The 57,671-nt window shown below is 58.1% G+C and carries 52 protein-coding genes (1 of these 52 running past the window's edge); 21 read left to right on the forward strand and 31 right to left on the reverse strand.

The window, feature by feature from the left end:
* Positions 1 to 81: 81 nt before the first annotated feature.
* Together yidZ and A9G06_RS03320 are read right to left on the reverse strand one after the other, a co-directional pair.
* Entirely contained in the window at positions 82 to 1,044 is a 963-nt protein-coding gene (gene yidZ, locus A9G06_RS03315; RefSeq protein WP_069554266.1) for an HTH-type transcriptional regulator YidZ, read from the reverse strand.
* An 18-nt stretch (positions 1,045 to 1,062) separates the two neighbouring features.
* Positions 1,063 to 2,235: an MFS transporter gene (locus A9G06_RS03320; RefSeq protein WP_069554267.1), complete on the reverse strand. Its 1,173-nt coding sequence runs from the start codon at positions 2,233 to 2,235 to the stop codon at positions 1,063 to 1,065.
* Between the two features lie 366 nt (positions 2,236 to 2,601).
* Here A9G06_RS03320 and A9G06_RS03325 point away from each other — a divergent pair, with 366 nt between their 5' ends.
* Genes A9G06_RS03325 through A9G06_RS03335 form a run of 3 tightly spaced genes read left to right on the forward strand, consistent with a single transcriptional unit; the run spans position 2,602 to position 6,519 of the window.
* A complete protein-coding gene (locus A9G06_RS03325; protein ID WP_069554387.1) occupies positions 2,602 to 3,522 on the forward strand; it encodes a MoxR family ATPase in 921 nt (306 codons plus the stop codon).
* Positions 3,522 to 4,517, forward strand: a complete 996-nt coding sequence (locus tag A9G06_RS03330; protein WP_069554268.1) for a DUF58 domain-containing protein — start codon at positions 3,522 to 3,524, stop codon at positions 4,515 to 4,517. The genes A9G06_RS03325 and A9G06_RS03330 overlap by 1 nt, the downstream gene beginning before the upstream one ends.
* Positions 4,504 to 6,519 (forward strand): DUF3488 and transglutaminase-like domain-containing protein, encoded by a 2,016-nt coding sequence (locus A9G06_RS03335; protein WP_069554269.1) that lies wholly within the window; start codon positions 4,504 to 4,506, stop codon positions 6,517 to 6,519. The genes A9G06_RS03330 and A9G06_RS03335 overlap by 14 nt, the downstream gene beginning before the upstream one ends.
* Positions 6,520 to 6,581: 62 nt before the next feature.
* Here the strand turns inward: A9G06_RS03335 and A9G06_RS03340 are convergent, their stop codons facing one another.
* A complete protein-coding gene (locus A9G06_RS03340; RefSeq protein WP_013724018.1) occupies positions 6,582 to 8,012 on the reverse strand; it encodes a sodium:alanine symporter family protein in 1,431 nt (476 codons plus the stop codon).
* 701 nt (positions 8,013 to 8,713) lie between these two features.
* Here A9G06_RS03340 and tal point away from each other — a divergent pair.
* Positions 8,714 to 9,664 carry a transaldolase gene (tal, locus tag A9G06_RS03345; protein WP_069554270.1) on the forward strand — a complete coding sequence of 317 codons (951 nt, stop codon included), beginning with the start codon at positions 8,714 to 8,716 and terminating at the stop codon, positions 9,662 to 9,664.
* Positions 9,665 to 9,824: 160 nt separating this feature from the next.
* Entirely contained in the window at positions 9,825 to 10,007 is a 183-nt protein-coding gene (locus tag A9G06_RS03350; protein WP_005338547.1) for a DUF3545 family protein, read from the forward strand.
* Positions 10,008 to 10,306: 299 nt separating this feature from the next.
* On the opposite strand, the gene accA is transcribed toward A9G06_RS03350, so the two are convergent.
* The 17 genes from accA to rpsB form a co-directional block, all read right to left on the reverse strand.
* A complete protein-coding gene (gene accA, locus A9G06_RS03355; RefSeq protein WP_005338549.1) occupies positions 10,307 to 11,257 on the reverse strand; it encodes an acetyl-CoA carboxylase carboxyl transferase subunit alpha in 951 nt (316 codons plus the stop codon).
* Between the two features lie 15 nt (positions 11,258 to 11,272).
* Positions 11,273 to 14,752, reverse strand: a complete 3,480-nt coding sequence (dnaE, locus tag A9G06_RS03360; RefSeq protein WP_069554271.1) for a DNA polymerase III subunit alpha — start codon at positions 14,750 to 14,752, stop codon at positions 11,273 to 11,275.
* A gap of 38 nt (positions 14,753 to 14,790) precedes the next feature.
* Positions 14,791 to 15,381, reverse strand: coding sequence for a ribonuclease HII (rnhB, locus tag A9G06_RS03365; protein WP_069554272.1), 591 nt, complete (start codon positions 15,379 to 15,381; stop codon positions 14,791 to 14,793).
* A gap of 153 nt (positions 15,382 to 15,534) precedes the next feature.
* The gene (lpxB, locus tag A9G06_RS03370; RefSeq protein ID WP_069554273.1) at positions 15,535 to 16,674 is read right to left on the reverse strand and encodes a lipid-A-disaccharide synthase; all 1,140 of its coding nucleotides are present in this window, start codon (positions 16,672 to 16,674) and stop codon (positions 15,535 to 15,537) included.
* Positions 16,667 to 17,458 (reverse strand): acyl-ACP--UDP-N-acetylglucosamine O-acyltransferase, encoded by a 792-nt coding sequence (lpxA, locus tag A9G06_RS03375; protein WP_041208083.1) that lies wholly within the window; start codon positions 17,456 to 17,458, stop codon positions 16,667 to 16,669. Before lpxA ends, lpxB begins: the two co-directional genes overlap by 8 nt.
* A 5-nt stretch (positions 17,459 to 17,463) precedes the next feature.
* Positions 17,464 to 17,925 (reverse strand): 3-hydroxyacyl-ACP dehydratase FabZ, encoded by a 462-nt coding sequence (gene fabZ, locus A9G06_RS03380; RefSeq protein ID WP_005338559.1) that lies wholly within the window; start codon positions 17,923 to 17,925, stop codon positions 17,464 to 17,466.
* Between the two features lie 24 nt (positions 17,926 to 17,949).
* Positions 17,950 to 18,969, reverse strand: coding sequence for a UDP-3-O-(3-hydroxymyristoyl)glucosamine N-acyltransferase (gene lpxD / locus A9G06_RS03385; protein ID WP_069554388.1), 1,020 nt, complete (start codon positions 18,967 to 18,969; stop codon positions 17,950 to 17,952).
* 3 nt (positions 18,970 to 18,972) lie between these two features.
* Positions 18,973 to 19,485 carry an OmpH family outer membrane protein gene (locus tag A9G06_RS03390; RefSeq protein ID WP_005338563.1) on the reverse strand — a complete coding sequence of 171 codons (513 nt, stop codon included), beginning with the start codon at positions 19,483 to 19,485 and terminating at the stop codon, positions 18,973 to 18,975.
* 149 nt (positions 19,486 to 19,634) lie between these two features.
* Positions 19,635 to 22,166, reverse strand: a complete 2,532-nt coding sequence (bamA, locus tag A9G06_RS03395; protein WP_069554274.1) for an outer membrane protein assembly factor BamA — start codon at positions 22,164 to 22,166, stop codon at positions 19,635 to 19,637.
* 34 nt (positions 22,167 to 22,200) lie between these two features.
* The gene (rseP, locus tag A9G06_RS03400) at positions 22,201 to 23,553 is read right to left on the reverse strand and encodes a sigma E protease regulator RseP (protein ID WP_069554275.1); all 1,353 of its coding nucleotides are present in this window, start codon (positions 23,551 to 23,553) and stop codon (positions 22,201 to 22,203) included.
* Positions 23,553 to 24,749 carry a 1-deoxy-D-xylulose-5-phosphate reductoisomerase gene (gene ispC, locus A9G06_RS03405; RefSeq protein WP_069554276.1) on the reverse strand — a complete coding sequence of 399 codons (1,197 nt, stop codon included), beginning with the start codon at positions 24,747 to 24,749 and terminating at the stop codon, positions 23,553 to 23,555. The genes rseP and ispC overlap by 1 nt, the downstream gene beginning before the upstream one ends.
* Positions 24,749 to 25,606 (reverse strand): phosphatidate cytidylyltransferase, encoded by an 858-nt coding sequence (locus A9G06_RS03410; protein WP_026034918.1) that lies wholly within the window; start codon positions 25,604 to 25,606, stop codon positions 24,749 to 24,751. The genes ispC and A9G06_RS03410 overlap by 1 nt, the downstream gene beginning before the upstream one ends.
* 27 nt (positions 25,607 to 25,633) lie before the next feature.
* Complete coding sequence (uppS, locus tag A9G06_RS03415) at positions 25,634 to 26,410, reverse strand: polyprenyl diphosphate synthase (RefSeq protein WP_005338574.1); 777 nt, start codon at positions 26,408 to 26,410, stop codon at positions 25,634 to 25,636.
* Between the two features lie 72 nt (positions 26,411 to 26,482).
* Complete coding sequence (gene frr, locus A9G06_RS03420; RefSeq protein WP_005338576.1) at positions 26,483 to 27,040, reverse strand: ribosome recycling factor; 558 nt, start codon at positions 27,038 to 27,040, stop codon at positions 26,483 to 26,485.
* Between the two features lie 101 nt (positions 27,041 to 27,141).
* The gene (gene pyrH, locus A9G06_RS03425) at positions 27,142 to 27,876 is read right to left on the reverse strand and encodes a UMP kinase (protein ID WP_005338577.1); all 735 of its coding nucleotides are present in this window, start codon (positions 27,874 to 27,876) and stop codon (positions 27,142 to 27,144) included.
* A gap of 71 nt (positions 27,877 to 27,947) precedes the next feature.
* Positions 27,948 to 28,829 (reverse strand): translation elongation factor Ts, encoded by an 882-nt coding sequence (gene tsf / locus A9G06_RS03430; RefSeq protein ID WP_005338578.1) that lies wholly within the window; start codon positions 28,827 to 28,829, stop codon positions 27,948 to 27,950.
* 104 nt (positions 28,830 to 28,933) lie between these two features.
* The gene (gene rpsB / locus A9G06_RS03435) at positions 28,934 to 29,662 is read right to left on the reverse strand and encodes a 30S ribosomal protein S2 (RefSeq protein ID WP_005303470.1); all 729 of its coding nucleotides are present in this window, start codon (positions 29,660 to 29,662) and stop codon (positions 28,934 to 28,936) included.
* A 371-nt stretch (positions 29,663 to 30,033) separates the two neighbouring features.
* Between rpsB and map the strand changes: the two genes are divergently transcribed.
* From map to A9G06_RS03455, 4 genes are all read left to right on the forward strand, one after another.
* On the forward strand, positions 30,034 to 30,822 hold the full coding sequence (map, locus tag A9G06_RS03440; protein WP_005338579.1) for a type I methionyl aminopeptidase: 789 nt from the start codon (positions 30,034 to 30,036) through the stop codon (positions 30,820 to 30,822).
* An 86-nt stretch (positions 30,823 to 30,908) separates the two neighbouring features.
* A complete protein-coding gene (gene glnD / locus A9G06_RS03445; protein WP_069554277.1) occupies positions 30,909 to 33,557 on the forward strand; it encodes a bifunctional uridylyltransferase/uridylyl-removing protein GlnD in 2,649 nt (882 codons plus the stop codon).
* A gap of 174 nt (positions 33,558 to 33,731) precedes the next feature.
* Positions 33,732 to 34,559 carry a 2,3,4,5-tetrahydropyridine-2,6-dicarboxylate N-succinyltransferase gene (gene dapD, locus A9G06_RS03450; RefSeq protein WP_069554278.1) on the forward strand — a complete coding sequence of 276 codons (828 nt, stop codon included), beginning with the start codon at positions 33,732 to 33,734 and terminating at the stop codon, positions 34,557 to 34,559.
* A 126-nt stretch (positions 34,560 to 34,685) separates the two neighbouring features.
* Entirely contained in the window at positions 34,686 to 35,069 is a 384-nt protein-coding gene (locus A9G06_RS03455; protein WP_005338583.1) for a DUF3461 family protein, read from the forward strand.
* 474 nt (positions 35,070 to 35,543) lie between these two features.
* Here A9G06_RS03455 and ptsG read toward each other — a convergent pair whose 3' ends face one another.
* The 6 genes from ptsG to A9G06_RS03485 form a co-directional block, all read right to left on the reverse strand.
* Positions 35,544 to 36,974, reverse strand: coding sequence for a PTS glucose transporter subunit IIBC (gene ptsG, locus A9G06_RS03460; protein WP_005338586.1), 1,431 nt, complete (start codon positions 36,972 to 36,974; stop codon positions 35,544 to 35,546).
* 423 nt (positions 36,975 to 37,397) lie between these two features.
* Positions 37,398 to 38,369, reverse strand: coding sequence for a MalM family protein (locus A9G06_RS03465; protein WP_069554279.1), 972 nt, complete (start codon positions 38,367 to 38,369; stop codon positions 37,398 to 37,400).
* A gap of 91 nt (positions 38,370 to 38,460) precedes the next feature.
* Entirely contained in the window at positions 38,461 to 39,774 is a 1,314-nt protein-coding gene (locus A9G06_RS03470) for a maltoporin (protein WP_005349751.1), read from the reverse strand.
* A 542-nt stretch (positions 39,775 to 40,316) separates the two neighbouring features.
* Positions 40,317 to 40,757 carry a flavodoxin gene (locus tag A9G06_RS03475; RefSeq protein WP_069554280.1) on the reverse strand — a complete coding sequence of 147 codons (441 nt, stop codon included), beginning with the start codon at positions 40,755 to 40,757 and terminating at the stop codon, positions 40,317 to 40,319.
* Positions 40,758 to 40,846: 89 nt separating this feature from the next.
* On the reverse strand, positions 40,847 to 41,620 hold the full coding sequence (gene truC / locus A9G06_RS03480) for a tRNA pseudouridine(65) synthase TruC (RefSeq protein WP_041202291.1): 774 nt from the start codon (positions 41,618 to 41,620) through the stop codon (positions 40,847 to 40,849).
* Positions 41,617 to 41,952: a YqcC family protein gene (locus A9G06_RS03485; RefSeq protein WP_005338596.1), complete on the reverse strand. Its 336-nt coding sequence runs from the start codon at positions 41,950 to 41,952 to the stop codon at positions 41,617 to 41,619. The genes truC and A9G06_RS03485 overlap by 4 nt, the downstream gene beginning before the upstream one ends.
* A gap of 276 nt (positions 41,953 to 42,228) precedes the next feature.
* Here A9G06_RS03485 and A9G06_RS03490 point away from each other — a divergent pair, with 276 nt between their 5' ends.
* The 5 genes from A9G06_RS03490 (at position 42,229) to A9G06_RS03510 (ending at position 45,160) form a co-directional block, all read left to right on the forward strand.
* Positions 42,229 to 43,269, forward strand: coding sequence for a DUF3549 family protein (locus tag A9G06_RS03490; protein WP_069554281.1), 1,041 nt, complete (start codon positions 42,229 to 42,231; stop codon positions 43,267 to 43,269).
* A 111-nt stretch (positions 43,270 to 43,380) separates the two neighbouring features.
* Positions 43,381 to 43,680: a DUF3301 domain-containing protein gene (locus A9G06_RS03495; RefSeq protein WP_047435589.1), complete on the forward strand. Its 300-nt coding sequence runs from the start codon at positions 43,381 to 43,383 to the stop codon at positions 43,678 to 43,680.
* A 74-nt stretch (positions 43,681 to 43,754) separates the two neighbouring features.
* On the forward strand, positions 43,755 to 43,991 hold the full coding sequence (locus A9G06_RS03500) for a DUF2789 family protein (RefSeq protein WP_005338602.1): 237 nt from the start codon (positions 43,755 to 43,757) through the stop codon (positions 43,989 to 43,991).
* A gap of 83 nt (positions 43,992 to 44,074) precedes the next feature.
* Positions 44,075 to 44,371: a DNA-binding protein gene (locus A9G06_RS03505; RefSeq protein WP_069554282.1), complete on the forward strand. Its 297-nt coding sequence runs from the start codon at positions 44,075 to 44,077 to the stop codon at positions 44,369 to 44,371.
* Between the two features lie 3 nt (positions 44,372 to 44,374).
* Positions 44,375 to 45,160: a Zn-ribbon-containing protein gene (locus A9G06_RS03510; RefSeq protein ID WP_069554283.1), complete on the forward strand. Its 786-nt coding sequence runs from the start codon at positions 44,375 to 44,377 to the stop codon at positions 45,158 to 45,160.
* Between the two features lie 92 nt (positions 45,161 to 45,252).
* Here the strand turns inward: A9G06_RS03510 and syd are convergent, their stop codons facing one another.
* A complete protein-coding gene (gene syd / locus A9G06_RS03515) occupies positions 45,253 to 45,801 on the reverse strand; it encodes a SecY-interacting protein (protein WP_069554284.1) in 549 nt (182 codons plus the stop codon).
* Between the two features lie 204 nt (positions 45,802 to 46,005).
* On the opposite strand from syd, the gene queF reads away from it, so the two are divergent.
* The 7 genes from queF (at position 46,006) to A9G06_RS03550 (ending at position 55,230) form a co-directional block, all read left to right on the forward strand.
* A complete protein-coding gene (gene queF, locus A9G06_RS03520; RefSeq protein ID WP_069554389.1) occupies positions 46,006 to 46,854 on the forward strand; it encodes an NADPH-dependent 7-cyano-7-deazaguanine reductase QueF in 849 nt (282 codons plus the stop codon).
* Between the two features lie 210 nt (positions 46,855 to 47,064).
* Positions 47,065 to 49,347 carry a hypothetical protein gene (locus A9G06_RS03525; protein ID WP_042081124.1) on the forward strand — a complete coding sequence of 761 codons (2,283 nt, stop codon included), beginning with the start codon at positions 47,065 to 47,067 and terminating at the stop codon, positions 49,345 to 49,347.
* An 83-nt stretch (positions 49,348 to 49,430) separates the two neighbouring features.
* Positions 49,431 to 51,047 carry a diguanylate cyclase gene (locus tag A9G06_RS03530; protein WP_069554285.1) on the forward strand — a complete coding sequence of 539 codons (1,617 nt, stop codon included), beginning with the start codon at positions 49,431 to 49,433 and terminating at the stop codon, positions 51,045 to 51,047.
* A 148-nt stretch (positions 51,048 to 51,195) separates the two neighbouring features.
* Positions 51,196 to 52,551: a nucleotide 5'-monophosphate nucleosidase PpnN gene (ppnN, locus tag A9G06_RS03535; RefSeq protein WP_005338611.1), complete on the forward strand. Its 1,356-nt coding sequence runs from the start codon at positions 51,196 to 51,198 to the stop codon at positions 52,549 to 52,551.
* 135 nt (positions 52,552 to 52,686) lie between these two features.
* A complete protein-coding gene (gene xni, locus A9G06_RS03540; protein ID WP_069554286.1) occupies positions 52,687 to 53,487 on the forward strand; it encodes a flap endonuclease Xni in 801 nt (266 codons plus the stop codon).
* Positions 53,488 to 53,646: 159 nt separating this feature from the next.
* Positions 53,647 to 54,654 carry an isocitrate dehydrogenase gene (locus tag A9G06_RS03545; protein WP_005349723.1) on the forward strand — a complete coding sequence of 336 codons (1,008 nt, stop codon included), beginning with the start codon at positions 53,647 to 53,649 and terminating at the stop codon, positions 54,652 to 54,654.
* A gap of 117 nt (positions 54,655 to 54,771) precedes the next feature.
* Complete coding sequence (locus tag A9G06_RS03550; RefSeq protein WP_005358627.1) at positions 54,772 to 55,230, forward strand: hypothetical protein; 459 nt, start codon at positions 54,772 to 54,774, stop codon at positions 55,228 to 55,230.
* Between the two features lie 82 nt (positions 55,231 to 55,312).
* Here the strand turns inward: A9G06_RS03550 and rlmM are convergent, their stop codons facing one another.
* The 4 genes in view from rlmM to A9G06_RS03570 are tightly spaced (at most 51 nt apart) and all read right to left on the reverse strand, a layout consistent with a single transcriptional unit that may run on beyond the window.
* The gene (gene rlmM, locus A9G06_RS03555; protein ID WP_005338617.1) at positions 55,313 to 56,407 is read right to left on the reverse strand and encodes a 23S rRNA (cytidine(2498)-2'-O)-methyltransferase RlmM; all 1,095 of its coding nucleotides are present in this window, start codon (positions 56,405 to 56,407) and stop codon (positions 55,313 to 55,315) included.
* Complete coding sequence (locus tag A9G06_RS03560; RefSeq protein WP_069554287.1) at positions 56,400 to 56,786, reverse strand: DUF423 domain-containing protein; 387 nt, start codon at positions 56,784 to 56,786, stop codon at positions 56,400 to 56,402. Before A9G06_RS03560 ends, rlmM begins: the two co-directional genes overlap by 8 nt.
* 51 nt (positions 56,787 to 56,837) lie before the next feature.
* Complete coding sequence (locus A9G06_RS03565) at positions 56,838 to 57,467, reverse strand: alpha/beta family hydrolase (RefSeq protein WP_069554288.1); 630 nt, start codon at positions 57,465 to 57,467, stop codon at positions 56,838 to 56,840.
* Positions 57,460 to 57,671 carry the final stretch of a transcriptional regulator GcvA gene (locus A9G06_RS03570; protein WP_005338622.1) on the reverse strand. It continues 709 nt past the right edge of the window, so the window shows 212 of its 921 coding nt (coding positions 710–921); its start codon lies beyond the right edge, outside the window; its stop codon occupies positions 57,460 to 57,462. Before A9G06_RS03570 ends, A9G06_RS03565 begins: the two co-directional genes overlap by 8 nt.

The raw sequence follows: 57,671 nt of genomic DNA on the forward strand, positions 1-57,671 counted from the left end.
AACGCCCACCGCCGGTTAAATAATCAATAACAAGCCGAAACAGCTGGCTCCGGCTGATCGATGGGCACCGTCACGACCACATTAGCGTGGCAATTCGTCATTGTAGAGTCGCCGGATCTCGTTGCGCAGCCACATCACCTTGGCATCCTGATTGTGTCGTTTGTGCCACAACAGGATGAAGGCGATCTCCAGCTGGGCGTAGAGCTTCTCGGGGAGCGGCAGCGGCATGGCGATCAGATTGCCATGATGCCGACTGGCATAACCACCGCAGTAGGAAGGAGCCACCGCAATCAGTTCGTGGCTCGACTGGGAGGCGATATGCAGTGCCTGCTCGAAGCTGGAGACCATAATGGGCACCTCCCGCTTTAGCCCCTCGTCCTCCAGCAGACTGTCGAGGGCCCAGGTATCGTTCGCTTCCCACACCATGCTGATCTGGGGGCTGGCCAGAAAATTCTCCAGCGACCACTTCTGCTGGAGCAAGGGGTGATCCTTGCGCAGAAAAACCACCGGGCGATCGGTGAACAGCACCTCGTGATCGATGTAGTAGGGCAACCGATTGACCTTGGCCTGAGAGCGGCCATGGGTCTCGCGGGCGCAGAAGCCGAGATCTGCATCGCCATTGACGATGTCGTTGAGGGAGTGGTGATCCCACCCCAGCATCCTGACCACCGAGTTGGGGTACTTCTGGTAGATGGTCATGGGCAAATCGCTCAGGAAGCTGATGTAGAAGGGGGACTCCATCACCAGCGTGAAACGGGCACCGTCGGGGATCGCCTCGCTATTGAGCGAGGTGATGCTGTCGGTGAGCTGGAACCAGACCTTCAGCTCCTCCTCCAGGGTCAGGGAGAGGTTGGTGGGCTGCAACCCCTGCCGCACCCGCACAAACAGGGGATCGTCAAACCACTCCCGCAATTTGGCCAAAGACTTGCTTACCGCCGACGGAGTGACACAGAGCTTTTTGGCCGCCCCTGCCACACTGCGCTCCTGCATCAGGTACTTGAAGACCACCAGCAGGTTCAAATCGAGTTCACCCAGATTGCGCATATCCCCTCTCATCTTCCATCAGCCCTGCGACCGCGCTTCACGAAGCGCGAGCCATGGTAACAGCCCTTTGACAGCCAGGTAACTGAGCAGTGCCAGCAGCAGGGCGCAGATCAGCATCTCGGTCGGAGTAAAGCCAAGTTGACCCAGCAGCCAGATATAGAGGGCGGAGAGGCTGATCTGCATGATGCAGAGCACGGCGCTGGCAAAGGCCACGTTATGCTGACAACCATCGAGCGCCTCCCCCATCGCCACCCCGACCCCACAGGAGAAGCCGACACAGACCAGCGCAAACCCCGGCAGCAACAGATGGATATCGCCCCCCGCCTGCCAGCTGCCGATCAGTGAGCACGCAGCCAGCAGATAGGAGAGATGAGACACCGCCAGCACTTTCTGTTTGCCCAACCAGCGCAACAGCAGGGGCGTCAGGAAGGAGGTGGACATACTCACGCCGGCCATCACCATCATCACGATGGAGTACTGCTCGGTGGTGAAGCCAAACTCCTTCATCAGGATCAGCGGCGAGACGCTGACATAGACCAAAATAGAGGTCACGCTGACACTGGTCAGCAGGGAGAGCAGCATAAAGCGCGGCGAGCGCAGTAGGGCAAAGGGCAGCGCCGCGCTACTCCCCGGTTGCCGTGCTGGGCGGGTCTCCTTGAGCAGCAACAAGTTCACCAGACCACTGATGGCCGCCACCAGCGCCATCGCCACGAAGATCCCGCGCCAGTCAAAATGGGACAGGATAAGGTAACCGAGCACCGGCGCCAGTACCGGGATCACGCAGATGACCCCGTTAATCATTGAAAGTGCCATCGCCAGCCGCTCCTGACTCAGCACATCCCGCAGCACGGTAAAGGTCATGATATAGAGCGCCCCCGCCCCGACCCCCTGCCAGAAACGGCCGAAATAGAACTGACTTATCCCCTCTGCACTGCCTGCCACCAGCGAGGCGAGGACAAAAATCAGCGCGCCCCCGAGCACCACCCAGCGCCGCCCGTAGCGATCGGCAATCATCCCGCCCAGCAACACGGTGGCCGCCATGCCAAACAGATAGATGGAGAAGGCGGTATGGATCTGCGCCTCGCTCGCCTGCAGGGCATCGGCAATCTGGGGCACGGCGACCAGATAGAGATCGATCCCGACCGGATAGAGAATGATCATCAGAAAAGTGCACAACAGGAAAACAGGCATGGATGCTCCATAACAGATTGGCGTGCAGATGCCTGCCAGATCACAGCGACAGGCGAACAGTGGCGGGGCCAAAATGGCCACAAAGGCAGCAACGCAGCGCGTCGCAATGGGGGCAACTATATGGGCGCCAACCGCTCTCACCTAGTGAAGAGATGGCGATCGGTACATTCCAATCAGGAAATATTGTATTGAGCTACGTGCCTGGGCGGCCATATTTAATCGACCAGAGGCCGTAAGAAACCGGGTCACCTCCCGCTCATAGCCATCCCTGCGCAGCACTTTTACCGCCCGTCTGTTATCTGCCTTGGCCCTTGCTGGCGTATAAGCTGTAGGTGCGACGCAATACAGGGAATGTGTATGAAGGGAATGAAGAGAGAAGAGCAGATTGCCGGGCTGCTGGCAGCACTGGAGCAAGTCATTCTGGGCAAGCCGCTGCAACTGAAAATCGCGCTGGTGACCCTGCTGGCGCGCGGTCATCTGCTGATCGAGGATCTGCCCGGCATGGGTAAAACCACCCTGGCCCACGCGCTGGCACAGGTACTGGGGCTGGCATGCAGGCGGATGCAGTTCACCGCCGATCTGCTCCCCGCCGACCTGCTGGGGCTTCAGATTTTTGACCCCCAGCAGCAAACATTTCGCTTTCACCCCGGCCCCATCTTCACCCAGGTACTGCTGGCGGACGAGATCAACCGTGCCAGCCCCAAGGTGCAGAGCGCCCTGCTGGAGGCGATGGCCGAGGGCAAGGTGAGCATCGAGGGCCACACGCACCCACTCCCCATTCCATTTTTCGTCATCGCCACCCAGAATCCGGCGGATCAGGCGGGCACCTATCCACTGCCGGAGTCCCAACTCGACCGCTTCGCCGTGCGACTCTCGCTGGGTTTTCCACCGCGAGAGGCGGAGCGCCAGCTACTGCGGGGCAACCAGCCGACTGACCCGTTGCCCGCCATGCTGAATGACGCCGAGCTGGCTGCCCTGCAAGCGGAAGGTGATGCTATCCATGTTTCCGATGCCACCCTCGACTACCTGCTGGCGCTGGTGCACCAGAGCCGCTTTGATGGGGATCTGCCACAGCCCCTCTCCCCCCGTGCAGCCCAGACCTTGCTGGCGGTGAGCCGGGCCTGGGCGCTGGTGGCGGGGCGGCATTTTGTCACGGTAGAGGATGTGCAGGCAGTCTTCCCCTATGTGGCCGAGCATCGGCTGCGGGGCAGCTTTGACGTGCAGCACGGCGAAGCCTGTCCCCTGAGCCAGCGGCTGCTGGCCAGAGTCGATCCGGACAATCCCTGATGAGCAAATTGCTTGACCGCTGGCAGCAGTGGCGAGCCCGCTGGCAACGACGCTGGCTCGCGCGCCGCATTCCCCCGGCCCGCCAGATCACGCTGGGTACCCGCAGCCTCTTTATCCTCCCCACCCGCATGGGGCTGCTCTATCTGCTGGTGCTGCTCGCCATCTATCTGCTAGGCACCAACTACCAGAACAATCTGGTACTGCTGGTGGCCTACTGCCTCGGCAGCCTGTTTATGGCAGCCATGTGGCTCACCCACCGCAACCTGCTGGGGCTGGAGCTGCTGGGGGGCCCGCTGGTGCTGGGGGAAGCGGGTAGCCAGCTACCTATCCGTATCTTGGCGCAGAGCCCTCGCCCGGTGCTGGCGCTCCGGTTTAGCCTCAACGAAGGCACCCTCTGGCTGGCACAGGCCGACGCTGTGCCCAGCTCAGTTATCCTGCCAGTATCGGGCTCGCGCCGTGGGCCACTGCCCCTTGGTCGATTGCGGGTCGAGAGCCGCTACCCTCTCGGCCTGTTTCGCTGCTGGTCCCTGCTGGACTTGCAATTGGAGGGCTGGATCTCTCCCAAACCAGCATTCGGCGCGTTAAGAGGGGAACATGCGACCGAAAGCGAGGGTTATCAGGGCCAACCCGCTCCAGCCACTCTCGGTGACTTTGATACCCTGCGGACACATCAGGCCGGTGAGCCACTGGGCCGGGTCGCCTGGAAACAACTTGCCCAGGGGCGCGGCCTGCTGACCAAGCAGTTTCATGAACCGCAGCAGGATGACACTCACCTCACCTTGCAGCGGGTCGCGGGTGGGGATCTGGAGCAGCGGCTGGCGGTACTGGCCTGGTGGTGCGCCGATTACGGCAAGCGGGGCATCCCCTTTACCCTGATGCTGGCAAACCAGACGCTGGGGCCCGATAGTGGTGCCGCCTTTGTGCAGCGCTGCCTGCTGGCACTGGCCCAGTTCGATGCCACACCACCGAAGAGCACGCCAGATGCTGCTCGATAACCGCCGCCTGCTGCCATTCATCGCCCTGCAACAGCTGCTGCTGGTCGCGGCGCTCTGGCCCCAGTTGCAACTCTGGGTAGTAACAGTGGGCGCCATCACCCTCGGCGTCCGGGCCATGATGCTGTGGCGCGGCTGGCCGCCCCTGCCTGCCCGCGGGTTGGCGCTGCTGGCCATCACTACTGTGCTGTTGCTGGGACTACAGTGGCGTGGCTTGGGCACCCTGCCTGCCCTTATCAATCTGCTCTGGCTCGGCTATAGCCTCAAGATGATCGAGGTACGGCGCGATCGGGATATCGAGCTGGTGCTGCTGCTCGCCTTCTTTCTTATCGCGCTGGCGCTGGTGCAGCGACAGAGCATCGGCTGGACGGCCGGAATGACAGTAGCGCTCTGGCTGGCAGTAACCGCGCTGGTGGCCGCCATCGCTCCCGAGCAGAAACGGCCTTGGCGCAGCGCGGGCGGTGCCCTGCTGCTGGCGCTTCCCCTGCTCATCACTCTGTTTCTGCTGCTGCCGAGGCTGCCGCCCCTCTGGCAGATGCCCACCACCAGCCGTGCCCTGTCGGGGCTTTCGGAAGAGCTGGCCCCCGGCGATATCAGCGAACTGGTCAACTCCTCCGAACTGGCGTTTCGGGTCACTTTTGCCGATGACCCGCCCCCTGTCCGCGAGCGCTATTTTCCGGTGATGCGCCAAGAAGTTTTCGATGGTCAGCGCTGGTTGCTGAGCCCTGAGGTCAAAGCATGGCAGCAGACAGTGCCGGTGCAGACCGGGCTGACCCTTCTGGCATCATCTTCACAGGCCAACACTCAACTGGCAGATAGTCCGTTACCCGCCGGGAGCTACGAGGTAATCGCCGAGCCCCAGCGCCACCGCTGGGCCTTTGCCCTGAGCGAACCGCGCCTGCTGGCGGGACCGGTAATGCTCACGCCTCTCGACACCCTCTATCGGCAGGGGAGCGGCGAGGTGGCAATCCGCTATCGCATTGGCCGCGGCGAAGCGCTGCCCGAGGATGACCACCAAGCCGCCCAGCGCAACCTGCAACTGCCAGCCGGGGGCAACCCGAGAGCGCGCGCTCACGGCCAAGGGCTGGCTGTGCGCTATCCAGAACGCGCAGCGCTGGTCGCCGCCCTGCTTGCGCAGTTTCGCAGCCAATCCTATTACTACACCCTGACCCCGCCACGACTTGGCAGTGACGGGGTAGATACATTTCTGTTCGATACCAGACAGGGCTTTTGCGGCCACTACGCCATGGCGACCACTTTCGTACTGCGCGCTGCCGGTATTCCAGCACGGCTGGTCACCGGTTATCTCGGCGGCGAGTGGAATCCCACCGGCAACTATCTGGCGGTACACCAATTCGATGCTCACGCCTGGGTGGAGTATCTCGATGAAGAGGGATCATGGCGGCGAATCGACCCCACTGCGGCAGTGGCACCGGAGCGTATTGAAGGCGGCGTGAGGGAAGCGCTGAGCGACGAGTTTACCGCTGCCACCCCCCTCGCTTTGCAGCGTTATCGCAACTGGGCCCTGCTCAATCAACTGCGCTGGTGGGGCAACAATATCGACTACCAGTGGAGTCGCTGGGTGATTGGTTACGATGCGGGTCAGCTCTGGCAACAAATCGGCCTGCGTTGGCCCGCACAGGCGGGACACACTCCCTGGTTGATCCTCGCCAGCCTGATGCTGGTCGCCCTGCTGGTGAGCCTGCCCCTGCTGTTGCCCGCCCGCCTGCCGCCAGAGCGGCGTATCTGGCAACCCCTGCTCAAACGGGGCAAACGCAGCGGCTATTCCCCAGAGCCTGCCGAAAGCATGGGAGCATGGTGCGAGCGGCTGGCGCGGCTGCGCCCCGACCTTGCCCCCCCCCTGCTAAAGAGTGCGTGGCTCTATCGTCGCTGGCGTTATGCCCCCCTCAGCGAACGGCAACAAGGGCGCTGCTGGCGCCAGTTACGACGACGTATCAGACAGCTCGTTCGGCGCTGGGATCAACAGCCAACGAGTGCGCCATAAAAGAAGGGGGAGCCACCGGCTCCCCCTTCAGGTTTTAATCAAGAGGTTTGACTCACCGCTTGTTATTTTTTGGTCGGATTGTCCCAGATCCCCTCTTCCAGCTGGGAGCGGATCTCGGGGTACTTGTTAGCATCGAAGGTGGGCACCTTGCCCAGCCGGAGCTGGTCGTTGTAATCCTTGGCCAGCTTGATGGCGACGCTGGAGAGCAGCAGGATCGCCACCAGGTTGACGATGGCCATCAGTCCCATGGAGACATCCGCCATAGCCCACACGATCGGCAACTCACCCACGGCACCGAACATAACCATCCCCAGCACGAACACCCGGAACAGCATCAGACCGCCCTTGTGGTTGTGCTCGAGGAACACCAGATTGGTCTCGGCATAGGAGTAGTTCGCCACGATAGAGGTGAAGGCGAAGAAGAAGATGGCTGCCGCAATGAAGATGTTGCCACCGCTGCCAATCTGGGAGGAGAGCGCCCGCTGGGTCAGCTCGACACCGGTCACGCCGGAGCCCGGCTCAAACTGACCTGACATCAGGATGATGGCGGCGGTACAGCTGCAGATGACGATGGTGTCCATAAAGACCCCCAGCATCTGCACATAACCCTGAGAGGCCGGGTGCGGCGGATAGGGAGTGGCGGTCGCTGCAGCGTTGGGCGCAGAGCCCATGCCCGCTTCGTTGGAGAAGAGACCGCGCTTGATGCCGTTGATCATCGCCTGGGAGATGGCATAACCGAGCGCACCCGAGCCTGCCTGCTCAATCCCGAAGGCAGACTTGATGATCAGCATGAAGACATGGGGCAACTCGGTGATGTTCATCGCCACGATCACCAGCGCCAGCAGGATATAAGCCAGTGCCATAAAGGGCACTACCAGCTCGGCAAAACGGGCAATGCCACGAATGCCGCCGAAGATAATCAGGCCGGAGAGCGCCACCAGCGCCAGACCGCTGACCCAGTCAGGAATGCCAAACGCCACCTTCATCGCCAGACTGATGGAGTTGGCCTGCACCGCGTTGAACACCAGACCAAATGCCAGGATCAGGCAGAGCGAAAACACCACCCCCATCCAGCGCATGCCAAGGCCTTTCTCCATGTAGTAGGCCGGGCCACCACGGTAGTTGCCATCCTCATCCTTGACCTTGTAGAGCTGGGCCAGGGTGCTTTCAACGAAGGCGGTCGCCATGCCGATAAAGGCAATCAGCCACATCCAGAAGATGGCGCCGGGGCCACCCAGATAGATGGCGACTGCCACACCGGCCAGGTTGCCGGTGCCGACACGGGCGGCAAGGCTGGTACAGAGGGCCTGGAAAGAGGAGATGCCTGCGTTGTCCGATTTACGGCTGTTTTTCAGCACGGAAAACATGTGGCCAAAGTGACGGATCTGGATAAAACCCAGGCGGAAGGTGAAAAAGATACCGACCCCGATGAGCAGGTAGATGAGCACGGCTCCCCACATCAGGTCGTTTAGCATCGCAATCAAGGTGTCCATAATTCTCTCGTTGTTATTCACATCCATGGTCAGTCTGCGCTGACCGTTTTCTGTCTGTCGTTTAATTAGCGTTTCGCTAAAGGGGCGGAATCTAGCACAGCGGGAGAGCCCAGAATAGTGATCCCGGTCACGCGAGACACAAAAAACGAACGGTAAAAGCCCATAAAGCTCCATTTAAATCGCAAACTTTCAACAAACTCAATAATTCAATCAGACAGGCCACCATTAAGCCCCATAAGAGAACCATTTTGATATATCCCTGATGAGCTATCCGAAAACGCAAACGCTTGCATGAAATGGCTTTCAAACGGCGATATTTCGCCAAACGTTTTCGCTGTAATTAAATTTCAAGTACGTAGCGAGATAATTTATGTGATCGACGACACAAATATGGATATTGGCTAAAAAAGTTCAGCTGAAAGCAAACCGGAGCGAGGTCGAAGGGAAATGTAAAAAACCTTACTAATCATATAGTTTCAAGCCATAAAACGGGATAACTCAACAGCCTGAATGTTTAACAACCAAGCGCCCCTATTGCAGGATGCAGCACATCAGTATTAATTAGGCAGGCAATGACGATGGGCCGCCCCCATCGCGCTTTTCTGAGCCTGAGGCACCAAGATCCTGTAATTTTATTTCAGAACCACCGTCTCAAGCCCGCAACCCAGGGATTACTCCCTCATTAAGAGATGATATTCGCTATGGCCGATAAATTAACCCAGCTGAAAGCCCTGACCACTGTTGTTGCCGACACCGGTGATATCGAAGCCATCAAACGCTATCAGCCCATCGATGCCACCACCAACCCCTCTCTGGTTCTGAAGGCCTCCGAGATCCCCGAGTACGCTCCGCTGATCGAAGACGCCATCAAGTGGGCCAAAGCCCAGAGCCAGGACAAGGCACAGCAAATCATCGACGCGGGCGACAAGCTGGCCGTCAACATCGGTCTGGAAGTGCTGAAGATCGTTCCGGGCCGCATCTCTACCGAAGTTGATGCCCGCCTCTCCTTCGATACCGAAGCCAGCATCGCCAAGGCCCGCAAGCTGATCCGTCTTTACAACGAAGCGGGTATCAGCAACGACCGCATTCTGATCAAGCTGGCCTCCACCTGGGAAGGGATCCGTGCCGCCGAGGTTCTGGAGAAAGAGGGTATCCAGTGCAACCTGACCCTGCTGTTCTCCTTCGCCCAGGCCCGTGCCTGTGCCGAAGCCGGTGCCTTCCTGATCTCCCCGTTCGTGGGTCGCATCCTCGACTGGTACAAGGCTAAAAATGGCTGTGATTACACCGCCAGCGAAGATCCGGGCGTGGTCTCCGTCACCTCCATCTACAACTACTACAAGCAGCACGACTACCCGACCGTCGTGATGGGCGCCAGTTTCCGCAATACCGGCGAGATCCTGGAACTGGCCGGTTGCGACCGCCTGACCATTGGCCCGGCCCTGCTGGAAGAGCTGAGCAAGACCGAAGGCGCCGTGGTACGCAAACTGGACTACACCGGTGAGCGCAAGGCCAAACCGACCCCGATGACCGAAGCCGAATTCCGCTGGGAACTGAACCAGGATGCCATGGCTCACGAGAAGCTGGGCGAAGGCATCCGCATGTTTGCCATCGACCAGGGCAAGCTGGAAACCATGTTGGCAAGCCGCCTGTAATCGGTTCTTTTTTCTGATAAAAACCGGGCCCCCACCAAGGGGCCCGGTTTTTTTTCATGGGCTTTTTTAGCGCTGTCATAGAGTCGTCACGAAAACGTTTTAATTTCAGATTCGTTATGTTATACGGGTGGTGAAAACGATAAAAACCAAGGAGGGAGCCATGGAAATGTTCAACTTCGATTATGACGAGGTGGTTGAACTCGGTTCGCGTAGCCGCGGGACAACGGGAAAAAAACGTAAATGGCGTGAAATCGAGGCGTTGAAAGACAAACATCGCCTGCAGAAGGAGCTGCAATCCATCGATATCGCCTATGAAGGTCTTACAGACGAGATTGAACTGTAATACTGCCAGACACCTGTAAAAGCGCTCCGCACGGTCGGGGCGCTTTTTTATGCCGCAATCGGATGATCAAGTGGCAGGTCATGGCATCGCTAGTGATGCCACAGGATGCAGCGGTCAGACGAAAGACAACACGTTGCCGCACTCCCTGACAGCCCGCATACCAACCTGCCCCTCACCCTAGAAGACTGACCTGCGCCGTTTCAGGGCGTGTGGGGGCACTAACCTGAATGGCAGATCAACCGCAATAAAAAACCCCCATCGATGACGGGGGCCTGAATACTCGGGGCTGTCGGCTGCGCTTAGCAGTAGCCGTAGCCCAGCAGACGCTGGTAACGCTGCTCCAGCAGTTGCTCGGTATCGAGCGGACGCAGTGCGTCCAAATCCTGCTTGATGCGAGCCTTGAGGTTTTTGGCCATCTTCTCCACATCGCGGTGGGCACCGCCGAGGGGTTCGTCGATCACATGGTCGATCAGCTTGAGCTCTTTCAGACGCTGGGCAGTGATCCCCATCGCTTCGGCAGCCACAGAGGCCTTGTCGGCACTCTTCCACAGGATGGAGGCACACCCTTCCGGCGAGATGACGGAGTAGGTGGAGTACTGCAGCATGTTGACGCGGTCACCCACGCCAATGGCCAGCGCACCACCTGAACCGCCCTCACCGATCACGGTGCAGACCACCGGCACGGTCAGACCGGCCATCACTTTCAGGTTGCGGGCAATCGCTTCGGACTGACCACGCTCTTCGGCACCGACGCCGGGGTAAGCACCCGGGGTGTCAATAAAGGTGATGATCGGCATCTTGAAGCGCTCGGCCATCTCCATCAGACGCAGGGCCTTGCGGTACCCTTCCGGACGCGGCATGCCGAAGTTGCGCTTGATCTTCTCTTTGGTCTCGCGACCCTTCTGGTGACCAATCACCATCACCGGCTCACCGTCGAGACGGGCGATGCCGCCGACGATAGCCTTGTCATCGGCATAGGCGCGATCGCCAGCCAACTCGTCGAAATCGGTGAAGATATGCTCGATATAGTCAAAGGTGTAGGGGCGCTGGGGATGACGCGCCATCTGGGATACCTGCCAGGCACCCAGATCACCGAAGATCTTCTTGGTCAGCTCTTCGTTTTTCTTCTCCAGCCGGCGGATCTCGTCTTTCAGATCCACGGCGTGATTGCCTTCACTCACATGTTTGAGTTCATCAATCTGCGCCTGCAACTCGGCAATCGGCTGTTCAAAATCCAGAAAAAGACTCATAGGGCCTTAGAACCTCTAATCAAAAACCAATTCAACCCGCTCTCGTCCAAGCAGGACTCGCAAGTCATCTATCAGTTGATCGGTGGGCGTCACCCGCCACTCGGTACCGAGCGTCAATCGCACCCGGGAGCCGGGGCGACGATAGTTTACCTGAACCGGACAGACTCCGGCACGGGCGGGCTCCAAAATCTCGCACAAACGCGGGAAAAAGCGATCATCAATCCGCTGTTCATCGAGGGAGATGCGGATTGCTCTGGCAAAACGCTCCCTCGCATCGTTGATATCCAGTAATTCTCGAGCCGACATTTTAAGGCCACCGGAGAAGTCATCAAAGCTGACCTGTCCAGAAACCACCAAAATGCGGTCTTTTTGCATCAATTCTTCATATTTTTCCAGCGCTTCGCTGAAAAGTGTCACATCGAGGCGACCGGAACGGTCGTCCAGGGTGAAGATCCCCATCTTGTTGCCACGCTTGGTCACCATGCTGCGGGCCGCAATCACCAGCCCCGCCGCCGTGGTTACGGTATCGCGGGAGGTGGGATGCAGATCGCACAGGCGACCCGAGGTATAACGACGCAATTCGCTGCTGTACTGGTTGATGGGGTGGCCGGTGAGATAGAGCCCGAGAGTCTCGCGCTCCCCTTCCAGCCACACCTTGTCAGGCCAGTGCGGCACGTTGGCAAACGCCTTCTTGACGTCGTCAATCTCTTCGGTGAGCACGCCGAACATGTCGACCTGCCCCACCGCCTGCGCCTTGGCGTGCTGCTCGGCGGCGCGCATCGCCTCTTCCAGGGTCGCCATCAGGGCGGCGCGGTGGGGGCCGAGCCGATCCATGGCGCCGGAGAGAATGAGCTTCTCCATCACCCGCTTGTTGAGCTTCTTGATGTCGACCCGGTTACAGAAGTCGAACAGATCGCGGAACGGGCCGTCCTGATCCCGGGCGCTCAAGATCGCATCGATGGGGCCTTCACCGACCCCTTTCACCGCCCCGATCCCGTAGACGATATGACCATCTTCGTTGACCGAGAAGCGATAGCGGCCGGTGTTCACATCCGGCGGGATCACGGTGAGCCCCATCCGCTGGCACTCGTCCACCAGGGTCACTATCTTGTCGGTGTTGTCCATATCGGCGGTCATCACCGCCGCCATGAACTCGGCCGGGAAGTGGGTCTTGAGCCAGAGGGTCTGGTAGGAGACCAGCGCATAGGCGGCGGAGTGGGATTTGTTGAAGCCGTAGCCCGCAAACTTCTCCACCAGATCGAAGATCTTCATCGCCAATTCGCCGTCGACGCCATTCTTGACGGCACCCTCCTCGAAACCGGCTCGCTGCTTGGCCATCTCCTCGGGCTTTTTCTTACCCATCGCCCGGCGCAGCATGTCCGCGCCACCCAGGGTATAACCCGCCAGGGTCTGGGCGATCTGCATCACCTGCTCCTGATAGAGGATGATGCCGTAGGTCGGTTCCAGAATCGGTTTCAGGCTCTCGTGCTGCCACTTCTCGTCCGGATAGGAGATCGCTTCATTACCGTGTTTGCGGTCGATGAAGTTATCCACCATGCCTGACTGGAGCGGGCCCGGTCGGAACAGGGCCACCAGTGCGATCATGTCTTCAAAGCAGTCGGGGCGCAGCCGCTTGATGAGATCCTTCATGCCGCGGGATTCCAGCTGGAATACCGCCGTGGTCTCGTAGCGCTGCAGCAGGTCGAACGACTTCTTGTCATCGATGGGGATGGCGGCGATGTCCACCGGCGGCTTGCCCTCTTTGGCAAGACGCGGGTTTATCATGCCGAGCGCCCAGTCGATGATGGTCAGGGTCCGCAAACCCAGGAAGTCGAACTTCACCAGACCGGCGTACTCCACGTCGTTCTTGTCGAACTGGGTAACCGGGTGATGGCCCTCATCATCGCAGTAGAGCGGCGCAAAGTCGGTGATCTTGGTGGGCGCGATCACCACGCCACCGGCGTGTTTACCAGCGTTGCGCACCACCCCTTCCAGGCGGCGAGCCATGTCGATGAGGTCTTTGACCTCCTCATCCTGCTCGTAGAGCTCGGGCAGCTTGGGCTCGGCCTCGAATGCCTTGGCAAGCGTCATGCCCGGATCCGGCGGGATCAGCTTGGAGATACGATCCACAAAGCCGTAAGCGTGGCCCAGCACCCGGCCCACGTCCCGCACCACCGCCTTGGCCGCCATGCTACCGAAGGTGATGATCTGGGAGACCGCATCCCGGCCGTACATGTCGGAGACGTGCTCGATCACCTCGTCGCGCCGGTCCATGCAGAAGTCGACGTCGAAGTCGGGCATGGATACCCGCTCGGGGTTCAGGAAACGTTCGAACAGCAGGTCAAATTCCAGCGGGTCGAGGTCGGTGATCTTGAGGGCGTAAGCCACCAGAGAGCCCGCCCCCGAGCCCCGGCCCGGACCAACGGGGATGCCGTTGTCCTTGGACCACTGAATAAACTCCATCACGATGAGGAAGTAACCCGGGAAGCCCATCTGGTTGATCACTTTCAGCTCGACATCGAGGCGCTCGTCATACTCGGGACGGCGCTCGGCCCGCACCGCCGGATCCGGGAACAGAAACTCGAGACGCTCCTCCAGACCCTCTTTCGATTTGGCCACCAGAAAATCTTCGGTGGTCATGTCGCCGGTCGGGAAGTTGGGCAGGAAGTACTCGCCGAGACGCACCGTCACGTTGCAGCGCTTGGCGATCTCCACCGTGTTTTCCAGCGCTTCGGGGATATCGGCAAACAGCTCCGCCATCTCCTCCTGACTGCGCAGGTACTGCTGGGGGCTGTAGCGACGGGGACGGCGTTTGTCCATCAGGGTATAGCCATCGTGGATGGCAACCCGGATCTCGTGGGCATCGAAGTCATCGGCGTTGAGGAACACCACCTCGTTGGTGGCGACCACTGGCAGCTCGAACTCGGTGGCGATGGCCACCGCCATGTGCAAGTAGACCTCTTCGTCAGGTCGACCGGTACGCAGCAGTTCGAGGTAGTAGGCATCGGGGAAGTGGGTCTGATAGAAGGCGACGCACTGCTCGGTCATCTGCCGGTTGCCCTTGAGCAGGAACTTGCCCACATCCCCCTCGCGCCCGCCGGAGAGGACGATCACCCCCTTGGCATGCTCGGCGAGCCAGCTCTTGTCGATAACCGGACGCCCCTGCACGTGGCCGCGCTGGTAACCGCGGGAAATAAGCAGGGTGATGTTCTGGTAGCCGTCGTTATCCATGGCGAGCAGGGTGAGACGGAACTGCTCGTCGCCGAGCTCATCGCTCTGCACCCAGAAGTCGGCACCGACGATGGGTTTGATCCCCTTGCCGTGGGCTGCGCCATAGAAGCGCACCAGACCACACATGTTCATCTGATCGGTCAGCGCCAGCGCCGGCATGTTGTTGGCCGCCGCCGCACCGACGATGGGGTTGATCTTCTGCAGGCCATCGACCATGGAGAAGTCGGAGTGGACTCGCAGGTGGATAAAACGGGGGTCAGCCATCGTCATCTCCTCTCGCTGCTCAAACTAAATGGCATGGTCTACTCGATCCCCAATGCGCGGCGCACCGGTTTGAAGCTCTTGCGATACTCCGGCAACGGGCCGCGCTCGGCCAGAATGGCGAGATGCTCCGCAGTCGGATAGCCCTTGTGGCGGGCAAAACCATATTCGGGATGACGGCTGTCCAGCTCGGTCATCTCCGCATCGCGGGTCACCTTGGCGAGGATCGAGGCGGCGCTGATGGCGGCCACCAGGCTATCGCCCTTGACCACGGCACGCGCCTCCATCGGCAAACTTGGGCAGCGGTTGCCATCGATGAAGACCAGCTCGGGGGTGACCTTCAATCCCGCCACGGCGCGCTGCATCGCCAGCATGGTGGCATGCAGGATGTTGAGCTCGTCGATCTCCTCCGGAGTGGCGCGACCGATGGCCCAGGCGAGCGCTTTCTCTTTGATCTCGTCAAACAGCGCCAGCCGCTTCTTCTCGGAGAGCTTCTTGGAGTCGTTGAGCCCCGCGATTGGCTTGGCGGGATCGAGAATGACCGCAGCGGTGACCACGTCACCCACCAGGGGGCCACGACCCACTTCGTCCACACCGGCAACCAGCTTGTCGTCAGGAATATCGATCATCATCTTGTAGCCTTGAATCAAAACAAGGAAGGTAGGTTCGAATAGCGAAGCGTATTCGAACGTTCCCTGGGCATCTATTAGTTAGGTGAGCGTTCGGCGACACAGTGACGCGATCGTCCGATTACGCCGCAGCGCGGCTAATCGAACCTACCGCAGCTACCTGCCGAGCAGCTCGGCTACCGCCTCGGCAGCCTGCAGATCGGCGTTGCAGCGAATGAGTTGATGGAGCTCGGTGAAGGTGTTGACCAGCGCACTGTTGTCGTGCTCGAAGTACTTGCTCACCTCTTCCACCAGATTCTCCGGGGTACACTCGTGCTGGATGAGTTCCGGCACCAGCATGCGACCGGCGAGCAGGTTGGGCAGCGAGACAAATTCGGTCTTCACCAGTCGCTGGGCCAGCCAGTAGCTGAAGGGCTTGAGCTTGTAGCCCACCACCATCGGCTTTTTCACCAGCATGGCTTCGAGCGCCGCAGTGCCGGAGGCCAACATCACCACGTCGGCGGCGATCATCGCCTCGCGGCCCTGCCCTTCCAGCAGCACCATGTCGAGACCCGGCGCTACCTCGGCCTTGATGGCCATAAACTGCTCGCGCCGTTTCTGGTTGACCAGCGGCACGATGAAGCCGAGATCCGGATAGCGCACCGTCAGGTGTTTGCACGCTTCGAGAAACAGGGGGGACATAAAGCCTACTTCCGCCGTGCGGCTGCCCGGCAGTACCGCCAGCCAGCGGCGGTTGGCATCGATGCCCAGCTTGCGACGCACGGCAGCCTGATCCGGCACCAGCGGAATGTCATCCGCCATGGTGTGGCCGACAAAACGGCAAGGGGCCTCGAAACGGTCGTAGAAAGCTTTCTCGAACGGCAGGAAGGCAAGCACCATGTCGGTGGCGGCCTTGATCTTGTGAATGCGGTTCTGACGCCATGCCCACACCGAGGGGCTGACATAGTGAACCGTCTTGATACCGGCGCGGCGCAGTTTCAGCTCCACCCCGATATTGAAATCCGGTGCATCCACACCGATGAAGATATCGGGTGGATTGACGATGAAGTGGCGCAGCAGTTCGCGACGAACCTTGAGGATACGCGGCAGACGGCCCAGTACCTCGGTGATCCCCATGACGGAGAGCTCTTCCATCTCGAACAGGGCCTTGACGCCCAGAGCCTGCATGCGCGGCCCGGCGATCCCTTCAAACTGCGCGTCCGGGTAACGGACTTGCAGCTCGCGCACCAGACCGGCAGCCAGAATGTCGCCGGAGACCTCTCCGGCGACGATACCGATACGAACCGGATCAGGCACGGATGATCCCGCGCTCGTTATCTTTGAGGAAGTCCACATAGAGCTGGACGGCCGGTTCGGCTTGCGCCATCTCGATCAGCACAGGCAGCACCTCTTCGATGGTCTTGCCGGAGCGGAAGATCTCTTTGTAGGCACGCTTGACGGCAGAGATGGCCTCCGCACTGAAACCGCGGCGACGCAGACCTTCGGAGTTGACCCCGAACGGCTTGGCGTAGTTGCCGGCAGCCATCACGTAAGGCGGTACGTCCTTGTTCAGGGCGGCGCAGCCACCGACGAAGGCGTGGGAACCGACACGGCCAAACTGGTGAATGGCAGAGAGACCACCGAAGATCACGAAATCGCCGATCACCACGTGGCCCGCCAGGGTCGCGTTGTTGGCGAAAATGCAGTTATCACCGATGATGCAGTCGTGGGCAACGTGAACGTTGACCATGAACAGGTTGCCGCTACCGACCTTGGTCAGGCTCTGGTCCTGAATGGTGCCACGGTGCACGGTGCAGTTCTCGCGAAAGACGTTGTTGTCGCCAATCTCGAGGAAAGTGCGCTCGCCGGCGTACTTCTTGTCCTGGCAATCCTCACCGATGGAGGTGTGCTGGAAGATCTTGTTGCCGCAACCAATCTTGGTCGGGCCCTTGATCACCACGTGGGAGCCCACCCAGGTGTTGTCGCCGATTTCTACCTCGGCGCCGATGACAGAAAAGGGGCCGATTTCAACCCCTTTACCGATCACGGCAGACTCATGGACGATAGCAGTATCGTGAATGGTGGCAGTCTGGTCGATCACGTGTGTTAAACCTCGCGTTTGGCGCACATCAGCTCGGCGGTACAGACCACTTCACCGTCGACGGTGGCGACACCGGTGAACTTGGCAATACCGCGACGCTCTTTCAGGAACTCCACGTCGAGCACCAGCTGGTCACCGGGGCCGACCGGACGCTTGAAGCGAGCGTTGTCGATTGAGGCAAAGTAATAGAGTTCATTGGGGGACGGCTTGCCCACCATGGTAAAGGCCAGGATACCGGTGGCCTGCGCCATCGCTTCCAGGATCAGTACGCCCGGGAACACCGGCTTGGCCGGGAAGTGTCCCTGGAAGATCGGCTCGTTGAAGGAGACGTTCTTGATGGCGCGCAGGGTTTTGCGCTCATCGCTGATCTCGTAGTCGTCTACACGATCCACCATCAGGAACGGATAACGGTGGGGCAGCAGATCCATGATTTCCTGGATGCCCAGGCTCTTCTTTTCAGTAGTCAAAACAGTACCCTATACCAATCGTGATTATTCTTGATCCAGCTTCTTCTCAAGCTTGCTTAACCGCTTGTGCATCTCTTCGATACGCATCACCCGGGCGGCGGTCTTGCGCCACTCTTTATTGGTTTGCAGAGGGATGCCGGAAGAGTAGACACCGGGCTCGGTAATGGGTCGCATCACCATGGCCATACCGGTAACGGTGGCCTGATCGCAGATCTCCATATGCCCGTTAAAGACGGAAGCGCCGCCAATGATACAGTATTTGCCGACCTTGAGACTACCTGCCATCACGGTGGAACCCGCCACGGCAGTGCCGTAGCCGATCTCCACGTTGTGGGCGATCTGGCACTGGTTGTCGATGATGACGTTGTCAGCGATGCGGGTATCTTCCAGCGCACCGCGGTCGATGGTGGTGCAGGCACCGATCTCGACCCGGTTGCCAATGGTCACGCCGCCGAGCTGGGGGATCTTGATCCACTCGCCACGCTCGTTGGCATAACCGAAACCATCGGCGCCGATCACTGTGCCGGATTGAACCAGACAGTCGGTGCCCATGGTCACATTGTGATAGAGGGTGACGTTGGCCCACAGCCGGGAGCGCGCTCCCAGCCGGGTATTCTTGCCAACAAAACAGCCCGGGCCAATGCGTACATCGTCACCCAGCACGACGCCGGATTCGATCACTGCATTGGCGCCGATGGCCACTCTCTCGCCCAGTTGCACGTCAGCCGCGATAATGGCGCTCGGATGGATATCCGTGGCCGGCTGCGGGGTGGTGTCCAGCAGTTGGGCTACCCGGGCAAAGCCCACATAGGGGTCTTTGAGCACCAGGGCATTGGTGGGACAAAATGGCAGATCCGCTTCTGTAATGAGCACGGCGGTCGCCTTGCTCTGCTCCAGATAGTGCCGGTACTTCTTGTTGGACAGGAAGGTGATATCCCCCTCCCCGGCCTTTTCCAGTGTCGCTACCTTGCGGATTTCCAGGGTTCCGTCGCCATGGACCTGGGCCCCCAGTTGCTGGGCCAGCTGTGCGAGAGTGAATGCCATCAATTAGTTACTCTTGCTTACCTGAGAAATAACCTGGCCGGAGATGTCCAGCTTGCTGGCGGCATACGGGGCGGCATTGCGCTCCAGCACCAGATCGTAACCATTGCTCTTGGCGATGGAATCGATGGCAGCCTGCACCTTGGTCAGGATCTTGTTACGCTCTTCGGACTGACGGCGACCGTTGTCCTGCTCAAAGGCTTGACGCTTCTGGTTGAACTCCATCTGCAGCTTGGCCAGCTTCTCCTGGTTCTGCTTCTTCTGCTCGGCGCTCATGAAGGCTTCATCCTTGCGGAACTTCTCGACCAGCTTCTGGCCTTCCTGTTCCAACTTCTGCAGCTCACGCATGCGCGGCTCGAATTCACCTTTCAGCTTGGCTGCAACGGCTTCACGCTGGGGCAGCTTTTGGAAGACTTCGCCCATATCCACCACGGCGATCTTGGTCTCAGCGAAGGCAGAACCCATGCCGGCAGCCATCAGTGCAAAGCTCAAACCAGCTACTTTCAACGCTTTATTCACACTTACTCCTTGTTCCCTCATGGCGAGGGCTACCTGATTTACCCGATTATGCAAGCGGCGTTAGGACCGTCTTGTTACCTGGTGAGGCACGCATACCGCGCGTCCCATCATTGAAGACCCCCACCGCATGGGTGGGGGCAAAACTCTGCTTAGAAAGTACGACCGATGTTGAAGGAGAAGACTTCGGTGCGATCCCCTTCATATTTCTTGATCGGCTTGGCCAAGGCAAACACCAGCGGGCCCATCGGCGAGAGCCACTGCAGGGAGACACCGGCAGAGACCCGGATATTGCCCGGGTTGGAGTAGTCCTGGCTCAGATAGTTGCAATCAGAACCGGCGGCGCAAGGATATGCTCCGTTGGCAAAATCGGTGCTCCAGACGGTACCAGCGTCCATAAAGACGGTGGAACGGATCTGCGGACGATAAGTCTCGGAGACGAACGGGGTCGGGAAGACCAACTCCAGTGAGGCGACAGCCAGAGCGTTCCCCCCCACCGAGGTGTCGGAACCTTCGTAGTAGCCAGTTTCACACGGCTGAGAACCCGTGCAACTGCCAGCGCCCGGCTTGTTGTAGGTCTTGTAGATTGCCTTGGGACCAATGGTATTGCTCTTGAAGCCACGTACCGTATCGAAACCACCGGCATAGTAGTTCTCGAAGAACGGCAGCATGGAGTCATCGCCATAGCCGTTACCGTAGGAGACACGACCCTTGCCGATCATTACCCAACTGTGATCCGCATCGAGCGGGAAGTAGTGGGCATCTTCGGCAGAGAGCTTGTAGTACTGCAGCTCCATGCCCGGTACGGTCACCTTGGCGTTGATACGCTGACGATCGCCAGAAGTCGGGAACATCCCCTTGTTCAGGGTAGAGCGGGTCCAGCCAGCGGTGACATCGACTGTCACAAAGTCGAGGTTGGAACCATCCTGTGAGTAAGCATTCCAGAACTGATCCATCTGTACCGACTGGCGGTTATCATTCCACTGATCCCAGCAGTAGGTATTGCCATCAGTATCCGGATTGTCCTTCAGACACTCCTGATAGTTCTGGGCATTGAATGACGGACGGCTCAGCTTGGTGCTCTCGATACCGGTACTGAAGTCGAGACGGTTGAACTCATTGACCGGGAAGCCGCTGGAGAGACGGAAACCGATGGTTTCGTTCTCGTAATCAACGATATCGGCATCATCGGCGCGGAACTGGTTGTAGTAGACCCGACCACCCAGGCTGACACCATCCACGGTGAAGTAGGGGTCGTTGTAGCTCAGGTCAACGTTCTTGGAGTAGTCGTTGGTGCTGGCGTTGATGGAGACCTTTTTACCGGTACCCATAAAGTTGTCCTGGGAGATCCCCGCCTGCAGGCTCAGACCCGATTCGGTACCGTAACCGATACCTGCGTTGATAGAGCCTGCTGGCTGCTCCTTGACCTTGAAATCGAGGTCAACCAGGTCATCGTTGCCCGGCACCCGTTTGGTGTCCACTTCGACGCTCTCAAAGTAGCCAAGGCGGTTGAGACGGCTCTTGGACTGCTCGATGTTGTCGGAGGAGAGCCAGGTGCCTTCCATCTGGCGCATCTCGCGACGCAGCACCTGGTCTTCGGTGGTGGCGTTACCGCTGAAGTTGATGTTACGCACATAGACACGGGGGCCCGGCTCAACGTTGACGATCAGCTCCACTTCCTTGGTCTTGTCATTGATCTGCGGGAAGGTGACCACTTTCGGATAGGCGTAACCGTAACGGCCGAGGAACTTGGAGAGCACCTCTTCGGTATGAGTCACCTGACTGGCAGAGTAAGTGCTGCCGGCAGCGATCGGGATCAATCCCTTCATCTCGCCACCGCGATCGATCAGGTCACCCTTGAGCTGGACACCGGAGACCTTGTACTGATCCCCTTCCTTGACGTTGAGGGTGACATAGACGCCCTTCTTGTCGGGGGTCATGGAGACCTGGGTAGACTCCTGCTGGAAGCGGATATAGCCGCGGTCCATGTAGTAGGAGCGCAGGGTCTCGATATCACCGGCCAGTTTCTGCTTCTGATAGCGCTGGTCGGCGGTAAAGTTCCACCAGGGCACTTCGTCGCGCAGGGAGAGCTGGGCAATCAGCTTCTCTTCAGGGAAGACGCTGTTGCCGACGATGTTGATCTGCTGGATCTTGGCCGCTTCCCCTTCCACGAAGGTGAACTTGAGGTCGACCCGGTTGCGCGGCAACGGGGTGACGATTGCCTTGACCTTGGCGGAGTATTTACCCACGCCATAGTAGAAATCTTCCAGTCCCTTCTCGAGGGAGGTGAGTACGGTGCGATCCAGCGGATCGCCCACACGGATACCGGAGGACTCCAGACTCTGGGTCAGTTGCTCCTCCTTGATATCCTTGTTGCCGGCAAACTCGATGCTGGAGATAGTCGGACGCTCCTTGACCATCACCTGCAGCACCTGGCCGTCACGGTAAACCTTCACATCCTCGAAGTTACCCGAGGCATAGAGCTTTTTGATGGCGCTGGCCAGAGCCACGGAGTCGACGGTATCACCGACCCGGATCGGCAGGTTCAACAGTGCGGCACCCAGGGTCACCCGTTGCAGACCTTCGACCTGGATATCTTGCACCACAAAAGAGGCAGGGGCCGCCTGGGCCAGGAAACTGGCACCCAGCAGGCAACTCAACACCAATGCTTTTTTAACAGCCATTTTGTTCTTATGTGTCCTTGTTGATGCTCTGGCCTCAGAGGCGAGCGAAATCGTTAAACAGCGCAATTCCCATCAATAACATCAGAATGGCGGCGCCGATCCTGAAACCCACTTCCTGTATTTTCTCTGATACCGGCTTGCCGGTGACCGCTTCGATCAGGAAATAGACCAGATGGCCACCATCGAGCACCGGCAGGGGGAACAGATTGATAATCCCCAGGTTGACGCTGATCAGCGCCAGAAAACTCAAGAAATAGACCAGACCATAGTCGGCACTGCTGCCGGCGCCCTTGGCAATGGAGATGGGGCCGCTCAGGTTGTCCAGCGACACGATGCCACCGATCAGCTTGCCAATCATGTCGAAGGTGAGCGAGATCAGGCTCCAGGTCTTGTCCGCGCCATGCCACAGCGCCTGCAAAGGCCCATACTGTAACAGAATTCGATATTCATCCGGTAATGGAACCAGTTGCGGCGAGAGACCGACGAATCCTACCAGCTTGCTCTGCACCTTGCGGCTATCCGGGGTCAGGGTCACGTTGAGATCACTGTTGTTGCGCTCAACCACCACTTGCAGGGGTTCGCCCGGTGCCTGCTGCACCAGCTCGACAAACTGGGCCCACGCGGTAATAGGCTGATCGCCGACCTGTTTGATACGGTCACCGACCTGCAGCCCCGCCTTTTCACTGGCACTCTTGGCCACCACGGCAGCCACAACTGGCAGCACTTTGCCACTCAGGGGGACAATTCCCAAGCTGCCGATGGGCGACTCTTTATCCGGATCGAAGGTCCAGCCGGTCAGCGACAAGGTTTTATCGGTGGCATAGCTGGTATTGGGTGCCTGCACCTTGAGAGTCACAGCATCGTCACCCAGATGGCTGATAAGGGCGTAAGTGACGCTCTCCCAGTCACCGGTCTGCTCATCGCCGACCCCGACAATCTCCATCCCTGGCAGCACACCCGCCTCGGCCACGATGGATGCCGGACGCACTTCACCGATCACCGGCTTGACGCTCGGCACCCCGATGATAAACATCAGCCAGAGTGCAAACAGGGCAAAGACGAAGTTGGCCATAGGACCTGCGGCAACAATCGCCATCCGCGCCCAGACACTCTTGTGGTTGAAGGCATACTGCTCGTCACCGGGCTTGAGTTCATCGACCCGGCCATCGAGCATCTTGACGTAACCACCGAGCGGGATCAGCGCCAGCACATATTCGGTGCCATCTTTACCCATCCGGCGCCAGATCGCCTTGCCAAAACCGATGGAGAAGCGCTCAACCTTGACGCCACAACGACGGGCCACCCAGAAGTGACCAAACTCGTGCACCGCGACCAGCAGGCCCAGCGCAACAACAAAGGCACCGATATTCCACAACACACCGCCCATCAGCCAAGCTCCTCAATCAAAGTGTGAGCACGGGCTCTTGCCGCACCGTCCAGGGCAAACAGATCATCGAGCGAGCCGACGGCGCTGCTCTCCTGCGCCAGCATCACGGCCTCGTTGATCCGGGCAATATCCATAAAGCCGATGCGCCCGGCCAGGAAGGCGGCAACCGCCTCCTCGTTGGCCGCATTGAGCGCAGTAGTCGCCGCTTGTCCCTTCTGGCAGGCATTGATGGCCAGCGCCAGACAGGGGTAGCGATCATAATCAGGCCGGATAAAGCTGAACTCTCCGACACTGAAGAAATCCAAAGGTTCCACACTGGAGGGGATGCGATTGGGGTAAGCCAGCGCATGGGCGATGGGGGTACACATATCCGGATTGCCAAGCTGGGCCAGCACGGAGCCATCCTTGTACTGCACCATGGAGTGGATCACCGACTGCGGGTGGATCACCACCTGGATCTGCTCGGGCGCCGCATTGAACAACCAGCGCGCCTCGATGTACTCCAGCCCCTTGTTGATCATGGTGGCGGAGTCGACCGAAATCTTGGCCCCCATCGACCAGTTGGGATGCGCGATGGCCTGCGCCGGTGTCACCTTCGCCAGCTCGCCGATCTCGGTGTAACGGAACGGGCCGCCAGAACCGGTCAGCAAAATCTTGCTGATCCCCGCCGCCGCCAGATCGCAAAAACCGGGCTGGCGCTGCACGGTGGTCGGCAGACACTGGAAGATGGCATTGTGTTCGCTGTCTATGGGCAGCAGCTCGGCGCCATGTTCGCGCACGGCTTCCATGAAGAAAGCACCGGACATCACCAGCGCCTCCTTGTTGGCCAGCAAAATACGCTTGCCGGCACGTACCGCGGCCATGGTCGGGGCCAGACCGGCCGCGCCGACGATGGCGGCCATCACGCTATGGGCATCGGGATGGGCGGCCACCTCGCAGAGGGCTGCTGCACCAGACATGACCCGGGTTGCACTGCCGTGAGCTTTCAGACGGGCAGCCAGTTCACGGGCGGCATCCTCATCGACCATCACGGCAAAACGGGGGGAGAATTCGAGGCAGTCCCGCAACATGGCATCCACGTTGCGGGCGGCGGTCAACGCCAATACTTGCCAACTGCCCGGGTTATGGCGCAGCACTTTCAAGGTACTCTGACCGATGGAGCCGGAGGCCCCCAGAATAACCAGTGACTTGTGCATCAAAACTCCTGACTGAGTAGCAGATAACTGAGCAGAAACACCGGCAGGGCGGCGGTCAGGCTGTCGATCCGGTCGAGAATGCCGCCATGACCCGGCAACAGGGTGCCGGAGTCCTTGATGCCCGCCTCGCGCTTGAACATGCTCTCGGTCAGATCACCGAGCACGGAAGCAAGCACCGCCAGCAGGGAGCAAAACAGCACGGTGATCATCTTGGCAGGCACAAATCCCATCGACCAGGTAACGCCGATAGCCAGCAGGCTGGCAGTAAAGAGACCACCGCACATCCCTTCGATGGTTTTGCCCGGACTCACAGCCGGTGCCAGCTTGTGCTTACCGAACGCCTTGCCGAAAAAATACGCGCCAGAATCTGCCGCCCAGACCAGTCCCATCACGAACAACAGGATCCAGGCGCCCATCATGGGGTCATGGTAAAAGTTGTAACCACGGATGGCCACCAGCGACCAGAAGAAGGGTACCAGAGTCACCAGACCAAACAGCGACTTGAGCCAGATAGACTCTTTCCACAGCTTGGCGCTTTGGGGATAGCGCAGCACCAGCAACAGACCCAGCAGCCACCAGCTTACCGCGGTCCAGAGCACGCCCATCACGAGGGGGTGCAGGTGGGGCGTCCAGAGTTGCTCCACCGGCAGCCAAAAGAGGCTGGCACCGAGCAACAGACAAAATACGATGGGTAACCATTGCTGCGGAGCAGCAGAGACAAACCCACTCCATTCGCGACTGGCCAACAAAAACACCAGCGCAGCCAACAGGGCAAAAAATTTCAATGGCAGAAAGAAGAGCGCCCCCAACACCAGGGGGATCAACATCAAAGCAGTAATAATTCGTTGTTTTAGCAAAAGAAACCTCTCTCTTGGGAGCGGGGTTTAGCCGGTCTGCTGCTCGGCGATCAATTCCCGTATCTGTTCACCCGTGCAACCGAAGCGACGCTCGCGGGCAACGAAAGAGGCGACCGCCTCACTGAACTCGGCCTCGTTGAAGTCGGGCCACAATACCGGGGTAAAATAGAGCTCGGCATAAGCGAGCTGCCATAAAACAAAATTGCTGATGCGATGATCGCCACCGGTGCGGATCAACAGGTCCACGGGTGGCAGATCGGCCATGCAAACCTCGCGGGTCAACATGGATTCATCAATGTCGTCAGCGGCCAGTTCACCGGCCGCCACTGCTTTAGCCAGCTTGCGGGCAGCTTGGGCGATATCCCACTGGCCGCCATAGTTGGCCGCAATGTTCAGGGTCAACCCCTTGTTATTGGCGGTCAAGGCTTCCGCCTTGGCGATTTTGGCCTGCAACCGCTCACTAAAGCGAGCAGTATCGCCAATCACCTTGAGCCGGATCCCGTTGTTGTGCAGTTTCTGCACCTCACGACCCAGCACTGTGATGAACAGTTCCATCAAGGCACTGACCTCCCCTTCCGGGCGGCGCCAGTTCTCGCTGGAGAATGCAAACAGGGTCAATGCCTCGATCTTGGCACGCGCAGCAAAGGTAACGGCCTCGCGCACTGACTTGACGCCCGCCTTGTGGCCATAAACCCGCATCTTGCCTCGGTTCTGGGCCCAGCGACCGTTACCATCCATGATGATGGCGACGTGACGGGGTAAAGACGAGTTGGCACAATCACCCAACGCAGCCAAAAGCGACATGTAATTCTCCCACAAAGACAAAAGCGCCGTGCAGGGGCACTACACGGCGCTCGTAATATACCTTTCAGACGGTTAGATTTCCATTAGCTCCTTCTCCTTTACGGCAAGGGCCTCATCGACCAGCTTGATGTAGGAGTCGGTCAGTTTCTGGATCTCTTCCTGAGCGCGACGGTCGTCGTCTTCGGAGATCTCTTTGTCCTTCAGCAGCGCTTTCAGATCAGCGTTGGCGTCACGACGGATGTTGCGCACGGCAACACGAGCGTTTTCCGCTTCGGCACGGACGATCTTGGTCAGGTCACGACGACGTTCTTCGGTCAGCGGCGGCAGCGGGACGCGCAGAGTCTGGCCATTGCTGGACGGGTTCAGGCCCAGATCGGAGGTCAGGATCGCCTTCTCTACCGCCTGGATCATGGAGCGGTCAAAAATGGAGATGGAGAGGGTGCGAGCATCTTCTGCCACGACGTTGGCCAACTGTTTCAGCGGAGTGGCAGCACCGTAATACTCAACCTGGATGCCGTCGAGCAGGCTCGGGTGAGCGCGGCCGGTACGGATCTTGGACATTTGGGTCTTGAGCGCTTCTACGCTCTTGCCCATACGGTCCTTGGCGTCGTTTTTAATCTCGTTGATCACAGTGGTTTTCCTTTTGGCGAACGAGCCGCTACACGGCCCGTGTCTATCTTATTTACTGACGTGATGGATAGGATAAGAGCGCCAGGTGGCTCACTTTTATCTTATTTACCAACGTGGTGGATCAGAGTGCCTTCCGGTTCACCCATGACAACCCGGCGCAGGGCACCCGGTTTGTTCATGTTGAACACGCGGATCGGCAGATCATGGTCACGTGCCAGGGTAAAGGCAGCAAGATCCATCACCTTGAGCTCTTTTTCAAGAACTTCATCATAACTCAGTTCATGATACAGCACGGCATCCGGATTCTTGACCGGATCTTCGTTGTATACACCATCAACCTTGGTGGCTTTGAGCACCACATCAGCTTCGATCTCGATCCCGCGCAAGCAAGCCGCAGAATCGGTAGTGAAGAAGGGGTTGCCGGTACCGGCAGAGAAGATAACGACTTTGCCAGCACGCAGCTGGCTGATTGCCTCGGCCCAGCTGTAGGAGTCGCAGACGCCTTGCAGGGAGATGGCAGACATCAGACGGGCATTCACATAAGCACGATGCAGGGCATCACGCATGGCCAGACCGTTCATCACGGTTGCCAGCATACCCATGTGGTCGCCCACCACGCGGTTCATGCCCGCTTTGGCAAGACCGGCACCACGGAACAGGTTGCCGCCACCGATGACCAGACCGACCTGAACACCCAACTCAACCAGTTCTTTGATCTCTTGGGCCATACGCTCCAGCACCGCCGGATCAATGCCGAAACCCTCGGATCCTTGCAGGGCTTCACCACTCAACTTCAGAAGAACACGTCTGTATGCAGGTTTGGGATTGGTACTCATGTCACTGATTCCTGGTCATATAAAGACCGCGACATAAGTCGCGGTCTGGGGAAACGGAAAAACCGGTTCGATTAGGCCTTTTGAGCAGCCGCGATTTGAGCTGCAACTTCAGCAGCGAAATCGGTCTCTTGCTTCTCGATGCCTTCGCCCACTTCGAAACGGGTGAAGGAAACAACGTCAGCGCCTTCTTTCTTCAGCAGCTCGGCAACGGTCATGGAAGGATCTTTCACGAACGGTTGACCAGTCAGGGAAACCTCACCGGTGAACTTCTTCATGCGGCCTTCAACCATCTTCTCGGCGATCTCTTTCGGCTTGCCGGAGTTGATGGCGATGTCGATCTGGATTTCGCGCTCTTTGGCAACGACTTCAGCAGACACGTCTTCAGGCTTGACGAATTGCGGGCTGTTGGCAGCAACGTGCATGGCCAGATCTTTGGCCAGCTCGGCAGAACCACCAGTCAGCTTGGTGATAACACCAATGCGGGAACCGTGAACGTAGGTGCCCAGGTTGTCACCTTCAACCAGCATCACGCGACGCAGGTTCATGTTCTCACCGATCTTGGCGATCAGGTTGGTGATGGTCAGCTCGACGGATTCGCCGTTACCGAAGTCAGCGGCTTTCAGCGCGTCAACGTCAGCAATTTTCTGGGTCGCAGCGATGTCAGCGATCTTCTGGCCCATTGCCATGAAGCTGGCATCTTTGGCGACGAAGTCGGTTTCGCTGTTCAGCTCGATCATGACGGCAACGTTGCCTTCGGTGCGAGCAAAGATAACGCCTTCAGCGGCGATACGGCCAGCTTTCTTGGCGGCTTTGGCCTGACCGGATTTGCGCATGTTCTCAATTGCCAGCTCGATATCACCAGCAGCTTCTTCCAGTGCTTTTTTGCAATCCATCATGCCAGCGGCAGTGCGCTCGCGCAGTTCTTTTACCAGGGCGGCAGTAACGTTAGCCATGTCCAGTATCCTCGGTCTTGAATTGACAAGAAACAGGGGCCACAAGGGCCCCTGCTAACCAATTACATCAGCTTGGTTAATAAGGGCTTTACAGTCCTTATCAATTACTCAGCTTCAACGAAGCCATCTTGTTCGGCTTGAACAACGATGTCCTGAGCGCGAGCTTCCAGTACAGTGTCAGCAGCAGCATTCAGGTACAGCTGTACGGCACGGATAGCGTCGTCGTTACCCGGGATGACGTAATCAACGCCGTCCGGGTTGGAGTTGGTATCAACGATGGAAACTACCGGGATACCCAGGTTGTTGGCTTCTTTGATAGCGATGTGCTCGTGGTCGGCATCGACAACGAACAGAACGTCAGGCAGGCCGCCCATGTTCTTGATACCACCCAGGCTCTTCTCCAGCTTTTCCATTTCGCGAGTACGCATCAGCGCCTCTTTCTTGGTCAGCTTGTCGAAGGTACCGTCCTGGCTCTGGGTTTCCAGATCTTTCAGGCGCTTGATAGACTGACGAACGGTTTTCCAGTTGGTCAGCATACCGCCCAGCCAGCGGTGGTTTACATAGAACTGGTCGCAACGCTCAGCGGCTTCTTTTACGGCTTCAGACGCGGCACGCTTGGTACCAACGAACAGTACCTTGCCTTTCTTGGCAGCTACGGAGCTGATGAAGTTCATGGCATCGTCAAACATCGGAACGGTTTTTTCCAGGTTGATGATGTGAACTTTGCTGCGGGCACCGAAGATGTAGGATTTCATTTTCGGGTTCCAGTAACGAGTCTGGTGACCGAAGTGAACGCCGGCTTGCAGCATGTCGCGCATAGAAACTTTAGCCATTTTATACCTCTGTATTGGGGTTAGGCCTCCACACATCCCATATAACCGACCCGTTAAGGCACCCCGGCATATGTGTCGATGTGTGTGTGTTGTTTAAGTAAGGGTGATGAAATCGGGACGCAAGTTCCCCATTCCGGCGCGCTTTATACCATAACTTTGTTCAGGACACCACCGGCCGACACCCTAAACAGGTGTAAATATGGATCCCGCCAGAGGATGCTGCGACGCCGATTTGACGTTGTGATGACAATCACACTGGAAGTACGCGGGGGTTGCGGATAAAATTTTGCCCTGATTGCAAACGCATCTATTTTTCATTACCTGTCCTGTCTGCCCTCGCAGGCCCAGTGGCAGGCCGCAAGAGAGATCCCATGTCCATTAAAATCAAGACACCGGAAGAGATTGAAAAGATGCGCGTTGCCGGCCAATTGGCCGCCGATGTGCTGGTCATGATTGCGCCCCATGTCAAAGCTGGCGTCACCACTGACGAACTGAACACCCTCTGCCACGACTATATTGTCGACGTACAACAGGCGGTTCCAGCTCCGCTCAACTACCACGGCTTCCCCAAATCCATCTGCACCTCGGTAAACGATGTGATCTGCCACGGTATCCCGAATCACAAGAAGCTGCGCGATGGCGACATCATCAACCTGGATATCACCGTTATCAAGGATGGTTACCACGGTGACACCTCGGCCATGTTCATCGTGGGCGAGACCACCCCGCTGCGTCGCCAGCTCTGCAAAGTTGCGCAAGAGAGCCTCTACGCCGCCATCAAGAAGGTGCGTCCGGGTGCCTGCATTACCGAGATTGGCGCCGTCATTCAACCCATCGTCGAGAAGGCCGGTTTCTCCGTGGTGCGTGACTACTGCGGTCACGGCATCGGTGCCGAGTTCCACGAAGAGCCGCAGATCCTCCACTACCGCAACAGCGGCAAGCTGGAGCTGAAAGCGGGCATGTGCTTCACCATCGAGCCCATGGTCAACAGCAAGAAGTATCACTGCAAGGTCAATCCGAAGGATGGCTGGACCGTGACCACCAAGGATGGCGGCGACTCCGCCCAGTGGGAACACACCCTGCTGGTGACTGAGGATGGCTGCGAGGTGCTCACCCTGCGCCCCGATGACACTATCGACCGCTTCATCAAACACAGCTAACATCGAACCCCGGCCCTGAACTTCCAAAGCGCCGGGGTTTTTACTTCTGTTTCAGCCGTTTGCCTGCCACTTGCGTGTGAGATGCCATGGACGCCAGCCTGCTTTCCCCCCATTTGTTACCCGATGACCAGCTCACTCGCGACAACTGCAAAGAGTACCTGAGCCGCTTTCTCGGCTGGCTGCACGCCCGTTTCGATGCCGGTGACAACATCATCGAGCTGGTTGCCACCCGCTCCGAATACATGGATCAGCTGCTCTGCCGGCTGTGGCAGAAGTTCGGCTTCGACAAGAGCGACCTCACCCTCATCGCGGTGGGGGGCTATGGTCGCGGCGAGCTGCACCCCCACTCCGATATCGACCTGCTGATCCTCTATGATGGCGACGAACTGGACGAAGTGCTGGGGCTGCGGATCGGCGAGTTCATCACCTTGCTGTGGGATCTCAAGCTTGAGGTGGGTCAGGCGGTGCGCAACGTGGCGGAGTGTCTCGAGCAGGGGCGTGCCGATATTACGGTCGCCACCAACCTCATTGAGGCCCGCTACATCACAGGTCGCCAGGAGGGCTTCCGGCAACTGAAAGAGGCCACCGGCCCCCAGCACTTCTGGCCAAGCGAAGCCTTCTTTCGCGCCAAGCGCCAGGAGCAGGCGGAGCGTCATCAACAGTTTCTCGGCACCGCCTACAAGCTGGAGCCCGATCTCAAGAGCAATCCGGGCGGCCTGCGCGACATTCAAACCCTTGCCTGGGTCGCCCGCCGCCACTTTGGCGCCACTACCTTGTTCGAGATGACCAGCCACGGCTTTCTCAACCGCGCCGAGTACCGTGAGCTGCTCGACTGCCAGAATTTTCTCTGGAAGGTGCGCTTCGCCCTGCACATGGCCATCAACAAGGGAGATAACCGCCTGCTGTTCGATCGCCAGCGCACCGTAGCCCAGATGCTGGGGTTCGAGGGGGAAGGTAACACTCCGGTCGAGCAGATGATGAAGCGCTTCTACCAGACGGTGCGGCGGGTCTCCGAGCTCAACGAGATGCTGCTGCAGCTGTTTGACGAGGCGATCCTCGGCAACACCGCCATGGATGTGCGCCGCCTCTCCGACGAGTTCCAGCTCCGTGGCCGCCTCATCGATGCGGTGGATGCGGAGCTGTTCAGCCGTGAACCGGCTGCTATCCTGCGCCTCTTCTATCAGATGGCCCAGCATCCCGAGATTGCGGGTATCCACTCGGCCACCTTGCGCCAACTGCGCGAGGCGCGCCGCAAACTCAACTGCTGGTTGCAGGATCTGCCCGACTGTCGTCGCATGTTTATGGCGCTGCTGCGCCACCCCAACGGCATCGGCCTGCCGCTCACCCTGATGCACAAATACGGCATCCTCGCCGCCTATCTGCCCCAATGGAACCTCATCGTCGGCCAGATGCAGTTCGACATGTTCCACGCCTACACGGTGGATGAGCACACCCACCGGCTGCTCAAGAACATTCACCAGTTCCCCAATCCGGCCAGTCGCCAAAGCCACCCGCTCTGCCACGAGGTCTTCACCCGGCTGCGCAAACCGGAGTTGCTCAGCATCGCCGCCCTGTTCCACGACATCGCCAAGGGGCGGCGCGGCGATCACTCGGAACTTGGCGCCGTCGATGCGCTGGAGTTCTGCCAGCTGCACGGTCTGGATCGCTACGAGAGCCGACTGGTCGCCTGGTTGGTACGCCACCATCTGCTGATGTCGGTCACCGCCCAGCGCCGCGATATCTACGATCCCGACGTGGTCACCGACTTTGCCCAGAAGGTGCGCGACGAGCAGCATCTCGACCTGCTCTACTGCCTCACCGTGGCCGATATCTGCGCCACCAACGATACCCTGTGGAACGACTGGAAGGGCACCCTGCTGCGGGAGCTCTACTTCGCGACCCAGAAGGCGCTGCGTCAGGGGCTGGAGAACCCGCCCGACATGCGGCTGCGCATTCGCGAAAACCAGCGTCAGGCCAAGCAACTGCTGGCGCAACGGGATGTATCGGAAGAAGCGATCAACCAGCTCTGGGCCGATTTCAAGGCCGACTACTTCCTGCGCCACAGCCCGGAACAGATCGCCTGGCACTGCCGCCACATCATCGAGCATGGCGACAATCCGGCACCGCTGGTGATCATCGGCAAACACCCGACCCGCGGCGGCAGCGAGGTGTTTATCTACTGCCGCGACACGCCGAATCTGTTTGCCACCGTCGCCTCGGCGCTGGATCAGAAGAACCTCAACATCCACGACGCCCAGATCATGAACTCGCGCAGCAACTATGTACTCGATACCTTCGTGGTACTGGAGCCAAGCGGCGAACCCATCAGCCCCAATCGCACTGCCACCATCAAGAAGGCGCTGGAGAAGGCGCTGCAGGAGCCGGGCAAGCTGGTGCTGCGCAACAAGCCGTTGTCACGGCGCCACCGCCAGTTCAGCGTGCCGACCCGGGTGGTCTTCCTGCCCCGCTCTTCGCCCACTAAAGGGGAGAGCCGTCACACCCTGATGGAGCTGACTGCCCTCGATACCCCCGGCCTGCTGGCGCGGATCGGTGCGGTTTTCCAGCAGTGCGGGCTGTCGCTGCACGCCGCCAAAATTGCCACTTTCGGTGAGAGGGTCGAGGACTTTTTCAGCCTGACCAGCCTCGATGGCGAACCATTGACCGCCGAACAGCAAAAACAGCTCGAAGAGCGACTGGTACACCAACTCAATCCCCAACAGTCGGTACTGGATTAAGCGAAGAGTGATTCGAAAGAGGCTGATTGTCGGGCGTTTTTTACCATACCAAACAACTGGTTGGCGCACACCGGATGAAGAAATGGCCGCTGGCCGGAAGAATTCCGGTCAACCCCTTAAAAACAGTCGGAAAAGTGTGATACAACAAACAGAATTTTTTAAAGGAAACCTGTCATGACCGAGTTGCAACAGATCATTGAAGCGGCCTTCGAGCGCCGCGACACCATTACTCCGGGCTCCGTGGATAGCGCCACCAAGTCCGCCATCCTGCAAGCCATCGACCTGCTGGACTCCGGCAAGGCGCGGGTTGCCGAGAAGATCGCCGGTGAGTGGGTTGTCCATCAGTGGTTGAAGAAAGCGGTACTGCTCTACTTCCGCATCAACGACAACGGCATCATCAAGGGCGACGATGCCCAGTACTACGACAAGGTTCCCCTCAAGTTCTCCAACTACACCGCCGAGCAGTTCAAGGAAGCGGGTGTGCGCGTGGTGCCGCCGGCAACAGCCCGCAAAGGCTCCTTTATCGCCCCCAATACCGTGCTGATGCCCTCCTATGTCAACATCGGCACCTTCGTTGACGAAGGTACCATGGTCGATACCTGGGCCACTGTCGGCTCTTGCGCCCAGATCGGTAAAAACGTGCATCTCTCCGGCGGCGTCGGCATCGGTGGCGTACTGGAGCCACTGCAGGCCAACCCGACCATCATCGAAGACAACTGCTTTATCGGTGCCCGATCCGAAGTGGTTGAAGGGGTCATCGTCGAGGAAGGTTCCGTCATCTCCATGGGCGTCTTCATCGGCCAGTCCACCCGCATCTATGACCGCGAAACCGGCGAGATCCACTACGGCCGCGTACCGGCTGGCTCCGTGGTAGTCTCCGGCTCCCTGCCCTCCAAGTGCGGCAAATACAGCCTCTACGCGGCGGTGATCGTCAAGAAGGTCGATGCCAAAACCCGCGCCAAAGTCGGCATCAACGCCCTGCTGCGCTCCATCGACGAGTAATCAGCATTGCAGTGATGAAAGGGCGCCTGATGGCGCCCTTTTGATTTTGGCGCCCCTGTCACAGGCAAGCCATGAGGCATCGGTTAAGATGGATGGGACAGGATCGTTTCAAACCGAGGAAGCCTGATGTACGAGAATCTTAAGAGCCTGGGGATCCAGGATCCCGCCTCCGTCGACAGCTACACCCTGCGCCAGGAGGCCAACCACGACATCCTCAAGATCTACTTCAAGAAGCAGAAGGGCGAGTTCTTCGCCAAGAGTGTCAAATTCAAGTATCCCCGCCAGCGCAAGACCATGCTGGTCGACTCCGGTACCCATGAGTACAAGGATGTCACCGAGATCAATGCCAACCTCAAATATGTGGTGGATGAGCTGGACAACCTGACCCAGGGCGTCCATCAGCAGGCCGACCCGGACATCAAGCAGAAGATCCTGCGCGACCTGCGTCATCTGGAAAAAGTGGTACAGAACAAGATCAGCGAAATCGAGCGGGATCTGGAGAAACTCTAATCCCCCCGACTCGACAAAAGAGCGCCCAGGTGGCTAATGCAAGTCTGTTAAGAGAATTTGAGTCCCAACCCGCGGGGTATAAGGGCTAACGAGTGAGGGAGGCATGATGCCTCCCTCTTTTTATTGCATGCCAGTCAGGGCAAGGGTTGGAGCCAACTTGACTCCTTAATCATGGAGCTACTTTTGATATTCAAGATCTAGAATATTTAGTCATAAAAGTGCTTAACTGACTGGCATTAGCCCAGGTGGCGCTCTTTTTATTGGCTGACTTTATATAGGTTTATCAGGTGATGACATGCGATAAGGCGAGCGAGGCACAACGCCGACAGCAGGTATCCCGTTACACATCGCATCTTGGGCAACGAGACTCCTGCCGAGCTCGACCTGCTGTGACTCGCACGATCCATAACCAGAAATAGCAAGAGGGAGGCTTTCGCCTCCCTCTTCAAACACGCTGATATTCAGGCAACAGAATTAGTTGCTCTTCATCCAGATGTCCATGTCGGTTTTCAGGTTGTCGGACTTGGTACCGAAGATGGCTTGAACGCCGGAACCAGCCACTACCACACCGGCAGCACCCAGCTTCTTCAGACCAGCCTGGTCAACCTTGGCAACATCTTTCACGCCAACACGCAGACGGGTGATGCAGGCATCCAGAGAAGCGATGTTCTCTTTACCACCGAAGGCGGCAACCAGAGCAGCAGACATTTCGTCTTTGCCTTGGCCAACGGCCTCTTCAGCAGTCTCGTCTTCACGACCCGGGGTTTTCAGGTTCATGGCACGGATAACGAAGCTGAATACGACGTAGTAGATGGCAGCGTATACCAGACCCAGACCAACCAGCAGCAGCATGTTGTCGGCACGCGGTGATTGCACCACGAAGTCGATGAAGCCGTTGGAGAAGGTGTGACCGTGTACGATACCCAGAGAGTTGGTCAGCACATAAGCCAGACCAGCCAGTACAGCGTGGATTGCGTACAGAACCGGAGCGATGAACAGGAAGGAGAATTCAATCGGCTCGGTGATACCGGTCAGGAAAGAGGTCAGGGCAGCAGAGGCCATGATACCAACGATCTTGGCGCGGTTTTCCGGCTTGGCAGCGTGAGCAATGGCGAACGCAGCAGCAGGCAGACCGAACATTTTGAACAGGTAGCCACCAGCCAGCTGACCAAAGCCGTTACCGGCAGCGCGGGACGCGTCATCAGCAGTCAGGAAGCAGGTCATGATACCGTGAACAGTTTCACCGGCACCGTTGACGCAGGTACCAGCCTGATAGAAGAACGGTACGTTCCAGATGTGGTGCAGACCGAACGGGATCAGGGAGCGCTCAACCACGCCGTAGATACCGAAGGCCAGTACCGGATTCTGGTTGGCAGCCCAGTCAGAGAAGGCACCGATGGCGCCACCCACTGGCGGCCAAATCACGGACAGGATCACACCCAGACCGATGGAGAGGAAACCGGTGATGATGGGTACGGCACGTTTGCCCGCGAAGAAGCCCAGGTACTCTGGCAGCTGGATCTTGTAGAAACGGTTGAACGCCCAGGCAGCGATACCACCGGCCAGGATACCACCCAGCACGCCGGTTTCGATGGTTTCAACACCCATCACAGGTGCCATGACCTTCAGGGTTGCGACCATGATGCCGTAGCCAACGATGGCTGACAGACCGGATACACCGTCGTTATTGGTAAAGCCCAGAGCAACACCCACTGCGAACAGCAGGGCCATCTGACCAAATACGGAACCACCGGCTTGCTCCATCAATTGGGAGACAATTTCCGGCATCCAGCTGAAGTGGGCAGCACCCACCCCCAGCAGAATACCTGCGACTGGCAAGACTGATACTGGCAGCATCAGCGCCTTACCAACCTTTTGCAGATTAGAGAAAGCATTTTTGAACATTGTGTGCGCTCCTGAATGGATTGTCGTCCCTGAACGATCTATCTGGATGAAATAAGCACTGATTCATTCAGATATCTTCGAGTCGGGCTTGTTTATTTTGACCATCAGAATATAACCCAGCGGGTCATAAATTGCTGCTTTCGAAGGCGGGGGAATATTGAATTTGGAGGGAAGATCACAACTTGTTTAGCGGCTAAAAAACGCATCTAATACAAGTTAATAATCTGCATTATCACTTTATTACAAAGACATATAAATAGCAGTTTCACTTTGTATTTTAATAATGCCGTTTACATCAAAAAGCAACTCACTGTAACCAAATGTAACGGCGTGATTTTTATTTATTACAGTCTACCGATTAAAAAGGCCTCCAACAAGGGAGGCCTCAATAAATATATCTGACCAACAAACGGTCGTATTACTCTATTTTTGCGAGCGCTTGACCGCATCAATAAACACGCTTTTTGCCTTGGTTGAACCGGCCCGCTCGGCCTCGTTCACCAGCTTCATCGCCTTGTCGATATCCCCCGCCTTGACCGCTTTTTCGATCTGACTCTGGTAGAAGGCTTCTGTTTCACTCAGCATGGCAGGAGCAGGTTTGGTTACGGCCGCAGCTGTTGCAGTTGTGGTAACGGCTGCGGTAGTCGCTATCGCGGCAGCCTGCTGACCCTGGCTCATGGCCACCTTGTCGGCATATTCGGGTTTGAATACCGCTTCAAGACCACTTCCACGGGCCATATCTTTGACTTTGATCTGCACCAAACCCCACGGGGAGTGCGGGATCACCGGATCCTTGATATCAGGCTCAACGGTACCATTAGCGCGGGCAAATGCTTTTGATGGATGCAGGATTGTTGTGCTGCCCGAGAGCTTATCCGCGGGCGCATAAACGATCATGTATGTTTCGCTGGCCGGGTTGCCAGGCATGCTGCGGTCAACAAAAACACGTCCTTCGATACGGTCGTTATCGAGCAGGTGAGCAGGCTGATAGCTGAATACTGACTCACCCAGGACCCGAGTCACCTTGAACTCGGCATCCAGCATAATGACCTTGGGCACCATCACGGTTTTACTCACCTGTGATGCCAGGCTGATCGCCAGATTGCCGGTGTTGGTCGGCAGGCGATAAGCCGCAAAGTAACTCATCCCCTCATCAAACTGAAAAGTGGGTTGCTTGCCATCGATCGCCAGCAAGGTCTCACCTTCAGGCAAGGGGGCATAACTGAAATCTTTAAACGCCACACAGCAGCTGGAGGCTTTGGCCAACGCTTGCTTGGCTTGATCTGCATCGCTCAAGATCGAGCCATGTTCTTGCAGAGGAACAACCATGTTTCCGGCACAACCGGTTAATAGCGCAGTGATTACGGCTGCAATAGACATCTTTACCCGTTTCATTTTTCTTATCTCCATAATCCGGTGGCCGTGATCCGGCGAAACAAAACTGCCCCCATAAGGGGGCAGTCACTAACTTAACTTAAACTTTTGCTTACCACCAAGCTTCTGCTTGAACACCAAATTGGTAGGTGTCTTTGGAGGTATTGCCTTCGAAGACTTTCTTGTCTTCGTCGTTAGCCAGATAGGAGGCGAACACACGGATTTCCGGACGGGCCCAGAAGCTGGAACCGGCAGACCAGGCTTGTGCCAGGGTCAGCTTGTAGCCAGCATCTTTGTCTTCGCTACCATTGGTAGACTTGTTGTTGTCCTTGAAGTAGCCGCCTTCAAAGATGGTCTTGTTGAAGTCATCCCACTTGTACATCGGGCGGATAACAGCGGACATGGTTTCGTACTTGTCGTTGCCATCCCACATTTCGTTGCCTACACCGTAAACCAGCTGGTGACCCATCTCCCAGGAGTTGCCCATCGGAACAACGCCCCAGTTGATGATACGGAAACCATCAGCACCGTCTTTGGCTTCAGCGCCGTACCAGGAACCATCGCCATAGAAGGCCATAGTCTTGGAGTAACCTTCGGTACCGTATTGCAGAACGGTTTTGTTGAAACCACCGAGGATGCCTGCGGTCAGTTCAGCAGTCAGCATGACGCCATCTTGCGGATCTTTCTTCAGTGCTTTCTGATCATTGGTTTCATTTACCAGAGCGTAATCCACGCCCAGTTCCAGAGAGGCATCGGTCCACAGCGGGATGCCGGCATAACGCAGATCCAGAGTATTTACGTTCAGATCTTCGTTCTTCACGTAGTTTGGAGCTGCACTGGTACCGGTATTGGTGTACTCGCCGAACACGTCTTTTGCGCTACGGTCGTTACGTACCCATGCGAAAGAGACTTTACCCGGACCAGCCTGGATGCCTTCGATACCAGCACCAGCACCGGAGATGTTCCAGTAATAGAAGTCGGAGATGTGGATGTCATGGCGTTGATAGTAACGCTTACCAGCCCACAGGGTTGCTTCAGGAGCAAAGTTCAGCAAGCCTTTGGCTTGTACGTTGAACTGACGCAGAGCGAAGTCAGAATCACCATTGCACTGCTTGGCATCGAAGTTACAAACAGTACCGGTACCTTCCCAGTCGTTTGAACCGTTGGAAGCCATGGCAAACATGGAATCAACATAGAAAGTCTTGCCATCTTTGTTGAATACTTCCTGACCCAGTTGCACTTCACCGTAGGTATCATTTTCGTTACCCAGACGGCCAACTTTATTGACGTTGTATTTAACCATGTCGCCGTCGCCGGAAACACCGACACCGGAACGGAAGTAACCGTGGAAATCTACGGCAAAGGCGGCTTGGGAAGCCAGGGCGGCAGTAACAGCTGCTGCAATCGGGAGCCACTTCATTTTCATTGTCATATTCCTTATTTCCCGCAGTGAGGAGTGTGATCCTGAATATTCAACTTCTTATCACCATGTAATCCTGTTGGTGATAACCGAGGTTGATTATAGGGAGCGTATTTCACGACAAATATGAAGCGACTCACAAAATGGCGACAAATCGCTCGGCAAACGATCGCCACAACACCAGTCAGTAAAAAACAGACCAACTAAGCAATAGACAACCAATAAAATCATAAAACAAGCAATTATGGCAAACTTGAAAGCGTTACCAGCAATTAATTCGCGATTGAACCAAAGTCATTATTTTACGTTCGAATGACAAAAACATGACTGAGATCGCTTTCAAGATTGAACTTTTATTTGGATGACGGGTCTGCGGTGCGCTTGAAACCATTACGCCGATGGAATGCCAAAAGGGGAAAATATCCCTCCGCCACTATCGACAATAAGAGTGGGAAATATGCTTGCTGAGTGAGATGACATTTGTGCAAATAACAATCCCCTGCCGGTTAAGGATCAGGGGATTGATATGGCTCTATTTCAAAGAATATTCAGGGCTGAATATCCCACTTTTTCAGCCAGCTGAGTGCCACCTGTTCGGGTTCATCGTGCACGGTGGCATCCAGCTCCAGCGGGGGCATCACTCGCGTGGCCCCCAGCTCTTGCAGCAACCCGTCCAGCCGACGGCCCGCGCCACAAAAATGGTCATAGCTGCTGTCGCCCATGGCAATCAGGGCATAACGCAGCCCCTTGAGCCAAGGCGCCTTGTCAGCCAGCTCGCTGGCAAAGGGCTGCAGATTGGGAGGAATGTCTCCCTGCCCTGTAGTGGCACTGACCAGCAATAAAAAACGGCCGGGGTCGATGTCCGCCAGCCGTGCTTCTTCGTGCAGAGAACAGTGATGCCCCTTGCGTTCCAGCTCATCTACCAAGGTCTCGGCCACCAGCATGGCTGCGCCATAGACAGTTCCTACCACGATATCGATCTGCGCCATTCTCCTCTCCCTGCTTGAGTCACTCTTTTAGCAACTCTATCAGCAAGCTGGCGTCAGATGCCACCGGTTCAGGGCTGAGGATCAGGCGCTTAGTAGTCGCTCTCGCTGGCGGGCCAGCCCAGCTCGGCAAACAGGCGCAGCACATCCTGACCGAGTGGCGCCTGGATCCGCATCGGCACCTTGAGCACAGGATGGGTAAAGCTCAGGGTGCGGGCCACCAGCAGCAGCCGTTCGCAGCCAAAGTGCTCGCGAAAGAAACGGTTGTGACGACCATCCCCATGGGTGGTATCCCCAACGATGGGGTGGAACAGGTGATCCATATGGCGGCGTAGCTGATGCTTGCGGCCGGTCTTCGGGAACAATCTGACCAGACTGTAGCGACTGGTGGGGTGCTTTTTGGATACCGCGTGGGGCAGCTCGACCTGATGCAGGCGCCGGAAGGTGGTGACGGCATCCTGTGCCGGACGATCCGGGTTGCTCATGGCATCGGCAATCTTGTCCAACTGCTCCTTGAGGGGATAGTCGATCACCCCCTGCTCGGGTGCCCAGCCGCGCACCAATGCCAGATACTCCTTGTGTACCTGACGTTGGGTGAAGGCTTCGGTCAGCGCGCGGGCAATCACCGGATCGAGCGCAAACAGCAGCACGCCGGAGGTAGGACGGTCGAGGCGATGCACCGGATAGACATGGCGACCACCAATGAGATCCCGGGTCATCTGCATGGCAAAACGGGTCTCACCCTTGTCGAGCCAGCTGCGGTGCACCAGCAGACCAGACGGTTTGTTGACCGCCACCAGCCACTCATCCTGATAGAGCAGGGTCAGCTTCAAGTCACTCTCTTCTCGGGTTTGATCTGGCATCATTGTTCGATCACTTTGCCGGAAAGCAGCAGATCGAAGCGGGCGATCAGGCGCAGCAGCGCTTCTGCTTCGGCCAGATCCTCTTTGTAGACTTCGCTGGCCATGGGATAAAGGGAGACGCTGGTGGGCAGTGGCGCCTGCAACATCACCAGCTGCTCCATGCGCGGGATCAGCACGAACTGCAGCCACTGATCAAAGCTCAGGGTATCGACACAAAAAGGCAGGGTGCTTGCCAGGGCTTCGTCACCGGGATGGTCAGCTTGCCAGCGCTCAAGGCGCTGCAACTCGGCGGTGAGTTCCCCCAACAGGCCAGCTACCAGCAAATATTGATTCATCTCGCTCTCTTCCTCATAACCACCAATTGATCCGCCGACCCGACAGGGTCAGCCAGGATGCCGATACATTCAGTCGCACAGCACCGGCGGTTCAGCCGGGTCAACGACATACACAGCAGCCAGCACGGCCTGCCGCCGTTAAAAAAGGGCGATACTATACACCTCCCCCCGCATGGCTGCCATGTTGATATCTGCCGCAGCGCACGTCTGCTGCCACTGGCTATCCTCGGCAAGGGCCTTATAATCGGCCCGCATCACCATTAGCCGGATCTCACCATGTCTGCGACACCTACTGCCATCAATACCTTGACCGAATTTCTGACTCAGGCTGGCACCCAGTTCCAGCTATTTGACATGGGCCGCCAGGTGCGGTCACTGGCAAGCGATACCTTTGTGCGCATCGAACAGCAGCAGGAGCCCTACCCCTGGCCGCTGCAACAGCACGCCTGGCTGGGTGTGCACTTCTTCCAGCCGAGCGAGTCTCGCCACTATCTCTGGTTCCTCAAGTTTGCCCTCGATGAGCGCGGCCTGCTGATGTCAAATGGCCCCAAGCTGTTCATGGATCAGGTGGTGGAGACCCTGGGCTACAAGCTCACCGGCGATCTGGATGAAGAGAAAGCCCAGCGCTTGGCCGACAACCCCTACACCTTCCGCCCGGCGGAGGCAAAAATGGCCAGTCTGCACGCCAAGCTGGCGCGACAGCTGGAGCAGGCCCCTTCTGCCTATTACGATGCCCTCTGCCACTATCTGGCCGCCCCCATCGACACCGGTTGGCAGACTCTGGGGCTGCAGGGCTTTGCCGACCTGGCCGAGCGACTGCATGATGAGCGCAATCTAGCGCTGATCTGCAAGGCACTACCCAAACTGCCGCAAGAGCCGCTCTATGCCCTCTGCCAGAGCCTTGAAAACGCCCCGCTGCCGCCAGCAGTACAAGGCGCCCTGCTCGAGCGGATCGGCAAGGAGCAGGAGTGCGCCGCCCCCAACCCGGAGACCCTGGCCTACCTCTGCCGCGCCATGGCCTCCTGCCCCGGCAGCACCTTGCGCACCAACAAGCTGCTGACCCTGCTGCAAACCCAGCCGAGCCCTGCGCTGCTGCTCGCCATTGCGGGCCGACTCTGGCCCGATCTGAAAGATGCCAATCTGCTCAGCCACTATCTGGAACAACTGGCGCTACAACCGACGCAGTTCTTCAATCAGGTTTTTGCCGAGTTGGTCACTTTACCGGCCCTGCGCAATGATATGCTGGCCAGACTGCGTGACCCCGACCGCAGCGATGCGCTGGGCAAGGCCATCGGCCGTCTGTTTGCCTCGGCCTGATCCCTCGCCTCCCCCTCACGCCACGAGGCAACACGGCGGGAAATAGAAAAGGAGATCGGGAGTGCCGAGCAGGACTCCCGGTTATCGACATCACGATAAGGAAGCCCGCCTATGGGAGAGATGCTCGGAATTTTGTTGCTGATTGCCGTAGCCGGCCTGTTCTGGCTACAACGCCAACAGGCAGAAGTGGCCTGGCAATACATGCGCCGCTACTGCCAGCACCATGATCTGCAACTGCTGTCACTGGCTCGCCATCGGCGGGAGCTGGCGCATAATCCCCTGCGGCTGCTGACCCACTATCAGTTTGAATTCTCCAGCGATGGCGAGAGCCACTATCAAGGCACCCTCAAGATGCAGGGGCTGCACATCGTGGGCGTCGATCTGCCCCCCCATCGCATCCCCTCTGCCTGATCCCCAATCTCGTCTCTGCGCCCGGTTGCTGTGCCTGTCTATAATCTCAGGGATTAAACAAAGGGAGAGACGAGATGGAACCCCTTGTCCACGATCTGCCAGCCCTGTTTGCCCAGCTTGGGATGGCCAACGACGAGCTGAGCCTGCACCGCTTTGTGCACGACCATCACCTCGACAATGAGACCCTGCTGCCGGAGGCCGGTTTCTGGAACGCCGCCCAGGCCAGCTTTCTGCGCGATGCCCTGTGGAACGACTCCGACTGGTGCGAGGCAATCGACCAGCTCGATGTGATGTTGCGCCAGCCCCGCTAGCCGCCCGCCCCTTTCCTCCCCTGCCGGCTTTGGTTAAGATCCCGCCCCGATATCGATCCCTCCTTCTCACCCAGAGCACGCTTATGTCCGCCCACGAGATCATCCGAATTGCCAACGAGCTGGCCGCCAAGGGCCTGACTCCCACCACTGCCATGATCAAGGCCCGCCTCACCCAGCCCGTGCCGATGGCCGAGCTGCTGAAAGTGCTGAGCCAGTGGAAGCAGCAGCCCATCGCGACCGCCGAGAGTGAGCTCCTGCCAGAGGCCGTGCCCCAGCCAGCGCCGGAGCTCACCCTGCAGCAACTCGCCGAACAGCTCGCACGCATCGAACAGAAGGTGGATCGCCTGACCGACCTGCTCCTCCAGCAGGGGCAAGGCTGAACCATGTATATCGTCGAACTCTGCTTTGAGTGTTACCGCGATACCTCCCTTGGCGAAGCCGAGCGGGCCATCGTCAACTACCTCGACATGCTGCGTTATCAGGGCCAGATCCTCGGGCGGGAGTTCCCCACCAGCATGCATGAGGGCTATTTCGTCAGTCGGGTGGTCTGCCCGGAGCAGGATAGCCTGCACCCCGACAACCAGAGCGATCAGGTCAAGCTGGCCGAACAGCAGCTCAATCAGGCCGGGCTGCTGGCGCCCAAACTCCATTTGCAAGGGGCGGATCTGCTCTCCGACAGCACAGATCCTTGCGGCCAGCAGGGCGAGCGCCCCAGCTGGATGCTGCTCTATACCAGCTTTTTGCATACCTGCTCACCGCTGCGCTGTGGCGACCACTTCGCCCCCATTCCGCTCTACCAACTGCCCGCAGTCGCCAACGGCGATCAGAAGCAGATCATCAAGTGGCAGGAGGATTGGGAGGCGTGCGATCAGTTGCAGATGAACGGCTCCATCGCCGAACATGCGGCGCTGCACGAAATCGGCGAAGTGGGCAGCCGCCTCTACCGGCGCGGCAGCGATCTGGTCAAGCGGCTGGAAGTGCTGAGCGGCATCCCCACCTACTACTACCTCTACCGGGTGGGCGGGTTGAGCGCGGCCGAGGAGAAGGCGCGCCCCTGCCCCAGCTGTGGCGGTGAGTGGGCGCTGGCAGCGCCACTGCACGAGATCTTCGACTTCAAGTGCGACAGCTGCCGGCTGGTCTCCAACCTCTCCTGGGATTTCAAGGATTAAGCGCGTTCCCTGTACGCGATGCCATAAAAAAGAGCCTTGCCGCATGGCAAGGCTCTTTTCGTTCCGATGAGTAACTTTGGCTCGAACAGGCACTATTGCGGCAACGTCTCCAGCCGTTCCAGAAACGCCGGCAAAGAGGGCGCCAACGGCAGACGGCGGCCGGAATCGAGCCACTCCAGCCACACCTGACCACTCTCGTTATCCAGCGAGATGAGCGTCATCTCGTTGCGGGTGGTGGCAATAAAGATGGAGGGGGTTCGTTTTAGCTTGCGCAGCATCAGCAGGTGGCCGATGAGGTTCTCCTTGAGCAGGTCGAGATCTGCCTCGTTCCACGGCAGGATCAATTCAAGGCGCAGCCCCTTGAAAAGGCAGGGGATGGGGCGGCTGAACCAGTGCCCGAACAGGGCAATGGCGCCGGGATGAATTGTCAGCTCAAGGGCATCGGCCATGGCCGTAAAATCGGCGGGTTCGGGGCGATGGTGAGGGCGCCAGGCCACCCGACCATCGGCGGGCTCACCAAGCTGGCAGGGGGAACGCCAGTCCGCCTCCCACTCGCACAGGGGCAGGCCTCGTCTGGCCTCACCATCCCGTTGCCAGCGGGCAAAAAAGTGCTCCAGGGCAGACAAAACTTGATCCGACATCGAAAATCCCCACAATTGCTGGCAAAGTCCGCTATTGCACCACCAAACCCGGTAACAGACAAGGTTGCCAGCCGACCTAGTGACTCGGGAAACAGAACCCGGGATACAGAGAGGCCGACGCCCAAGCCAGACGGCTGCAACCATCCGGCCCTGCAATGGTCCGTTTCATTCCACTCATCATGAGCAGATTACGTGAGCAACCCTGTGAGCAAACAAGATAGATACGCCGGGGCCAGCGCCCTGACCGGCCTGAGCCTGGGCCAGCAATCCGATTACATCAGCCAGTACACCCCCTCCCTGCTGCAGCCGGTTCCACGTAGCCTGAACCGGGATGATCTCCAGCTGGGCGATGATCTGCCCTTTAGCGGTTGCGATGTCTGGACCCTCTATGAGCTCTCCTGGCTCAATGCCAAGGGCAAGCCGATAGTGGCGGTGGGTGAAGTGGCCATTCCGGCCACCAGTGCGAACCTGATCGAATCCAAATCCTTCAAGCTCTACCTCAACTCCTTCAACCAGACCCGTTGCGACTCTATCGAGGCAGTCGCCGCCATGCTGACCAAGGATCTGAGCGCCTGTGCCGGCGAGACCGTCAAGGTGACCCTGTTCCCCCTCGACAAGGCGCCGCACCAGATTGCCCAGCTGCCCGGCGAGTGCATCGACGAGCAGGATATCGAGGTAGACAATTACGAGTTTGATGCGTCCCTGCTGCAAGGGGCCGCTGGCAGCGAGCTGGTCGAGGAGACCCTGCACAGCCACCTGCTCAAATCCAACTGTCTGGTGACCAGCCAGCCGGACTGGGGTTCCGTGGTGATCCGCTACAAGGGGCCGAAACTCGATCGGGAGAAGCTGCTGCGCTATCTCATCTCGTTTCGCCAGCACAACGAGTTCCACGAGCAGTGCATCGAGCGGATCTTTATCGACCTCAAACACTATTGCCAGCCTGAGCAGTTGACCGTCTATGCCCGCTATACCCGTCGCGGTGGCCTCGATATCAACCCGTTCCGCTCCGATTTCGAAGCCGTGCCCGCCAACCTGCGTCTGATCCGCCAATAAAGTCGAGCTGCGACAGAGAGGGCAGGTACACTGCCCTCCATGACTGGCAAAAAGGTTTCGATCGATGCTTTACGCAGCTGGGATAATGGGGCTGGATAATAAAATCCAGACGAAACCCACTTGCCGGCCACCAGCAAACCACAGTAAACGCTGGACTCGCAGGGGGGGGCTTGGATAACATGCCAACACCTCTGCGCCGTCCTTAATCCAATGAATCAACTGTTTTTTCTGGCCATGATGATGTCCTCCCTGTCAGCTCCGAATCTGGATCTGGACAAGGAGCAACTCTCTATCGATCTGCAACAAGCGCAATCGATGGTACTGACCGATCCTGCCAGATGCGTCCAGATCACCACAGCCTTCCTGACGCGCGCAGCCAACAATCCCCAGCAAATCATCAGCAATCGCCAGGAGTTCGGTTATCGCGAGCCCATCCTGAGTTACAGCACGGCGGCCCAGACCATAGGCGCCCATCTGCTCAAAGGGGAGTGTCTGCTGCAACTGGGCCAATATCAGGCCACCCAGCAAGCGCTCGACAAGGCGATGGCGCTGGCAGACAAAGAGCAACAACCGGAACTCAAGGCCCACGGCCTCTATCTCAAGATCCGCAGTCAGGCCCTCAAACCGGATAACCAGAGCACCAGCCGCGCCCTGATGGATCAACTGGACGAACAGCTGGCCGTCCCCACTCTCAAGCAGAGCCAGCTGCAGATTTATGGCCGCCTGCAACGCACCAGCTACGACATCGAGAACCAGCACTTCGATGATGCCAAGGCCCACTTGGCAGATGCGCGGATCTGGGCCGCCAAGACCCCCAATCCCCTCGCCAGTGCCTGGGTCAGCGCCATCAGCGGCGACCTTTATCGTGCGCTGCAGCAGCCACAGCTGGCGCTGGGGGAATATATCGATGCCCAACAACAGGCCAAAAGCCTCAATGACCCGCTCTTTCTCGGCCTGCTGTCGAACCAGATAGTGAAACTCTACCAGCAGGAGCAGGAGCCACAGAAAGCGCTGCAGTATGCCAATGAGGCGGCCAACTACTTCCACTCCATCGGCAACCCTTCCCTGCTGTGCGACTCCCTGATGGTGCTGGCGCGACTCAACCGCGAGCAGGGCGACCTCAATATGGCGCTGGTCTACTTCTTCAATGCCCTGGATCTGCTCGATGAGGGGAGCAACCGACCGCAAGCCTCTCTGCTCAAATACGAAATTGGCAAAACCTACCTGCAAAGCGGCAACCTCTCGCTGGCCAGCAACTACCTCAATGCGGCCCGTCAGTCCCACGAGCTGAGCGATGCCAAAGAGCCGCTCATAGATACCCTGCTGCTGCTCGGCGAGCTCTATCTGAAGAAACAGGAGGCCGCCATCGCCATCCTGCAGTTGGAGAACGCCCGCGCGCTGGCTAATCAGCTCGGCGATACCCGCCGCCAGTACGAGGTATTCCGCCTGTTGTCGCTTGCCTACGAGCAGAAGGGGTATCTGCGCCAGGCACTCGACAGCTACAAGCGCTTCCACCGTCTTGGCGAGGAGGTGCGCCAGCAGGAGCAAGCCATGGAGCAGGCGGCGATCCGCGACAACTATGTCCAGGTCGAGCGGGTACAACATATCAAGGAGCTGGAGCAGCGGCTTAACAACAGCCAGCATCAGCAGGAGCGCTATCTCTGGTCGAGCATCACCACCAGCCTGCTGCTGGCGCTCTTTATCTACCTCTTCTTCACCCTCTGGCTCAAGCTGCGTACTGCCCGCCTGCAACTGAAACGGACCAATGAGGCCCTGCTGATCGAGCCACGCTCGGGGCTGGCCAACTGGCAGCGGCTAATGAACCGCTGGCCGAGGGAGATGGCAAAGCGCCAGCTGAAATCGGATCGCTGGTACCTCAGCGAACAGCCCTCCAGCGAGTTCGATGACAAGCTGCACTATCTGCTGTTCCGGGTGCCTTTCCTGGTCAATACGCTGGAGCGCCACGGCTATCAGGCCAGCAGAGAAATCGAACAGGCCTTCGGTGCCTATATGGACACCCTGACCCCGCAAGATGGCCGTATCTATGACTTGCGTGAAGGACACATGCTCTATGTGGTGCCACAGCGCCACGTCACCAACCTGCATCAACTGGCGGGAGACCTGCTGACCGCCATCGCCGCCTTTCCTTGCAACTATCCGCTGGATCGCCAGATCAGCCTCGGGATTGTCAGTCACCCCTTCCTGCCGAAAGCGGCGACCGCGCTCGATCACAATGGCCTGTTTGACCTCTGCTATCTCGCCCTGTCGGGAGCCATTCAGCTCAGTGAAAAATGCCAGCAAAACGCCTGGTTGGAGCTGGCTGCGATCGATTGCCAACAAGCGGCATTTTTTAATGGAGATGTGTGGCAATGCGGCCTGATGGCAATTGACAAGGGACTGGTAAAAGTCAATTCTTCTCATGAAAAGCAATGGGTTAATTGGCCCAGCCTTGCAAGGAAGCCTGCAGCCGATAACCACCAGGAAATAATGTAGATAACAGGCGAGGATCGAAACCAGGTTCGACCACTGTTGCTATCCAACACCAAAAACAATAATGACAACAGGGCGACCTGATAATGAATGACATCGCTGCCGTAGCAGGACAATTGGCAAGACTCAGGGAATCCCTTCAGCAGAAACAGCTGGAACTCGACGGCGTGCTGTCGTTTTCCGATGCAGAGCGTGCTCGCGGCATCCAGTTTATCAACAAGTTGATGCTCTCCTGCCGTGGCTTCGACCGCGAGCTGGACAATCGCTTCGCCAAGCTCAAGCAGAAACTGGATAACAATCCCGCATTTACCTCGCTGGACGCCGACCTGCTGGCCATTGAAAAATTGCTACAGCAGCACAGCAATGCGCTCGAAGAGTCGATCACCCTGACTCAAACTGCCATCGATCTTGGTTCCAAACAGCTGAAAACCATCAAGGGCTTCCCGGAAGAGACCCGCAAGTCCCTCAAGGAATTTCTGGCAAGTCCCGCCGGTTACGGCATTGCCGATCACCAGAAGAAGGTGATCAAGCTGCTGGAGTTCTACCAGCAGGCGATCAAGATCCAGCTGCTGCCAAGTCAGCCCCTGTTGGCACCTTCAGGTGCAACTCAACAAGAAAGCGATACTGCCAGCAACGATGGCCAGCCCGATGCCGACCCGTTTGATCTCAAGGATCACGCCCGTATCGCCGATGAGCTGCAGCGACTTATCACCGAACTCGACTTTGCCGGCGCCATCGGCGAGAGCCTGAGCGACATTCGCCGCCAACTGCTGATCGGGATCAACCCTGCCCTGCTGGCGGAAACCTGCCTGCAGGTGATCGAGCTCATCATCGAAGGCACCCGTGAGGAGCGTAAAGCCTCTCGCGCCTTCCTCAGCTCTCTCAACGAGAGCCTGTCCGCAGTACATGTCGGCTTTACCGAATCCCTCGATGAGGGGCGCGCGCTGCAAAACGAAACCCGAGAGACCCGTGAGGCACTGGTCAACGAGTTGCAGGCGATCGATCACTCTCTGGCCAGCCATAACTCCATCGATGCGCTCAAGCGCGCCATCTCCGGCCATATGGGCGCCATCAACCTGCTGCTTCAAGAACGGGAAAGTACCGCAGCACGGGAACGTCACCTGCTCACCCGCCTCTCCACCATGGAGTCCAAGCTGCGCTTGATGAAGGAAGAGACCGCCGAGTACAAGAAGCGGCTGACCATTCAAAAACACAAGCTGTTCCTCGATAGCCTGACCCAGGTACACAACCGGGCCGCCCTCGATGAACGGCTGGAGCAGGAGTACAAACGTTGGCTTCGTTACCGCACTCCGCTCTGCATGGCGATCATCGACATCGATCACTTCAAGAACATCAATGACAACTACGGCCATATGGCGGGTGACAAGGCGTTGAAAGTGGTCGCCAAGGCGCTGCAAAGCGCGCTGCGTGACACCGACTTCATCGCCCGTTTTGGTGGGGAAGAGTTCGTGGTGTTGTTGCCCAACATTAACCCGGACAAGTTCCAGAAGCCGCTGGAGACCCTGCGCCAGACCATCAAGAGCATCCCGTTCCGTTTTCGCGATGCCAAGGTGGAGATCACCATCTCCATCGGCGCAACCCTGTTCAAGGATGGGGACAACCCGTCAGATGTGTTTGAACGGGCGGACAAGGCACTCTACCACTCCAAGCACACCGGTCGGGATCAAGTGACACTGGCCTGACAAGCGGCGAAAAAAACAGCGAACAGTCGTCGCCCTATTTCCCTCTACCCTCTGTTACCACTACTATCGATCTCAGGGGATGCAACATAGCGTCCCCTTTTCTCCCCAGGGAAAAACACAACGATAACAAGTGAGTAAAGGGGAACCTATGATTACGCACATCAATCCCGTCGGCAGCATGGATTTGCTGTCACAGCTTGAGGTGGATCGCCTCAAGCAGACTGCCTCCAGCGATATCTATCAACTGTTTCGCAACTGCTCGCTGGCAGTGCTCAATTCCGGTAGCCATACCGACAGCTCCAAGGAGATACTGGAGCGCTTCAAATCGTTCGATATTCATGTGATCCGGCGCGAGCGCGGGGTCAAGCTGGAACTGTTCAATGCCCCCGAGCACGCCTTTGTCGATGGCGAGATCATTCGCGGCATTCAGGAGCACCTCTTCTCGGTGCTGCGCGACATTCTCTATGTCTCCAATCAGCTCGAGTCCAACCGCCAGGTCAATCTGACTAACTCCACTCATATCTCCAACGTGGTGTTCGCCATCCTGCGCAACGCCAAGGTGATTCTGCCAGGCGCCGACCCCAACCTGATCGTCTGCTGGGGTGGCCACTCCATCAACGAGATCGAATACCAGTACACCCGCGCCGTGGGCAGCGAACTGGGCTTGCGTGAGCTGAACATCTGTACCGGCTGTGGCCCTGGCGCCATGGAGGGCCCGATGAAGGGGGCCGCCGTCGGCCATGCCAAACAGCGGGTGCGCAACGGGCGCTACATCGGCCTGACCGAGCCCTCCATCATCGCGGCCGAACCGCCCAACCCCATCGTCAACGAGCTGGTGATCCTGCCGGATATCGAGAAACGGCTGGAAGCCTTCGTGCGCCTCGGCCATGGCATCATCATCTTCCCGGGCGGGGTCGGCACCGCCGAAGAGCTGCTCTATCTGCTCGGCATCATGATGCATCCGGCCAACGAGCGGCAGCCGATGCCTATCATCCTGACCGGCCCGAAAGAGAGTGCCGACTACTTCCGAGCCATCGACGACTTCATCAAGGCGACCCTGGGTGAACCGGCGACCAAGCTCTACCGGATCATTGTCGGCGATGCACCGGAAGTGGCCCGGGTGATGAAGGAGGCGATGCCGAAAATCCGCGAATATCGCAAATCGGTCGGCGATGCCTACTCTTTCAACTGGTCCCTCAAGATTGAGCCGGAGTTCCAACTCCCCTTCGAGCCGGATCACGCCAGCATGGCCAGTCTGGATCTGCACCGCAACCAGCCGCCCCAGTTGCTGGCCGCCAACCTGCGTCGTGCCTTCTCCGGTATCGTCGCCGGCAACGTCAAGGAAGGGGGCATTCGCGCCATCGAGAAGAAAGGCCCCTTCAAGCTGCATGGCGACAAGGAGCTGATGCACCTGATGGACAAGCTGCTGGAGAGTTTCGTCAAGCAGCAGCGGATGAAGCTGCCGGGCAGTCAGTATGTGCCCTGCTACGAAATCGTCCGCTAGGGTACAGATACATCATCGACAGAGGGGCGCATCGGCGCCCCTCTTTATTTGCGCTATGCCTTCCCAACCGCCATCAATCCCCCATAAGGCGAGCGGTTTGTTACAATGGGGCGTCCCGACCGCCAAGAGTGCCCCATGTCAACTATCCGGCCACACCTGCTCATCATCGATGCCCTCAACCTCATTCGCCGTCTGCACGCGGTACAGGCCCAGCAGGCACTGACCCCTGCCCAGGCGCTGGTTGCAACCCGCGCCAACCTTATCAATACCTGCCGCAAGCTGCTGGCCAATAGCGAACCGACCCATGTCATTGCCGTGTTTGATGGCGAGGTGCATAGCTGGCGCAAAGAGGTCTATCCGGCCTACAAGGAGGGGCGAACTCCCATGCCCCCCGAACTGCGTGAAGGGCTGGCGACCCTGCAGGATGCCTTTTGGGAGTGCGGGGTCGATGCCCTGCTCTCCGAGACCGATGAAGCGGATGACCTTATCGCCACTCTCGCCTGCGGCATCGCCAGCCATGGCCATCAGGCGACCATCATCTCCACCGACAAGGGGTTCTGCCAACTGATCTGCCCGCAGATCCGGGTGCGCGACTACTTCAACAAACGCTGGCTGGATGCGGCCTTCGTCCAGCAGCAATATGGGGTAGCACCTAATCAGCTGGTCGACTTCTGGGCCCTGACCGGTATCAGCGGTTCCAATATCAAGGGGGTTCCGGGGATCGGCCCCAAGACCGCCACCCAGCTGTTGCAGCAATATGGCACTCTGGCAGCCATGCTCGAGGTCTGCCAGCAAGAGGACGCCGCCAAGCCACTGATCAAACTGCGCCAGCATCAGGATGAGGCCCTGCTGGCCCAGCGGCTGGTGCACTTGCAGCGGGATATTCCGCTGGGATTCAACCTGCGGGACATCCGCTACCCGCCCCAGCCAGACTAAAGTGCCGAACAAAAATGCAGGTAAGGGCGTGAACCATGACGAGACTCACCCTCGCTGTTGATAAAAGTGAGTAGAATGTAAAGGAATGTGGTTGGTTTGCTGAGTAAATGCTATAAAGCAGCCCCATCCTCCCCTATACCCTGGAAGTGGAACCCTCTCATGTCCAAAAGAAAAATTACCGTGATCCCCGGTGACGGCATCGGCCCCAGCATCATTGAATCAGCCATCCAGATCCTGACCCATGCGGGCTGTGATTTTGAGTACGAATACGCTGATGCGGGTCTGGTTGCCCTCGAGAAGCATGGCGAGCTGCTGCCCCAGGCTACCCTGGATCTGATTGAGAAGAACAAGGTGAGCCTGAAAGGGCCATTGACCACACCGGTCGGCGGCGGTTTTACCTCCATCAACGTCTCCCTGCGCAAGAAGTTCAACCTCTACGCCAACGTGCGTCCGGTCATCTCCTTCAAGGGCACCAGAAGCCGTTACGACAACATCGACATCATCACGGTGCGTGAAAACACCGAAGGGATGTACTCGGGTGCAGGTCAGAAGCGTAGCGATGACAACAAGAGTGCCGAGGCGATGAGCATCATCACCCGCGAAGGGGCCGAGCGCATCGTCAAGTTTGCCTTCGAGCTGGCTCGTCAGGAAGGGCGCAAGAAGGTCACCATCATCCACAAGGCGAACATCCTCAAGTCGACCTCCGGCCTGTTCCTCGAAGTGGCACGTGAAATCGCCAGCCACTACCCGGATATCCAGAGCGAAGAGATGATCGTCGATGCCGCCTGCATGAACCTGGTGATGTACCCGGAGCGTTTCGATGTCATGGTCACCACCAACCTGTTCGGCGACATCCTCTCGGATCTCTGCGCCGGTCTGGTTGGCGGCCTTGGCATGGCGCCTGGCGCCAACATCGGCGATGGCGCGGCCATCTTCGAAGCGGTCCACGGTTCTGCGCCTGACATAGCTGGCAAGAATATCGCCAACCCGACCTCGGTGATCCTCGCCTCCATTCAGATGCTGGAGTACCTCGGCATGCAGGATAAAGCAGAGCGGATCCGCGAGGCGGTGCGAGCTACCATCGAATCCGGTGATCGGGTCACCCGCGATCTGGGTGGCACGGCTTCCACCAGCGAATTCACCCAGGCCATCATCGATCGCCTGTGAGTTAATTCATTGATTTTAAAAGGGAGCTTCGGCTCCCTTTTTTATATTTCCGAATCCTTTGCCACTCCCCGAACAGCAACTATGTTCAATAGAGAAGAAGAACAGGGAGTGTTTTTCATGAAGGGATACGGGTGCTATCTGGTGTCGGGTCTGCTGCTGGTGTGTGGCACTGCCAGTGCTTTCGAGCAGGATCAACAGACCCAAACCGCCAAACTGCCACAGCAGGAAAAACGGACTGCCACCGAGGTATGGCGCTCGAGCCTGAATACCAACGACCTGCTCAAGGCACCCAAACCCCTGTCGTTTGGTATTGAAGTCTCCACCGACAACTTTGGTAATCAAAAGATCACCTCCTACCCGCAGCTTAATCTGACCCCGGAAAAAAGCGTCAGTCTGTCGGTCGAACGCTTCAGACCCAAGGTCAAGTTCAAGGCTGGCGGAATGAACACCGCCCTCAGGCTGAGAGGAGACGGGATAAAGATGCAATTCAATCCGGTCGACAAAACCATCCCGCTGCAGATCGAGATCAAGGTGACCGACGACGAATCCTCCCTGCGCCTCGATTACCGTTTCTGATAGTTTCCGGCAGCCGAATAGCAAAAGGCCGACAGGTTTCCCTGTCGGCCTTGGTATTTATCGTACGGGCAGAACTGCTACATCACGCCTTGGGCTCGAGTTTGGAGACCCAGTACTTGTTGTAAACATGCACGGTGATCTCTTCTCGATCGTGATAGAGCTGCTTGGCCTGGATCACGAACGCGTTGTCGATCTCCTTGAGCATCTCGCGCAGCACTTCGATATTGTGTACCGATTCAGCATAGCGCTTCTTCATCGGCAGCTTGAGGTTGAACATCGCCTCCTGGCAGTCACCCTCACGGAACCAGTCCGCAATCATGTGAACGACCCGCGCCGGTTTATCGACCATGTCGCACACCAGCCAGTAGGTGTTCTTCTTGCTCGGACGCCAGACGAAACCATCATCCCGGATATGCTTGACCTGACCGGTATCCATCAGGGATTGGGCCATCATGCCGTTGTCGACCGCCGTCACCATCATGCCACGGCGCACCAGCTGATAGGTCCAGCCACCCGGGCAGGCGCCCAGATCCACCGCCTTCATGCCTGAACAGAGACGCACATCCCACTCTTCCCGCGGCACGAACACGTAAAACGCCTCCTCCAGCTTGAGGCTGGAGCGGCTCGGTGCATCGGCCGGGAAGCGCAAGCGCGGGATCCCCATGTGGAATCCGGAGTTGTTGAACGAATAGGAGTAGCCCAGCAACACGTGATCATTGGCCATGAAGAAGGCGTGGAACACCGGACGGTTTGGCGTCTCCTTCTTGGTCAGGATCTCGTTGCTGCGCAGCGCCTGACGAAGCGGCACGGTGAACTTGCGGCAAAAGGCTGACAGCTCTTTCGCTTCGTTGGTGTCCGCGGTTTCGACCCGCAGATCACCGCAAATGGTGTAGTCACTCACCGCCTCAAGGATGGGGGAGATCCTGTCCGCAACATCCAGATCCTTCAGCTCATGGGTGACCACCAGCATCTGGCGGATGAAGATGAGCTCCCGGAATGGCAGCTTGCGAGCCAGCAGGTCCGCCTGCTCCTCGTCATACAGTTCGAAGATCACATAACCGCTGTCGTCCTTGACCCGGGCGAAACCGTAGCACTGCATGTTACCGGCACGCTCGGTGATCTCTGCAGCCGCCTCTTTCTCAAAACCGGGGCGGCAATAAAGCAGCAGATTATTCATTTTTTCCTCCAAGACGACAGCCACCCCAGCAGAGGGCCGCCCATCCCAACATAAAACAGAGGCCACCGGCCGGGGTAATCAACCCCAGCCCCTTGCTGCCAAGCAGCACCATGGCGTAAATACTGCCGGAAAATCCGATGATCCCCAGCACAAAAGCGGTGCCAGCCAGGTGGATCACCTTGCTGCGCACACCACACCAGCCCAGAACCAGCAGGGCCAATGCGTGAAAAAACTGATATTGCACGGCGGTATTGAATGCCGCCAGACGCTCGGGCGTAATGCCGGTCGCCGCCAATCCATGGGCGCCATAAGCCCCCAGCATGGTGGCCGTCAACCCGAAGAGACCGGCCAGTATCAGCCAATGTCGATGGATCTGCATCCTCACTCTCCCTCTCTCATCAAGGCTGGCAATAAAGCCAACCCTCTCGTGCTATCCATGCCGGGCCACAAAATGGCTGATGGCCGCCGCTGCATGCTGCATATTATTCTGCTCACTCACGCCACTGGCTTTTCGCGGTTTGAAACCATGATCACCATCGGTCAACCAATGGACCGATACGGCAGGTGAGAAGGGGAAATCGGCCAGTTCGGCGCGACTACCGAAGGTATCGCGCTCCCCCTGCAACAGCAGAGTTGGCACTGCAATATGCTTGAGTACCTCGCCTCGCCAGCTGTCGGGCTTGGCCGGAGGGTGGAAAGGATACCCGAGAATGAGCAATCCTGCAGCATTCATCTCACCCTCGCCGTCGCTATACAGTTCCGCCGCCATCCGCCCGCCCATCGACTTGCCCGCCAGAAACAGCCGTGGATGGGCAAACTCGCGGATCATATCGCGCCAATGGGCTAGCAGCACAGGTGCTCTGTCCGGCGGGCGGCGCTTGCCATCCTGTGCTCGCCTGGTCATGTAGGGAAAGTTGAAGCGCACCACTTCGATGTCGGGGCCAGCCAGCAGGCGTGACAACTCGGCAAGAAAGACATGATCCATCCCCGCGCCTGCCCCGTGGGTCAGCAAAATGCGAACGGGGGCATCAACTGCCCCCTCGCGGATCACCTCATGCATCGGCGAGCCTTGCCCTGCGACGCGCCTCTTCCTGCTCCACCAGCTCCAGCATCCAGTCGCGGAAGGCAACGATCTTGCCCTGATCCGACTGTTGTTCCTGGCACACCAGATAGAAGGCATTTTTGCTCACCAGCACCTGCTCGAATGGGCAGATCAGGCGGCCGGCCTCAATCTCGGGCTGAGCCAGCACGCTGTGGCCAAGCG

The organism is Aeromonas sp. DNP9, from assembly GCF_001728955.1.
GTDB lineage: Bacteria > Pseudomonadota > Gammaproteobacteria > Enterobacterales > Aeromonadaceae > Aeromonas > Aeromonas veronii.

Coding starts and splice junctions, on each gene's coding strand:
- yidZ (WP_069554266.1), bottom strand. CDS start 1,044: ATGCGCAATCTGGGTGAACTCGATTTGAACCTGCTGGTGGTCTTCAAG.
- A9G06_RS03320 (WP_069554267.1), bottom strand. CDS start 2,235: ATGCCTGTTTTCCTGTTGTGCACTTTTCTGATGATCATTCTCTATCCG.
- A9G06_RS03325 (WP_069554387.1), top strand. CDS start 2,602: ATGAAGAGAGAAGAGCAGATTGCCGGGCTGCTGGCAGCACTGGAGCAA.
- A9G06_RS03330 (WP_069554268.1), top strand. CDS start 3,522: ATGAGCAAATTGCTTGACCGCTGGCAGCAGTGGCGAGCCCGCTGGCAA.
- A9G06_RS03335 (WP_069554269.1), top strand. CDS start 4,504: ATGCTGCTCGATAACCGCCGCCTGCTGCCATTCATCGCCCTGCAACAG.
- A9G06_RS03340 (WP_013724018.1), bottom strand. CDS start 8,012: ATGGACACCTTGATTGCGATGCTAAACGACCTGATGTGGGGAGCCGTG.
- tal (WP_069554270.1), top strand. CDS start 8,714: ATGGCCGATAAATTAACCCAGCTGAAAGCCCTGACCACTGTTGTTGCC.
- A9G06_RS03350 (WP_005338547.1), top strand. CDS start 9,825: ATGGAAATGTTCAACTTCGATTATGACGAGGTGGTTGAACTCGGTTCG.
- accA (WP_005338549.1), bottom strand. CDS start 11,257: ATGAGTCTTTTTCTGGATTTTGAACAGCCGATTGCCGAGTTGCAGGCG.
- dnaE (WP_069554271.1), bottom strand. CDS start 14,752: ATGGCTGACCCCCGTTTTATCCACCTGCGAGTCCACTCCGACTTCTCC.
- rnhB (WP_069554272.1), bottom strand. CDS start 15,381: ATGATGATCGATATTCCTGACGACAAGCTGGTTGCCGGTGTGGACGAA.
- lpxD (WP_069554388.1), bottom strand. CDS start 18,969: ATGGCATTCACTCTCGCACAGCTGGCCCAGCAACTGGGGGCCCAGGTC.
- bamA (WP_069554274.1), bottom strand. CDS start 22,166: ATGGCTGTTAAAAAAGCATTGGTGTTGAGTTGCCTGCTGGGTGCCAGT.
- rseP (WP_069554275.1), bottom strand. CDS start 23,553: ATGGGCGGTGTGTTGTGGAATATCGGTGCCTTTGTTGTTGCGCTGGGC.
- ispC (WP_069554276.1), bottom strand. CDS start 24,749: ATGCACAAGTCACTGGTTATTCTGGGGGCCTCCGGCTCCATCGGTCAG.
- uppS (WP_005338574.1), bottom strand. CDS start 26,410: ATGTCGCTTTTGGCTGCGTTGGGTGATTGTGCCAACTCGTCTTTACCC.
- pyrH (WP_005338577.1), bottom strand. CDS start 27,876: ATGAGTACCAATCCCAAACCTGCATACAGACGTGTTCTTCTGAAGTTG.
- tsf (WP_005338578.1), bottom strand. CDS start 28,829: ATGGCTAACGTTACTGCCGCCCTGGTAAAAGAACTGCGCGAGCGCACT.
- rpsB (WP_005303470.1), bottom strand. CDS start 29,662: ATGGCTAAAGTTTCTATGCGCGACATGCTGCAAGCCGGCGTTCACTTC.
- map (WP_005338579.1), top strand. CDS start 30,034: ATGTCCATTAAAATCAAGACACCGGAAGAGATTGAAAAGATGCGCGTT.
- glnD (WP_069554277.1), top strand. CDS start 30,909: ATGGACGCCAGCCTGCTTTCCCCCCATTTGTTACCCGATGACCAGCTC.
- dapD (WP_069554278.1), top strand. CDS start 33,732: ATGACCGAGTTGCAACAGATCATTGAAGCGGCCTTCGAGCGCCGCGAC.
- A9G06_RS03455 (WP_005338583.1), top strand. CDS start 34,686: ATGTACGAGAATCTTAAGAGCCTGGGGATCCAGGATCCCGCCTCCGTC.
- ptsG (WP_005338586.1), bottom strand. CDS start 36,974: ATGTTCAAAAATGCTTTCTCTAATCTGCAAAAGGTTGGTAAGGCGCTG.
- A9G06_RS03465 (WP_069554279.1), bottom strand. CDS start 38,369: ATGAAACGGGTAAAGATGTCTATTGCAGCCGTAATCACTGCGCTATTA.
- A9G06_RS03470 (WP_005349751.1), bottom strand. CDS start 39,774: ATGAAAATGAAGTGGCTCCCGATTGCAGCAGCTGTTACTGCCGCCCTG.
- A9G06_RS03475 (WP_069554280.1), bottom strand. CDS start 40,757: ATGGCGCAGATCGATATCGTGGTAGGAACTGTCTATGGCGCAGCCATG.
- truC (WP_041202291.1), bottom strand. CDS start 41,620: ATGATGCCAGATCAAACCCGAGAAGAGAGTGACTTGAAGCTGACCCTG.
- A9G06_RS03485 (WP_005338596.1), bottom strand. CDS start 41,952: ATGAATCAATATTTGCTGGTAGCTGGCCTGTTGGGGGAACTCACCGCC.
- A9G06_RS03490 (WP_069554281.1), top strand. CDS start 42,229: ATGTCTGCGACACCTACTGCCATCAATACCTTGACCGAATTTCTGACT.
- A9G06_RS03495 (WP_047435589.1), top strand. CDS start 43,381: ATGGGAGAGATGCTCGGAATTTTGTTGCTGATTGCCGTAGCCGGCCTG.
- A9G06_RS03500 (WP_005338602.1), top strand. CDS start 43,755: ATGGAACCCCTTGTCCACGATCTGCCAGCCCTGTTTGCCCAGCTTGGG.
- A9G06_RS03505 (WP_069554282.1), top strand. CDS start 44,075: ATGTCCGCCCACGAGATCATCCGAATTGCCAACGAGCTGGCCGCCAAG.
- A9G06_RS03510 (WP_069554283.1), top strand. CDS start 44,375: ATGTATATCGTCGAACTCTGCTTTGAGTGTTACCGCGATACCTCCCTT.
- syd (WP_069554284.1), bottom strand. CDS start 45,801: ATGTCGGATCAAGTTTTGTCTGCCCTGGAGCACTTTTTTGCCCGCTGG.
- A9G06_RS03525 (WP_042081124.1), top strand. CDS start 47,065: ATGAATCAACTGTTTTTTCTGGCCATGATGATGTCCTCCCTGTCAGCT.
- A9G06_RS03530 (WP_069554285.1), top strand. CDS start 49,431: ATGAATGACATCGCTGCCGTAGCAGGACAATTGGCAAGACTCAGGGAA.
- ppnN (WP_005338611.1), top strand. CDS start 51,196: ATGATTACGCACATCAATCCCGTCGGCAGCATGGATTTGCTGTCACAG.
- xni (WP_069554286.1), top strand. CDS start 52,687: ATGTCAACTATCCGGCCACACCTGCTCATCATCGATGCCCTCAACCTC.
- A9G06_RS03545 (WP_005349723.1), top strand. CDS start 53,647: ATGTCCAAAAGAAAAATTACCGTGATCCCCGGTGACGGCATCGGCCCC.
- A9G06_RS03550 (WP_005358627.1), top strand. CDS start 54,772: ATGAAGGGATACGGGTGCTATCTGGTGTCGGGTCTGCTGCTGGTGTGT.
- rlmM (WP_005338617.1), bottom strand. CDS start 56,407: ATGAATAATCTGCTGCTTTATTGCCGCCCCGGTTTTGAGAAAGAGGCG.
- A9G06_RS03560 (WP_069554287.1), bottom strand. CDS start 56,786: ATGCAGATCCATCGACATTGGCTGATACTGGCCGGTCTCTTCGGGTTG.
- A9G06_RS03565 (WP_069554288.1), bottom strand. CDS start 57,467: ATGCATGAGGTGATCCGCGAGGGGGCAGTTGATGCCCCCGTTCGCATT.